Source organism: Thiogranum longum, from assembly GCF_004339085.1.
GTDB classification, from domain to species: domain Bacteria; phylum Pseudomonadota; class Gammaproteobacteria; order DSM-19610; family DSM-19610; genus Thiogranum; species Thiogranum longum.
The window spans coordinates 1,077,953-1,135,623 of sequence record NZ_SMFX01000001.1 but is presented as its reverse complement, the minus strand read 5'-3'; the positions used below and the strand labels follow the sequence as shown (position 1 = coordinate 1,135,623).

At 55.9% G+C, this 57,671-nt stretch carries 58 protein-coding genes and 1 other RNA gene (1 of these 59 cut by a window edge); 25 read left to right on the top strand and 34 right to left on the bottom strand.

Annotation, left to right across the window (positions count from 1 at the left end):
• From DFR30_RS05740 to DFR30_RS05725, 4 genes are all read left to right on the top strand, one after another.
• Positions 1-724 carry the final stretch of an FAD-linked oxidase C-terminal domain-containing protein gene (locus DFR30_RS05740; RefSeq protein WP_132971748.1) on the top strand. 728 nt of this gene lie to the left of the window's left edge, so 724 of the gene's 1,452 nt are visible here — the last part of the coding sequence; its start codon lies off the left edge, out of view; the stop codon is at positions 722-724.
• A gap of 2 nt (positions 725-726) precedes the next feature.
• Positions 727-1,797: a glycolate oxidase subunit GlcE gene (gene glcE / locus DFR30_RS05735; RefSeq protein WP_132971747.1), complete on the top strand. Its 1,071-nt coding sequence runs from the start codon at positions 727-729 to the stop codon at positions 1,795-1,797.
• A 2-nt stretch (positions 1,798-1,799) separates the two neighbouring features.
• The gene (gene glcF, locus DFR30_RS05730; protein WP_132971746.1) at positions 1,800-3,017 is read left to right on the top strand and encodes a glycolate oxidase subunit GlcF; all 1,218 of its coding nucleotides are present in this window, start codon (positions 1,800-1,802) and stop codon (positions 3,015-3,017) included.
• A 78-nt stretch (positions 3,018-3,095) separates the two neighbouring features.
• Complete coding sequence (locus tag DFR30_RS05725; protein ID WP_132971745.1) at positions 3,096-3,911, top strand: sulfurtransferase; 816 nt, start codon at positions 3,096-3,098, stop codon at positions 3,909-3,911.
• Positions 3,912-3,913: 2 nt separating this feature from the next.
• On the opposite strand, the gene orn is transcribed toward DFR30_RS05725, so the two are convergent.
• Positions 3,914-4,465, bottom strand: coding sequence for an oligoribonuclease (gene orn, locus DFR30_RS05720; protein WP_132971744.1), 552 nt, complete (start codon positions 4,463-4,465; stop codon positions 3,914-3,916).
• Positions 4,466-4,546: 81 nt separating this feature from the next.
• Between orn and DFR30_RS05715 the strand changes: the two genes are divergently transcribed.
• The 5 genes from DFR30_RS05715 (at position 4,547) to DFR30_RS05695 (ending at position 9,120) form a co-directional block, all read left to right on the top strand.
• Positions 4,547-5,791, top strand: coding sequence for a M48 family metallopeptidase (locus DFR30_RS05715; RefSeq protein ID WP_132971743.1), 1,245 nt, complete (start codon positions 4,547-4,549; stop codon positions 5,789-5,791).
• 11 nt (positions 5,792-5,802) lie between these two features.
• Positions 5,803-6,075: a c-type cytochrome gene (locus DFR30_RS05710; protein WP_132971742.1), complete on the top strand. Its 273-nt coding sequence runs from the start codon at positions 5,803-5,805 to the stop codon at positions 6,073-6,075.
• An 8-nt stretch (positions 6,076-6,083) separates the two neighbouring features.
• The gene (locus DFR30_RS05705; protein ID WP_132971741.1) at positions 6,084-6,419 is read left to right on the top strand and encodes a 4a-hydroxytetrahydrobiopterin dehydratase; all 336 of its coding nucleotides are present in this window, start codon (positions 6,084-6,086) and stop codon (positions 6,417-6,419) included.
• 8 nt (positions 6,420-6,427) lie between these two features.
• Entirely contained in the window at positions 6,428-7,369 is a 942-nt protein-coding gene (gene rsgA, locus DFR30_RS05700) for a small ribosomal subunit biogenesis GTPase RsgA (RefSeq protein WP_132971740.1), read from the top strand.
• Positions 7,370-7,452: 83 nt separating this feature from the next.
• Positions 7,453-9,120 carry a SulP family inorganic anion transporter gene (locus tag DFR30_RS05695; protein WP_132971739.1) on the top strand — a complete coding sequence of 556 codons (1,668 nt, stop codon included), beginning with the start codon at positions 7,453-7,455 and terminating at the stop codon, positions 9,118-9,120.
• Positions 9,121-9,129: 9 nt separating this feature from the next.
• On the opposite strand, the gene DFR30_RS05690 is transcribed toward DFR30_RS05695, so the two are convergent.
• From DFR30_RS05690 to ffs, 6 genes are all read right to left on the bottom strand, one after another.
• On the bottom strand, positions 9,130-9,474 hold the full coding sequence (locus tag DFR30_RS05690) for a histidine triad nucleotide-binding protein (protein ID WP_132971738.1): 345 nt from the start codon (positions 9,472-9,474) through the stop codon (positions 9,130-9,132).
• Between the two features lie 73 nt (positions 9,475-9,547).
• Positions 9,548-9,913, bottom strand: coding sequence for a hypothetical protein (locus DFR30_RS05685; protein WP_132971737.1), 366 nt, complete (start codon positions 9,911-9,913; stop codon positions 9,548-9,550).
• 194 nt (positions 9,914-10,107) lie between these two features.
• The gene (gene recR, locus DFR30_RS05680; protein ID WP_132971736.1) at positions 10,108-10,707 is read right to left on the bottom strand and encodes a recombination mediator RecR; all 600 of its coding nucleotides are present in this window, start codon (positions 10,705-10,707) and stop codon (positions 10,108-10,110) included.
• Between the two features lie 5 nt (positions 10,708-10,712).
• Complete coding sequence (locus DFR30_RS05675) at positions 10,713-11,036, bottom strand: YbaB/EbfC family nucleoid-associated protein (protein WP_132971735.1); 324 nt, start codon at positions 11,034-11,036, stop codon at positions 10,713-10,715.
• Between the two features lie 29 nt (positions 11,037-11,065).
• Positions 11,066-12,679, bottom strand: coding sequence for a DNA polymerase III subunit gamma/tau (dnaX, locus tag DFR30_RS05670; protein ID WP_132971734.1), 1,614 nt, complete (start codon positions 12,677-12,679; stop codon positions 11,066-11,068).
• Positions 12,680-12,759: 80 nt separating this feature from the next.
• Positions 12,760-12,856, bottom strand: an RNA gene (gene ffs, locus DFR30_RS05665) — signal recognition particle sRNA small type.
• 228 nt (positions 12,857-13,084) lie between these two features.
• Between ffs and DFR30_RS05660 the strand changes: the two genes are divergently transcribed.
• Positions 13,085-13,420, top strand: coding sequence for a TusE/DsrC/DsvC family sulfur relay protein (locus DFR30_RS05660; protein WP_132971733.1), 336 nt, complete (start codon positions 13,085-13,087; stop codon positions 13,418-13,420).
• Positions 13,421-13,560: 140 nt separating this feature from the next.
• Entirely contained in the window at positions 13,561-13,962 is a 402-nt protein-coding gene (locus tag DFR30_RS05655) for a response regulator (protein WP_132971732.1), read from the top strand.
• A 21-nt stretch (positions 13,963-13,983) separates the two neighbouring features.
• Here DFR30_RS05655 and DFR30_RS05650 read toward each other — a convergent pair whose 3' ends face one another.
• The 12 genes from DFR30_RS05650 to DFR30_RS05595 form a co-directional block, all read right to left on the bottom strand.
• Positions 13,984-15,747 carry a BatD family protein gene (locus tag DFR30_RS05650; RefSeq protein ID WP_207891819.1) on the bottom strand — a complete coding sequence of 588 codons (1,764 nt, stop codon included), beginning with the start codon at positions 15,745-15,747 and terminating at the stop codon, positions 13,984-13,986.
• 125 nt (positions 15,748-15,872) lie between these two features.
• Positions 15,873-17,732 (bottom strand): VWA domain-containing protein, encoded by a 1,860-nt coding sequence (locus DFR30_RS05645; RefSeq protein ID WP_132971730.1) that lies wholly within the window; start codon positions 17,730-17,732, stop codon positions 15,873-15,875.
• Positions 17,725-18,738, bottom strand: coding sequence for a vWA domain-containing protein (locus DFR30_RS05640; protein ID WP_132971729.1), 1,014 nt, complete (start codon positions 18,736-18,738; stop codon positions 17,725-17,727). Before DFR30_RS05640 ends, DFR30_RS05645 begins: the two co-directional genes overlap by 8 nt.
• Positions 18,735-19,217, bottom strand: coding sequence for a DUF4381 domain-containing protein (locus tag DFR30_RS05635; RefSeq protein WP_132971728.1), 483 nt, complete (start codon positions 19,215-19,217; stop codon positions 18,735-18,737). Before DFR30_RS05635 ends, DFR30_RS05640 begins: the two co-directional genes overlap by 4 nt.
• Entirely contained in the window at positions 19,214-20,203 is a 990-nt protein-coding gene (locus tag DFR30_RS05630; protein WP_207891818.1) for a DUF58 domain-containing protein, read from the bottom strand. Before DFR30_RS05630 ends, DFR30_RS05635 begins: the two co-directional genes overlap by 4 nt.
• Before the next feature lie 26 nt (positions 20,204-20,229).
• The gene (locus tag DFR30_RS05625; RefSeq protein WP_132971726.1) at positions 20,230-21,240 is read right to left on the bottom strand and encodes an AAA family ATPase; all 1,011 of its coding nucleotides are present in this window, start codon (positions 21,238-21,240) and stop codon (positions 20,230-20,232) included.
• A gap of 153 nt (positions 21,241-21,393) precedes the next feature.
• A complete protein-coding gene (locus tag DFR30_RS05620) occupies positions 21,394-22,410 on the bottom strand; it encodes a phospholipase A (protein WP_165869103.1) in 1,017 nt (338 codons plus the stop codon).
• A 35-nt stretch (positions 22,411-22,445) separates the two neighbouring features.
• Positions 22,446-23,351, bottom strand: coding sequence for a KPN_02809 family neutral zinc metallopeptidase (gene ypfJ / locus DFR30_RS05615; RefSeq protein WP_132971724.1), 906 nt, complete (start codon positions 23,349-23,351; stop codon positions 22,446-22,448).
• An 87-nt stretch (positions 23,352-23,438) separates the two neighbouring features.
• Positions 23,439-24,698 carry a sensor histidine kinase gene (locus DFR30_RS05610; RefSeq protein WP_132971723.1) on the bottom strand — a complete coding sequence of 420 codons (1,260 nt, stop codon included), beginning with the start codon at positions 24,696-24,698 and terminating at the stop codon, positions 23,439-23,441.
• Entirely contained in the window at positions 24,682-25,368 is a 687-nt protein-coding gene (locus DFR30_RS05605) for a response regulator transcription factor (protein ID WP_132971722.1), read from the bottom strand. Before DFR30_RS05605 ends, DFR30_RS05610 begins: the two co-directional genes overlap by 17 nt.
• 9 nt (positions 25,369-25,377) lie before the next feature.
• Positions 25,378-27,162, bottom strand: coding sequence for a SulP family inorganic anion transporter (locus DFR30_RS05600; protein WP_132971721.1), 1,785 nt, complete (start codon positions 27,160-27,162; stop codon positions 25,378-25,380).
• A gap of 36 nt (positions 27,163-27,198) precedes the next feature.
• Positions 27,199-28,650 carry a TrkH family potassium uptake protein gene (locus tag DFR30_RS05595; RefSeq protein WP_132971720.1) on the bottom strand — a complete coding sequence of 484 codons (1,452 nt, stop codon included), beginning with the start codon at positions 28,648-28,650 and terminating at the stop codon, positions 27,199-27,201.
• Between the two features lie 185 nt (positions 28,651-28,835).
• Between DFR30_RS05595 and DFR30_RS05590 the strand changes: the two genes are divergently transcribed.
• From DFR30_RS05590 to DFR30_RS05575, 4 genes are read left to right on the top strand one after another with little or no spacing between them, the layout of a single operon-like run.
• A complete protein-coding gene (locus tag DFR30_RS05590) occupies positions 28,836-29,882 on the top strand; it encodes an HlyD family secretion protein (protein ID WP_132971719.1) in 1,047 nt (348 codons plus the stop codon).
• Positions 29,879-31,621 (top strand): ATP-binding cassette domain-containing protein, encoded by a 1,743-nt coding sequence (locus DFR30_RS05585; protein ID WP_132971718.1) that lies wholly within the window; start codon positions 29,879-29,881, stop codon positions 31,619-31,621. The genes DFR30_RS05590 and DFR30_RS05585 overlap by 4 nt, the downstream gene beginning before the upstream one ends.
• A complete protein-coding gene (locus DFR30_RS05580) occupies positions 31,621-32,757 on the top strand; it encodes an ABC transporter permease (protein ID WP_132971717.1) in 1,137 nt (378 codons plus the stop codon). Before DFR30_RS05585 ends, DFR30_RS05580 begins: the two co-directional genes overlap by 1 nt.
• 5 nt (positions 32,758-32,762) lie before the next feature.
• A complete protein-coding gene (locus DFR30_RS05575; RefSeq protein ID WP_132971716.1) occupies positions 32,763-33,872 on the top strand; it encodes an ABC transporter permease in 1,110 nt (369 codons plus the stop codon).
• Here DFR30_RS05575 and DFR30_RS05570 read toward each other — a convergent pair.
• From DFR30_RS05570 to DFR30_RS05550, 5 genes are all read right to left on the bottom strand, one after another.
• A complete protein-coding gene (locus DFR30_RS05570) occupies positions 33,826-35,166 on the bottom strand; it encodes a putative bifunctional diguanylate cyclase/phosphodiesterase (RefSeq protein WP_132971715.1) in 1,341 nt (446 codons plus the stop codon). The two genes, DFR30_RS05575 and DFR30_RS05570, sit on opposite strands and share 47 nt — an antisense overlap.
• A gap of 18 nt (positions 35,167-35,184) precedes the next feature.
• Positions 35,185-36,489, bottom strand: a complete 1,305-nt coding sequence (locus DFR30_RS05565) for a cyclic di-GMP phosphodiesterase (protein WP_132971714.1) — start codon at positions 36,487-36,489, stop codon at positions 35,185-35,187.
• A 119-nt stretch (positions 36,490-36,608) separates the two neighbouring features.
• The gene (locus DFR30_RS05560; protein WP_132971713.1) at positions 36,609-37,898 is read right to left on the bottom strand and encodes a cation:proton antiporter; all 1,290 of its coding nucleotides are present in this window, start codon (positions 37,896-37,898) and stop codon (positions 36,609-36,611) included.
• 10 nt (positions 37,899-37,908) lie between these two features.
• Positions 37,909-38,115 (bottom strand): hypothetical protein, encoded by a 207-nt coding sequence (locus DFR30_RS05555; protein WP_207891817.1) that lies wholly within the window; start codon positions 38,113-38,115, stop codon positions 37,909-37,911.
• Positions 38,116-38,225: 110 nt separating this feature from the next.
• Positions 38,226-38,678 (bottom strand): helix-turn-helix transcriptional regulator, encoded by a 453-nt coding sequence (locus tag DFR30_RS05550; RefSeq protein ID WP_207891816.1) that lies wholly within the window; start codon positions 38,676-38,678, stop codon positions 38,226-38,228.
• Positions 38,679-38,869: 191 nt separating this feature from the next.
• On the opposite strand from DFR30_RS05550, the gene DFR30_RS05545 reads away from it, so the two are divergent.
• The 6 genes from DFR30_RS05545 (at position 38,870) to DFR30_RS14260 (ending at position 44,877) form a co-directional block, all read left to right on the top strand.
• Entirely contained in the window at positions 38,870-39,490 is a 621-nt protein-coding gene (locus DFR30_RS05545; RefSeq protein WP_132971712.1) for a cytochrome b/b6 domain-containing protein, read from the top strand.
• Between the two features lie 198 nt (positions 39,491-39,688).
• Positions 39,689-42,088, top strand: coding sequence for a PhnD/SsuA/transferrin family substrate-binding protein (locus DFR30_RS05540; RefSeq protein ID WP_132971711.1), 2,400 nt, complete (start codon positions 39,689-39,691; stop codon positions 42,086-42,088).
• Positions 42,085-42,702, top strand: a complete 618-nt coding sequence (locus DFR30_RS05535) for a response regulator transcription factor (protein ID WP_132971710.1) — start codon at positions 42,085-42,087, stop codon at positions 42,700-42,702. The genes DFR30_RS05540 and DFR30_RS05535 overlap by 4 nt, the downstream gene beginning before the upstream one ends.
• Positions 42,703-42,810: 108 nt before the next feature.
• Entirely contained in the window at positions 42,811-44,109 is a 1,299-nt protein-coding gene (locus DFR30_RS05530) for a substrate-binding domain-containing protein (protein ID WP_132971709.1), read from the top strand.
• 104 nt (positions 44,110-44,213) lie between these two features.
• Positions 44,214-44,534: a hypothetical protein gene (locus DFR30_RS14265; RefSeq protein WP_165869102.1), complete on the top strand. Its 321-nt coding sequence runs from the start codon at positions 44,214-44,216 to the stop codon at positions 44,532-44,534.
• A gap of 31 nt (positions 44,535-44,565) precedes the next feature.
• Positions 44,566-44,877 carry a HupE/UreJ family protein gene (locus DFR30_RS14260; protein ID WP_243640686.1) on the top strand — a complete coding sequence of 104 codons (312 nt, stop codon included), beginning with the start codon at positions 44,566-44,568 and terminating at the stop codon, positions 44,875-44,877.
• 481 nt (positions 44,878-45,358) lie between these two features.
• Here the strand turns inward: DFR30_RS14260 and DFR30_RS05520 are convergent, their stop codons facing one another.
• On the bottom strand, positions 45,359-45,574 hold the full coding sequence (locus tag DFR30_RS05520; protein ID WP_132971707.1) for a hypothetical protein: 216 nt from the start codon (positions 45,572-45,574) through the stop codon (positions 45,359-45,361).
• A 175-nt stretch (positions 45,575-45,749) separates the two neighbouring features.
• Between DFR30_RS05520 and DFR30_RS05515 the strand changes: the two genes are divergently transcribed.
• Genes DFR30_RS05515 through DFR30_RS05500 form a run of 4 tightly spaced genes read left to right on the top strand, consistent with a single transcriptional unit; the run spans position 45,750 to position 51,991 of the window.
• Complete coding sequence (locus DFR30_RS05515; RefSeq protein WP_132971706.1) at positions 45,750-46,970, top strand: TolC family protein; 1,221 nt, start codon at positions 45,750-45,752, stop codon at positions 46,968-46,970.
• A 39-nt stretch (positions 46,971-47,009) separates the two neighbouring features.
• Positions 47,010-48,161: an efflux RND transporter periplasmic adaptor subunit gene (locus tag DFR30_RS05510; protein ID WP_207891815.1), complete on the top strand. Its 1,152-nt coding sequence runs from the start codon at positions 47,010-47,012 to the stop codon at positions 48,159-48,161.
• A 12-nt stretch (positions 48,162-48,173) separates the two neighbouring features.
• Positions 48,174-51,368 (top strand): efflux RND transporter permease subunit, encoded by a 3,195-nt coding sequence (locus DFR30_RS05505; protein ID WP_132971705.1) that lies wholly within the window; start codon positions 48,174-48,176, stop codon positions 51,366-51,368.
• A gap of 5 nt (positions 51,369-51,373) precedes the next feature.
• A complete protein-coding gene (locus DFR30_RS05500; protein ID WP_243640685.1) occupies positions 51,374-51,991 on the top strand; it encodes a cation diffusion facilitator family transporter in 618 nt (205 codons plus the stop codon).
• Positions 51,992-51,996: 5 nt separating this feature from the next.
• Here the strand turns inward: DFR30_RS05500 and DFR30_RS14650 are convergent, their stop codons facing one another.
• From DFR30_RS14650 to DFR30_RS14255, 9 genes are all read right to left on the bottom strand, one after another.
• Complete coding sequence (locus DFR30_RS14650) at positions 51,997-52,404, bottom strand: heavy metal-responsive transcriptional regulator (RefSeq protein ID WP_132971704.1); 408 nt, start codon at positions 52,402-52,404, stop codon at positions 51,997-51,999.
• Positions 52,405-52,410: 6 nt separating this feature from the next.
• Complete coding sequence (locus DFR30_RS14420; protein WP_207891814.1) at positions 52,411-53,715, bottom strand: cytochrome c biogenesis CcdA family protein; 1,305 nt, start codon at positions 53,713-53,715, stop codon at positions 52,411-52,413.
• Entirely contained in the window at positions 53,712-53,996 is a 285-nt protein-coding gene (locus DFR30_RS05485; protein WP_132971703.1) for a thioredoxin family protein, read from the bottom strand. Before DFR30_RS05485 ends, DFR30_RS14420 begins: the two co-directional genes overlap by 4 nt.
• Positions 53,997-54,152: 156 nt before the next feature.
• On the bottom strand, positions 54,153-55,130 hold the full coding sequence (locus tag DFR30_RS05480) for an NHL repeat-containing protein (RefSeq protein ID WP_132971702.1): 978 nt from the start codon (positions 55,128-55,130) through the stop codon (positions 54,153-54,155).
• A 24-nt stretch (positions 55,131-55,154) separates the two neighbouring features.
• Positions 55,155-56,003, bottom strand: a complete 849-nt coding sequence (locus DFR30_RS05475) for a transporter (protein WP_132971701.1) — start codon at positions 56,001-56,003, stop codon at positions 55,155-55,157.
• Positions 56,004-56,070: 67 nt separating this feature from the next.
• On the bottom strand, positions 56,071-56,391 hold the full coding sequence (locus DFR30_RS05470; protein WP_132971700.1) for a heavy-metal-associated domain-containing protein: 321 nt from the start codon (positions 56,389-56,391) through the stop codon (positions 56,071-56,073).
• Between the two features lie 24 nt (positions 56,392-56,415).
• Positions 56,416-56,817, bottom strand: a complete 402-nt coding sequence (locus DFR30_RS05465) for a hypothetical protein (protein WP_132971699.1) — start codon at positions 56,815-56,817, stop codon at positions 56,416-56,418.
• Entirely contained in the window at positions 56,810-57,124 is a 315-nt protein-coding gene (locus DFR30_RS05460) for a heavy-metal-associated domain-containing protein (RefSeq protein ID WP_207891813.1), read from the bottom strand. Before DFR30_RS05460 ends, DFR30_RS05465 begins: the two co-directional genes overlap by 8 nt.
• A 38-nt stretch (positions 57,125-57,162) precedes the next feature.
• Positions 57,163-57,321 carry a hypothetical protein gene (locus DFR30_RS14255; RefSeq protein ID WP_165869100.1) on the bottom strand — a complete coding sequence of 53 codons (159 nt, stop codon included), beginning with the start codon at positions 57,319-57,321 and terminating at the stop codon, positions 57,163-57,165.
• Between the last annotated feature and the right edge of the window lie 350 nt (positions 57,322-57,671).

The following is a 57,671-nucleotide window of genomic DNA, read 5'->3' as shown; positions in this document are numbered from 1 at the left end:
ATTACCTGCCGGGCTGGAACTGATGGATACACTGGCAGTACGCGCCGCCGAAGACTTTGTTCATGCCGGCTATCCGACCGATGCCGCAGCCATACTGCTTTGTGAACTCGATGGCGAACAGCACGAAGTCGAGGTACAGATCGATAAAGTCACGCAACTGCTGCAGGCAAGTGGCGCAAACGAAGTCCGCCGTGCACGCGATGAGGCCGAACGCCTGCGCTTCTGGGCCGGTCGCAAGGCGGCTTTCCCGGCTGTCGGCCGACTGTCACCGGATTACTACTGCATGGATGGTACCATTCCACGCAAGCATCTCGGCCAGGTACTGTCCACCATTGCGCAGTGGTCGAAAGCATACGGTTTGCCCGTAGCCAATGTATTCCATGCCGGCGATGGCAACCTGCATCCGCTGATACTCTACGATGCCAATAAACCCGGTGAACTGGAACGCACCGAGGAATTTGGTGCGCGCATACTCGAACTCTGTATCGCCGTGGGCGGCACCATCACCGGTGAACACGGCGTGGGTATGGAAAAGATCGACCAGATGTGTGTACAGTTCAACGAGGCCGAGCTGCAACAGTTCCATGCCATCAAACAGGCCTTCGATGCCAATGGCCTGCTCAACCCCGGTAAAGCGGTTCCCACACTGGCGCGCTGCGCCGAGTTTGGCAGCATGCATGTACATCATGGTGAACTCCCCTTCCCCGAACTGGAACGTTTCTGACTGTGACCAATACTGACCTGACCGAAACATTCTGCGAGCAGATTCGCGATGCCGAAGAAAAAGGCACCCCACTGGCCATCACAGGTGGTGGCAGCAAAATGTTTTACGGGCGTCGGCCGGACATCAATGCCATATCACTCGACACGACGAGGCACTGCGGCATCATCAGCTACGAACCCTCCGAACTGGTTATCCAGGCACGCAGCGGTACCCCGTTACGGGACATCGAAACACGGCTGTCTGACAACAACCAGATGCTGGCCTTCGAACCACCACACTTCAGTGAAAACGCTACACTGGGCGGTACCATTGCATGCGGGCTGTCCGGGCCGCGCCGACCGTATCACGGTGCAGCGCGTGACTTCGTGCTGGGCACCCGGGTCATCAATGGCAAAGGTGAACCCCTGCATTTCGGCGGGCAGGTCATGAAAAATGTCGCCGGTTATGATGTTTCCCGCCTGATGGCCGGTTCACTCGGCACGCTGGGCCTGATCGCCGAGGTTTCGCTCAAGGTGCTGCCACGCCCGGCGTGCGAATATACGTTAAAACAGGTGTGCAACCAGGCAGAAGCCCTGCGACGTTTCGCCGACTGGAGTGGTCGCCCGCTGCCCCTGTCCGCAGCCTGCTGGTACGAGGACCACCTGTACCTGCGCCTGTCCGGTAACGAGGACGGCCTGCGCCATGCGCAACACCGGCTCGGCGACAGCCTTCTGGAAAGCCTGCCCGACTGGTGGGACAACCTGCGCGACCACAAGCACCCGTTCTTCAACCGCCCGGACCCGCTGTGGCGACTCTCGGTGCCGCCGGCAACCCCGCCACTGGCCGTCAAAGGTGACTGGTTCATCGACTGGGGCGGCGCACAGCGCTGGCTGTACAGTAACGACAACCCCGAACAAATTCGTCGCCTGGTCACCAGTATTGGTGGCCACGCCACCCTGTTCCGCAACGCAACGGAGCGTATCGAGGTTTTCCATCCACTGCCAACGCCACTGCTGAAACTGCAACAACGCATCAAGCGCGCCATGGATCCTGCCGGTATCCTCAACCCCGGCCGCCTGTATCCTGAACTCTGATTATGCAGACGCGACTCAGCCCGACACTACTTGCAACGCCTCTCGGTAAAACCGCCGACCAGGTGATCCGAAGTTGCGTGCATTGCGGTTTCTGCAACGCCACCTGCCCGACCTACCAACTGCTTGGTGACGAACTCGATGGCCCGCGCGGCCGCATCTACCAGATCAAGCAGGTCCTGGAAGGCGCACCCGCCACTGCCACCCTGCAGCAACACCTGGACCGTTGCCTGACCTGCCGCGCCTGTGAAACCACCTGCCCGTCCGGGGTCGAATACCACAAGCTGCTCGACATAGGCCGTGAACGGGTAGAACAACAGGTGCCTCGCCCGCTGCCTCAACGCCTGCAGCGCCGGCTGATCCAGTTTATGTTTTCCGAAACCGCACGCATCAGACCCTTGCTGTCGCTGGGTCGGCTGGTACGCCCCCTGCTGCCACGCTCACTGAAAAAACGCATCCCGCCACGACATAAACTGCCGCACTTCACGCCAGGCCAGCACGAGCGAACCATGCTGCTGCTGGATGGCTGTGTACAACCCGCCGCCGCACCTCATATCAATGCCCTGGCCATCCGGCTGTTTGACCGACTGGGAATCGATCTCAGCATTCCATCCGGCAGTGGTTGTTGCGGCGCACTGCACTTCCACCTTGGCGACACAGAACGTGCGCGGCAAAGTGCACGCCGGAATATCGATGCCTGGTGGCCGGCCATCGAACTGGGTGCCGAGGCGATTGTCAGCACGGCAACCGGGTGCACGCCCATGTTAAAGGAATACGCGCAGTTACTCGCCGATGACCCGGACTATGCACAACGCGCCGCACGCATGGTCGACATGACCCGGGATCTCAGCGAGGTTGTTCGTGATGAGAATCCAGATGCCCTCGGCCCGGTGAAAGGTCGTCGTATCGCCTTTCATTCACCCTGCTCACTGCAACACGCCCAACAACTGGATGGTATTGTCGAAGACATCCTGACCCGGGCCGGTTACACCCTGACTCCCGTGCGCGACAAACACCTGTGCTGTGGCTCCGCGGGCACCTACTCTATCCTGCAACCGAAACTGTCAAAGCAGCTCGCACGCAATAAAATCGATGCGCTGCAGGAAAAACAGCCGGAACTCATTGCCACTGCAAATATCGGGTGTCTGCTGCAACTGCAAGCTGGCGCGGATAAAGAGGTCGTACACTGGGTTGAGTTACTGGCTGACCTGGCTCCTGAATAAGCACGAAGACTAGACATAGGTTCACACCAACGCAGGGCAGAAGCCCGCCAGGCCCATCTGACGCTATAATATTACCGTATGACCGAACCTCTCCTGCCCCTCATTACTGAACCCGAACAACTCGAAGCCGCCCTCGGTGGCGATAAACTGGTGGTGGTGCATATTTCCAAACCGGTACGCTATGCCGAGTTTCATGTACCGGGCGCCATCTACATGCAGGGCTCACAGTTCGTGCGTGTGGAAAAACCCGTCATGGGCCTGTTGCCGCACCTGAATGATCTTCAGCAACTGCTGGAAGCCAGCGGTGTCAGTCCTGACACCCACGTAGTGGCTTATGATGACGAAGGCGGCGGCTGGGCCAGCCGCCTGCTGTGGACACTGGACTGCATTGGCCACAAGCACTTCTCACTGCTGAATGGCGGACTGGTGAGCTGGATCAGCGAAGGCTTCCCGGCAAGTCGTGACAATGTTCAACCCGGTACGGGCCATTACCCGGTGTTTTACCAGGACGGGCCGGTGGCAGACGCCGAGTATATCCTCGGTCGCCTCGGTGACGCAGACTTCGTTCCACTGGACAGCCGTACACCACAGGAATTCAACGGTGAGAAAAAGCTGGCCGCGCGTGGTGGTCATATACCCGGCGCACAATTGCTGAACTGGGTAGACACCATGGACCAGAGTCGTAACCTGCGCTTCAAACCGGAAGCCGAACTACGCACCATGCTCGAAACACGTGGCATTACACCTGACAAGGAAGTGTTGTGCTATTGCCAGTCACACCATCGTTCATCGCATGCCTGCATCATGCTCAAATCGCTGGGCTACCCACACGTGAAAGGCTACCCTGGCGCCTGGTCTGACTGGGGAAACCGACCTGATACGCCGGTCGATTAAACTCAGTCAAAACTCCGGAACAGGTGCTCCCGGTAATACCTGAGTTCATTGATGGAATCACGGGTATCATCCATCGCCAGATGTGCAGAGTCTTTTTTGAACCCGGCCGTCACCTCGGGCGCCCAGCGCTTGCCCAGTTCCTTGAGCGTACTGACATCCAGGTTACGGTAATGGAAGAAGGCTTCCAGTTCCGGCATCAACCGCGCCATAAAGCGACGATCCTGACAGATAGAATTGCCACACATCGGTGAAGCGCCCTTGTCGACGTGCTGTTGCAGAAACTCCAGGGTCATGCGCTCGACATCCTGCACGCTCAGGGCACTGTCCTTGACACGCTGTGTGAGGCCGGATTTGCCGTGCTGGTTGGTATTCCATTCATCCATGGCACCCATGATCTCATCCGGCTGGTGCACCGCCAGCATGGGGCCTTCGGCGAGTATTTCCAGCTGTGAATCGGTTACGATGGTGGCGATTTCGATGATCCGGTCATTAAAAGTGTCCAGCCCGGTCATTTCCAGGTCGATCCAGATGAGATTGGTTTTTCTGTCTGACATTCCTGATACTCCCTGAGGTTGTGCTGCATTGTAGCAAAGGCTAACCTTTGATGATTCCCGAATCATGACGAATCTATACCCATGAATACATTCAGCTGGATTTTTGTTATTGCCCTCGCCCTTTCACTGGGCGTAAAACTATGGCTTGCTCAACGCCAGATTCGCGCCGTCAGCCTCAATCGCAACAGGGTGCCGGATGCCTTTGCCGACAAGATTCCGCTCGATGCCCACAAGAAAGCAGCCGACTACACGCTGGCCAACACCCGCCTTGGCCGCCTTGAGTTACTCTGGAGCAACCTGCTGTTACTTGGCTGGACACTGGGTGGGGGACTGCAATGGCTAAGTGACCTGTGGCAGGGTTTTGGCTGGCAACCGGTTCCGACCGGGGTGGCACTGATGATCAGTGCATTCATGATTATGGCTGTGCTGGATCTGCCGTTCTCGCTTTACCACACCTTTGTGCTTGAAGAGCGCTTCGGCTTCAACAAGACCACCTTAGGCACCTGGCTTGGAGACATGTTGAAGCAAACACTGCTCATGCTGGCTCTCGGTGTCCCGCTGGCCTGGGCTGCACTGTGGCTGATGCAGGAATCCGGCAGCCTGTGGTGGCTTTGGTTGTGGTTGTTGTGGACAGGCTTCAGCCTGTTGATGCTATGGGCCTACCCCGCAGTAATCGCACCGCTGTTCAACAAGTTCACCCTGCTCGACGACGACAAATTGCAACAACGCATCCAGTCCCTGCTCGACCGTTGCGGATTCAAAAGCAAGGGGATCTACGTTATGGATGGCTCGCGCCGCTCCGGTCACGGCAATGCCTATTTCACCGGAATGGGCCAGAACAAGCGTATTGTATTCTTCGATACACTGCTTGAAACGCTTGATGCTGATGAAATCGAAGCCGTGCTGGCCCACGAACTGGGGCACTTCAAACGCAAGCATGTACAAAAACGCATTTTTACCATGATGTTGATGAGCCTGGCGGGACTCGCGCTGCTGGGCTGGCTGAGTCAGCAACCCTGGTTCTACCAGGGACTGGGCGTACAGACCCAATCAAACGCGCTGGCGCTTCTGTTATTCATGATGGTGTCACCGGTGTTCACAATCTTTCTGCAACCCCTGTCGTCCTGGTTCTCGCGCAAGCATGAGTTCGAGGCAGACGATTACGCTGCACAACAGGCCAGCGCCAGTGACCTGATTCACGCGCTGGTTAAAATGTACAAGGAAAATGCCAGCACCCTCACGCCGGATCCCTTGTATTCGGCATTCTACGACTCACATCCACCGGCACCGGTGCGTGTCGCGCACCTGTCCGGAAAAACGCGATAAGGAGAGGCATCATGAAGATTATTCTGACAGCAGGAATTGTTCTGGCACTGGCCAGCGGTATCGCATGGGCGGATATCGACAACGGCAAGAAACTGCACGATAAGCAATGCACGGAATGCCACGACACCAGTGTCTATACCCGGCCAGACCGGTTTGTCACCAGCCGCGAAGCACTGATGAAACAGGTCAACCGCTGCGAGCTGAATGTTGGAGCACAGTGGTTCAAGGAAGACATTGACGATGTGGTGCAATACCTGGACGAAACCTTCTACAAGTTCAAGTAGGTGAACCTGTGACACAGGCACTGGAAGAGAGGCACTGCCAGCGTGAAACCCGAAGGCTTGAAAACGATGAGGCCGCCGCGCTCATGGCGCAGATCAACACTGATTGGTCGATGAGCGATGACGGCCTTGCAATCCGGCGCAGCTTTCGCTTCGACAACTATTACCGGACGGTTGCTTTCGTCAATGCCGTGGCCTGGGTAGTGCACCGTGAAGATCACCACCCGGACCTTGAAGTCGGCTACAACCGTTGCATGGTCAGCTTCACTACACATTCAGTAGCGGGGTTGTCCGAAAATGACTTCATTTGTGCTGCCCGTATCGATGCACTGAACCCCGACAACTGACCGCACACTTGGCCAGTCGTCGACCCAAACCACGCGCATCTGTAAAAACGCCTGAAATGCAGGGCCAGCCTGGCGTGGTACTTGCCCACTACGGGCAGGCCAGCCTGGTGGAATCCGCATCAGGCGATATTATCCGCTGTACCACACGCAGGAATCTGCCGCGTACGGTGTGCGGCGACCGGGTGCTATGGGCCAGCAGCAATCCGCGTGAAGGCACTATCACCCGGATACTGGATCGCAAAAGCACGCTGGTGCGGCCAGACCATAACAACCGGCCTCGTCCGGTCGCTGCCAACATCGACCAGATCGTGGTCGTGATCGCCAGTAAGCCCAGTTTTGAATACGGCATGCTCGATCGCTACCTGGCAGCTGCAGAATTACTTGATGTCTCGCCAGCCATCGTTGTGAACAAGTGCGACCTGCTGGACGCGGAAAGCCGGGAACGACTGGAGCAGCGTCTGTCGTTATACCGTGATATTGGTTACCCCCTGCTTTTTACCAGTACGCAGACCACAGACGGGATGAAAGACCTGTACTCGGCGCTGAAAATGCATACGAGCATCCTGGTAGGCCAGTCAGGGGTAGGAAAATCGTCACTGGTGCAAACGTTACTGCCCGACCTCGATATACGCGTTGGTAATCTTTCCCAGGTAACGGGGCTTGGCCGTCACACCACCACGGTAGCGATGCTCTATCATCTGCAGGATGGGGGTGACCTGATCGACTCCCCGGGGGTACGGGATTTCACCCTGTGCCATGTCAATCCGGAAGACCTGGCGCACGGGTTCCGTGAGTTCACCCCCTTCATTGGTCAATGCCGCTTTCACAACTGCCGGCACCTCAGCGAACCAGGCTGCGCTGTGGCCGATGCAGCGCGGCGTGGCGAGATCCACCCGCAGCGACTGGAAAACTATCGGTCCCTGGTCAAGGCCATGAATGCCTCTGCCTGAAAAATCTGCAGAAACCGGCGCATGCCTCGCACGCCGGACATGCTAGAATCTGCGTCTTTTACCGGCGCAGGACAGTCATACCCATGGCACTGATCAACGGCCTTCATTTCAACAATCTTCGTGGCGACATCTATGGCGGCCTGACCGCGGCTGTGGTTGCCCTCCCGTTGGCGATGGCCATGGGCGTGGCAGCCGGCACAGGTCCCGTAGCAGGTTTGTACGGCGCTATATTTGTTGGTCTTTTCGCTGCCCTGTTTGGCGGCACGCCGGCACAGGTCTCAGGCCCAACGGGTCCAATGACCGTTGTCATGGCGGCCATCTTCCTGCAATACACGGCGATGTTCCCGGATGACCCGGCGCGTGGCGCCGCACTGGCTTTCACCGTCGTCATGCTTGGTGGGCTGTTCCAGATCCTGCTCGGGCTGTTACGCTGGGGCAAGTACATCGAGCTGGTGCCACACCCGGTGGTGTCCGGGTTTATGAGTGGCATCGGCGTCATTATCATCCTGTTGCAACTGGGCCCGATACTCGGCCATGACGGCGCATCGAAACCGCTGACTGCCGCACAGACCTTTCCCGAATACCTGGCCGACGTCAACACGGTAGCACTGATGCTGGGACTGGTTACGCTGGTGATCGTATACGGCGTGCCGTCACTGCTGCCACGCCTCAATCGCCTGGTTCCCTCGCCGTTACTGGCGCTGGTGGTTGGTACAGCGGGTTATGTCCTGTTTGTGGAACCGGGCAGTACACCCATCATTGGTGACATACCAACTGCCTTTCCGGAGTTCCAGAGACCGGTGTTCGAGATGTCGCTGGCACTCAAGATGGTTGCATCAGGGTTTACGCTGGCAGGTCTTGGTGCCATCGATTCACTGCTGACATCACTGGTAGCAGACAACATTACACGGACCCAGCACAAGTCCAACCGGGAACTGATTGGTCAGGGCATCGGCAATACCATCGCAGGTATGTTCGGTGGACTGCCCGGTGCCGGCGCCACCATGCGCACCATGGTCAATGTCAAAGCCGGTGGACGCACACCGATTTCCGGTGCACTGCATGCACTGGTGCTGCTCGCCATCGTTCTCGGCGCCGGCCCGCTGGCCAGCAGTATTCCCAAGGCCGTACTGGCGGGCATTCTTATCAAGGTCGGCACTGACATCATCGACTGGGACTATCTCAAGCGGCTGCACAATGTCCCCAGGGCAGGTGCTGCCATTATGCTGGTGGTGTTCATCGTTACCGTAACCATAGACCTGCTGCTGGCAGTCGGTATCGGTATGGTCATGGCCAGCTTCCTGTTCATGCAACGCATGACGGATCTGCAGGTCCGCGGCATGTCCGCCATCACCCGCCCGGAAGGCGAGACGCCGCTATCAGAAGAAGAAACCGAAATCATGAAGCAGGCCGACGGGCGTATCCTGCTGTTTCATCTCAGCGGCCCGATGAGCTTTTCGTCAGCCAAGGCTATGGTACGGCTGCACGCCGAAGTCAGCAACTATGACGTCATGCTGCTGGATCTGAGTGACACGACATCCGTCGACTACACGACGTCGCGCGCCATTGATGACATCATTATGGATTCTCTCGATGCAGGTCGCCCGGTATTCCTGGTCGGCGTAAGGAAAGAGGTGCTCAACCTGCTGGAACGACAGGGCGTCACCCGGCACTTTGACGAAAAGTATATCTGTCGCAACCGCATCGATGCATTACGTGATGCCCTCAAGCACGTGCAGACACATCACTGATACAGCCACTCAGCCCGGTGGCCAGTGCATGGGGCGCCCGCCCAGCAGGTGCAGGTGGAGATGGAACACCGTCTGGCCACCATCGGCATTACAGTTCATGACCGTCCGGTAACCCTGCTGGTCAAAGCCTTCCTGCCTTGCAATAGCCGCTGCCGCCAGCATCATCTTTCCCACCAGATGTGCATTACTGTCATCCAGATCATTCAGGGTTGATACATGTTGCTTCGGGATAACCAGCACATGCGTCGGCGCCTGCGGATTGATGTCACGAAACGCCAGCACATCATCATCTTCGTAGACCGTGTCCGGGTTTATCTCGCCCTTGACCATTTTGCAAAACAGACAGTCCGTCATGAATATTTCCTCACCCGTGTTTTATGCAAGCGTAACGCTCGCCGGCAAGACGATCAATGCGTGTAGCGCAGACTTATACGAAGTAGTTGACGCTGCGACCCTGTGTCAGGTCTGAAAGGGATTCCGGGCGGATGTTATTGGCGTACTGGAATAACGCAGAACGTGACTTGAGTGAAGAAATGCCGGACTGGTCAGCAGGGCGTGAATGATCCAGGTTGTGTTCATTGACGAAAGCACGGGTGGACTGGTAGCTGCTCCGATGACGCTCAAGCAGCTCCCCCTGCACAACACGGGCAGGCCTCTCGTTATCGACCCGGTTGCTTTCGTTCGCCACGCCCACAGGCTCGACCACGCTGGTGAAACCCGCGTGTGCGCCTGCACTGGCTGGAGATGTTACCGGGCGCGTGTATGACGCTGACGGTAACCGGGTGACGTCCATAATGGCTTCCTGTCCGTTACGATTCAGCCTGCACAATCGGCAGGTCAGTGGTATAAGTTTATACCAATATTTCAGATGGGTCTGCTGTCAGAAAACCGTCGGAATTCACCACGAAACGAAACTATTATTATTTTATTTACAATAAGTTATAAGTGTTTTTTAAATCAGCGCTAAAGATATAATTTTTACTTTGCTCAGGTCAGGTCCCGACGCCCGGAGAATGCATGAGACAATGTGCCGCTGTCGATATATTCCAGCTCGCCTCCCATTGGCACACCGTGCGCAATACGCGTGGTTCGGATACCCTTCTCGCGTGCCATGTCGCTGATGTATTGCGCTGTGGCCTCACCTTCAACCGTCGGGTTTGTCGCAAGGATGACTTCCTGTAATGCGCTGTTCGCGAAACGTTCTCCCAGCCCGTCCAGGCCAAGCTCTTCCGGCCCGATACCGTCCAGTGGCGACAGGTGCCCCATAAGCACAAAGTATCGGCCACGAAAGTCCGTGGCCTGCTCCAGTGCTTCAACATCCATGGGGTTTTCCACCACACACAGCACCGTGTCATCGCGACTGTTGCCGGCACAAAGGGAGCACGTCTCCGTTTCGCACAGCGTACGGCAATCACTGCAACGTCCGATGCCATCCATCGCTTTCTGCAGCATCAGTGACAATTGCCGGCCACCTTCGCGGTCGCGCTCGAGCAGATGGTAGGCCATACGCTGCGCTGTCTTGTTGCCCACGCCGGGCAGACATCGGAAAGCCTCCATCAACTGCTGGATAAGGGGGGATGCAGCCATTCAGGTCAGAACGGCAGTTTCATGCCCGCAGGCAGATTCAGGCCGGCAGTCATACCTGCCATATGCTCCTGGGTCATGTTGTCGACCTTGTGCGTGGCATCATTGATGGCAGCGGCAATCAGGTCTTCAAGCATTTCCTTGTCGTCGCCGATCAGGCTGTCGTCGATCTCTACACGGCGCGCCTCGTGGCGCCCTGTCAGTGTCACCTTGACCAGCCCACCGCCGGATTCACCGGTGGCTTCCATTTTTGCCACCTCTTCCTGGGCTTTCTGTACATTGGCCTGCATCTCCTGGGCCTGCTTCATCAGGTTTCCGAGTCCGCCTTTCATACGTATCGTTCCTCAATCATGTGTCGTGTTCAAGTGTCCCGGGGACGTATCGTTTCATCGTGCAAGGTGGCACCGAAGCTTTTCTGGAAGGCCTTGACGTTCGGGTCAGAGGTAATTGCCTCAACAGCACCGGCCTGGCGCTGTTCCGCTTCACGCTGACGCTTTTGTGCGGGCGTGTCTGAACTGGCACCTTCGATACCGATATCCAGTTTAATGTCTTTTCCCATGCATTCGCCAAGCCTTTCTTCCAGCTGCTGCTGACGCGTCTTGCTCAATAACTGCTGGTGCTCACTGTCCAGCATCAACTTCCAGTGGCCGCCATCCCTTGTCTCGACCGCGCAATTCATCGCCAGTTCCCGCAGCATACCCTTGAGCTGCATGCAGTCGACAAGCGCTGACCAGTCAGCATCCTCTGACAAGCGAGGCTGCGGGGCTGCCGAAGTCGCAGGCGCTGCCACCGGTTTGCCGGAAGTATTCGCCTGGTTTGACGGGGCCGTCGCAGATGCTCCGGCCTTACGCGACGGAAGCGGACGCGCAGCAACTTGTGGCTGCTCACCTGTCACCGGACGAAACGCCAGCATACGTAACAGGATCATCTCCATGCCGCCACGCGGATCGGGGGACAGTGGCAGGTCACGCCGACCGACCAGGCCGATCTGGTAATATAACTGTACATCTTCCGGATCCATGCGCTGTGCCAGTTCCAGCAATGTCTCGCGTGCTTCGATATCGGCATCGACCGCTTCAGCCGCCACCTGGGCAATTGCGATCTGCTGTAAATCAGTCAACAACTCTGCCAGCAGCCCTTCATAGTCTGGCGCCTGCTGTGAAAGCTGTTCGATCACAGCCAACAGGGCCGGGGCATCTGCATCCGCCAGTGCGCGCAGGATAGCGGTGACATGACCACGCTCGATGGTGCCGAGCATGCTGCGTACATCGGCTTCACTCACTCCGCCGTCACCAAACGCAATGGCCTGGTCCAGCAAACTGAGGGCATCGCGCATGCTGCCATCGGCCGCGCGTGCAAGCAGTTGTAATGCAGATACCTCAGCAGTAACAGACTCGGCCTTTAACAGGGTTTCCAGGTGACCACTGATCAACGGCATTGGCAAACGCTTCAGGTTGAACTGCAGGCAGCGCGACAATACCGTGGCCGGCAGCTTTTGCGGATCAGTGGTAGCAAGCAGGAATTTGACGTGGGGTGGTGGTTCCTCAAGGGTTTTCAGCAACGCATTGAAGCTGTGCGCCGAGAGCATGTGCACCTCATCGATCAGGTACACCTTGTAACGGCCACGGGTCGGTGCGTACTGCACATTATCAAGTAACTCGCGGGTATCCTCGACCTTGGTGCGCGAGGCCGCATCGACCTCTATCAGGTCCACAAAGCGACCCTCATCGATTTCCACGCAGGCAGAACACTCGCCGCAGGGCTCTGCGCTTACGCCCGACTCGCAGTTGAGCGACTTGGCGAAAATACGCGCCACGGTGGTCTTGCCCACACCGCGCGTACCGGTAAACAGGTACGCATGGTGCAACCGGTCATTGTCCAGCGCGTTGATCAGCGCACGCAGCACATGCTCCTGCCCCACCATCTCGGCAAACTTTCGTGGCCGCCATTTGCGTGCCAGAACCTGATAACTCATTGAAGATCCGAAAGACATCCAGAAACACGGCTCATTATACAGAAGCCGGGCCGGGAGATTGCGGAAGAATGGGTGGCGACCCGTACCAGCCACACCCCGGCGCCCAGGTCCACTGCTGCGGCTGCTCCCTTCCAGGCCTGACCGGGTTCACAGTTTACTGTCGCGAGGGGACCGGTACAGATCACCATAACGCGTTGTCCGAACTGCCGGCACATGGCCGGAGGACGCGGCATTGTACCAACTGCTCTGTATTTTGCACCTGTCATTCGCTCACCTTACCAGACCCGGAAATACCCCAACCATCCATAAGCATTTCAACAAATAGTAATTATTGACAATACCTGATAAAATTAGTCAACTATTAAACCTGAAATGCTACATGAAATTGGCAAGGAGCATTGAACGATGCAAGCAGAAGTAAACGGTAAAATCATTGAACTCAGCGAAGCGGGCTGGCTGAACAACCTGGATGAGTGGAGTCCGGAACTGGCAGAGGTAATCGCCAAAAACGAAAAAATTCCGGAACTCACCCAGGAACACTGGGATATCATCAATCTGGCGCGCGAGTACTTCCATGATAACGGTACCGTTTGTGAACCACGTCAGTTCTCCAAACTGATGAAGAAAAAATACGGCAAGGATCGCAGTGACCAGAAATACATCTACTCGCTGTTCCCGACCGGACTGATCAAGTGCGCCAACAAGGTCGCCGGCCTGCCACGGCCCAAGGGCTGCAGCTAAACTGCCCCCCTGCGGTTTTAAAGGCCCCTTAGCGGGGCCTTTTTTATATCGGGACTCCCGCCTTTTAACCTGCGTGGCTGTTTTTTCAGCGGACGCTATAATCATCACTATCAATCTTCCTTTTGCCAGCCGGACTTAAAATGGAATCTGCTGCAAACAAGCCTTCCGACCGAACAGTCCTGGTAGTCGATGACGAAGAAGATATACGGGAACTCTACGCGCTCATACTGGAAAAACTGGGGTATACAACCCTTCTGTCAAGTACCAGCGACGAGGCAATCCGCCTCTACCGACATTCACTGGAAAGCGGTACCCCGATTAACATTGTCATCCTCGACCTCAACATCCCCGCGGACAGGGGCGGGAAAGAAATCGCAACTATACTGCGCGAACTGGACCCCCAGGCCAGGCTGATTGTCTCAAGTGGAGATACGACGGCAGTGGAAATGACCCATTATGCGGAACACGGGTTCAATGGAGCACTGGAGAAAACATTCGACCGGGAAAATATCAAGCGAACGCTCGAACAGACTCTGGCATAGCGCCAGAGTCCGGAATTATACTCAGCTACTGTGTTCGCCAGCCCGCTGGACTTCGGGATACAAAGGCGCCAGCCCTTCAGACCCTTTAGTCTCATGCTTCTGGCGGGGAGATAACCCTGTTTTCAGTGCGTTCCATAACGCTTCACCCTGCCATGCCTCTGCCCCGTCACCGTAAAGAATATTGTCGAGCCGGCGGACTTCTTCACTGCCGGATGCCAGTCGTTGTGCGAGTGCGCCAAGGTTGCGCGGCGGCTGTTCCGGCCACTCCAGTGCTGCCCATTCAAGCAGGGCCTTTGCAGCCACATGCGGATTATTGGCCTCGCACGCTGCTTTAAGCGCTGCGCGCAATTCACGGCTACGGGTACGGGGGTGCTGCTGCCTGCCCTGGGCGCCTGCCACGGCAGACCCGTGGTTACGGGTAAAATGCCGCTGATTTCTCCACCAAACAATGACAACAAGCAGCACCAACACAGCCACGGCGGCGAGCAGGATATTCCGATACCCCATCCATTGCTTCCACCAGCCTTGTATACCGGCAGGTAGTGCTGACCCGGTGTCATGCACTGCGGTGTCGGGTGTTGTATCAGAAGCAGGCGGCGATTGCGGTGTCGAAGTACCGCCGGCTGCCGGTAATACGGCTATCTCTCTGGCCGGTAATTGCGCACTACGCTGCTGGTGCTTTGCCGTGTCCCACCAGTCGATTCGCACAGCAGGCAGGGTGATCTTGCCGGCCGTGGATGGCACGTAGGCAACAGTTTGCTTGCTGACGCCAAAGATCCAGTCACCATCCGTAAGATTTTCACTGACCGGCTGTTCCGGGTATACCCGCACTCCCTGTACCGACGGGAAATCAATGACCGGCAACTGTGAAGATTCAAGCCCTTTGGCTTTCAGTGTTACCGTCCTCGTCACCGGTTCGCCAACATGAAACTCAGGCGACGGGTCCTGCCAGCTGTCCTGCAGCGTCAGCGCCTGACTGGGTAACCAGAACTTCCCCGTATAGGAAGCCGGCCGGGGTTTTACTTCCAGTGTCAACGCCTCGCTACGAACACGAAACCGTTTCCCGGGGTCTCCCGCCATGCCGCCGAAGAAAGGATCGTCAAACGGGTTGCGCCCGAAGAAACGTTTGATGAGCAGATCTGACGACATGGGTGATGAGCGTCTTGATGATATCGAAGCCGTACGCCCGGTGAAAGTAATCGCCGGGAGCAGCAGATCACCGCTTTTCTCGGGAAAGATTGCATAGTGCCGTTCTACAACCTGGTAATCCTTACCCTTGATCGTGGTCTTGAAATGGCGGTCCTCGCCGAGGCGTTCAACGACAGCATCGTCAGGCTGAGGATCCTGGAAATCGCCTTCCAGCAGAGGCACGCGGTAGTACAGGCGTACTACGTAAAGGATCTGCTGCTGGACATAGACATCCATTGAACCTGTGCTCGCCTCGGTACGCATGAACACCGGCCGGTCACCGGCTACCGCACTGACTGCTGACTGCTCCATCACCTTCAGGGCGAGCGGTTTTGTCTTTGAACGGCCGACACTCAATGCGGGGATATCCAGGGAACCGGTCTTTTTGGGTTCCAGTTCCACTTGCCATTGCCGGCTGTCAGATCGCCGCCCGTTGATAATCTGGATACGCTGGCTGGTGCTGGTACCCAATACGGCAAAGTCCTTTGACAGGGGTGACAAGTCCGGCTCACCCGACTCATCCTTGCCGGTTGCCTCGATCATCAGGGTGACCGTTTCCCCGTCATAGACCGTCGAGCGATCCAGGGTTGCTTGCACATCCGCCCAAACGTTAGACGTCAGTGCCAACATCATCAGGAGAAACAAGGCTCGACCGTAATATGTGAACCCGGTGTGTTCTGCTTTAGTCTGTATTCCTGTCATTGTTGATCGCTGTACTGTCGTCACCATGCCTGCCTTCCATCTGTCGGCGGGGTTGCCCGCTGTTGATACTGGTAAAGAAATTTTCGCCGCAGTAACCCACCCGGGTCATCGGGGATACGTTTCAACCATTGCTCTGCGGCCAGTTGCTGTTCTGTACTCAGGGGCGTGGCCTGTGAGCCACCGGGCTCGCTCTGTTTTCCCTGCTTACCGGCAGGTCCTTGTGCGTTCTGCCCTTTATCTGCCTGGCTCCCGGTTTTCTGTTGTTGTGATACCTGGCCAGCAGATTGCTCATCAGCCTGTGTGCCACCCGATGACTTTGCTTCTGCGCCGGCATCCTGCTTTTCCCCAGCACCGGAAGTCTCGCCCGTCTGACCTTCAGCAGCAGCGTTCTGACCCTGCTGACCCTGCTGACCCTGCTGACCCTGCTGACCCTGCTGACCCTGCTGACCCTGCTGACCCTGCTGACCCTGCTGACCCTGCTGACCCTGCTGTTTTTGCTGCTCTGCCTGTTGCTGGCGCAGCAGCTTCTCGACTTCGTCACGATTATGCTTTGCATCCGCCATGTCAGGCCGCAGGCTCAATGCCTTCTCATAAGCCTTGATAGCAGCTTCATACTGCCCCAGTTTTGCCAGTGCATTACCTTCGTTGTATAAGGCATCAGCACTTTCCTCACCGGAAAACGATTGCATAGCCTGTTCGTATTTGCCGGCACGGTAGGCAGCCGTGCCGCGTTGCAGTTTATCTTCTGCAAGCGTTAGTGCCTTTTCCGGCTTCCCCGACGCCAGGGCTTTTTGTGCCTGCTGATCGCGACGCAACCATAAGTCATCCCAGCCTGATGCCATAACCGGCTGTGGGGTAAACAGGCTGTTGCCAATCATGAACACCATGACCACCAGCCAGCCGCGTCGGAATGCCAAAGCCGCCAGCGGCAACAGCAGCAACACCAGCCACGGACCCCGCGACAGCCAGCTATCGGTCTTTAAATCTGTAGCCTTGATATCATCACCCAGAGGGCTGTTGCCGGTTTTCAGCAGAGCGTCAATATCCGAGTTATCGCCGCTCAGCAACCGGTATTTCCCGCCACCCGCTTTCGCCAGTCGCTGCAGGGCATCACGGTCCAGTCCTGGCACCACCAGGTTGCCCTTGTCATCGCGCAAAAAACCACCGCTTCCATCCGGTACCGGTGCACCTTTCGCTGTGCCGACACCCAGTACGGACACCGTGTAACCCTTGCGGTGCAACTCCTTTGCAACCTTGAGCGCACGTGCATCGTCATAACCATCGGTGATCAGCAGAATATTTCCCCGTGCGATACCGGCCTGTTCCAGTAATTTACCTGCCAGCGCCAGGCCACGGTCAACCCGGCTGCCCTGTACCGGCATCAGTGATGGCGACAAAGGGTTGAGCAGTGCCAGTATGGTGTCGGCATCGTTGGTCAACGGTGATACCGTAAAGGCATCACCGGCAAACACCACGAGACCGATCTGGCCTTCTTCACTGCGTTGAAGAATATCCGCCACCTTGTAACGGGCGCGTGCCAGACGCGATGGCGGCAGATCAGGCGCCAGCATGGATCGCGACAGGTCCAGCACCACAACCACGGATTGCTGACTGCGATAGACCGGCTGCGGCTGTTTCTCCCACACCGGGTCTGCCAGTGCAAGTACCGCAATCACCCAGCCTGCGGCGAGCAGCCACACGGGCAGATGACTACCGCGATGGTCCTCGCCGTTCAGCAACCAGGGCAGCAGCTGACGGTCACACACTGAAGCCCACGGGTTGTTCATGCTGCCATGACGACGCATAAACCACAGCAACAGCGCCAGTGGCAGCAATGCCCACAGCCAATGGGGATAAAGAAAATGGAATGCTTCAGGCATGGGGCACCCCGACCGGTTTCAGCCGCTGTAACAGGTTCAGCTGACCCAGCACCATCAACAGACTGATCAGTAAGGCAGCCGCCAGTGGCCAGATATACAGCTCGTGCCTTGGCCGAAACACTTCCTCGTCCTGGCTGGCCGGTTCGAGTTTATCCAGTAGCCGGTAGACCTGCTCGAGGCCCTGTAAATCGCGCGCGCGGAAATAGCGCCCACCGGTTTTATCAGCAATGGCCTTGAGCGTGGCTTCGTCGAGTTCAGTGTTGGCGATACGCTGACGACCAAACAAGCCCTGCACGACCATCTCGTCGGCGCCAACGCCGATGGTGTAGATTTTCACTCCCTCCTGCGCGGCGATGTCTGCCGCCTTGAGCGGGGCAATACTGCCCGCTGTATTGGCACCATCCGTGAGCAGGATCAGTACCCGGTTTCCTTCCGGTTGTTCGCGCAAACGTTTGATAGCAAGGCCGATCGCATCACCGATCGCGGTGCGCTTGCCCGCCAGTCCTATCGCGGCTTCCAGCAACTGGGTGTTGACGGTTTTACGATCAAAGGTCAGCGGAGTTTGCAGGTAGGCCTGGTCACCGAACAGGATCAGTCCGATGCGATCACCCTTGCGTCGTTCGATAAAGTCACTGGCAACGCGTTTGACCGCAATCAGCCGTGACGTCACGCGACCGCCCATAACCATATCTTCGGTTTCCATACTGCCGGAGATATCAACCGCCAGCAGCAGGTCGCGGCCGGATATCGGCAGGTGCACGGGTTCACCCAGGTACTGCGGTCGAGCAGCGGCAATCACCAGCAACGCCCAGACCAGTATGGCCAGCCACAAGCGTATCCGCGAAGGTGTGGACTGCCTGACAACAGATGATGCCGTCAACGCCTGGTAAAAAGGCAAGCGCAGGGCTGCGCCGGTATTCTCTGCCGCGCGCGGCAGCAGCCAGGCCATCAGTAGTGGCAGTGGCAGTGCGGCAAATACCCAGGGCCAGATAAATTCAATACTCATGCGTTGCCTCTGCGAACTTTTCGTATCCAGTGCCGTGCCAGTACCAGCAACGGTTCAGCCGGAATAGCGTCTGGCTCCGGGACATAGGCGGCATCGGCGAGCACCTGGCCAATGCCCTGTGAGAACTCACCTTCGCCCCCGGTTTCATCCAGAAACTGTAACCAGGCTTCCCCGCTCAGGGGTGCCACGCGCTGTCGATCAAACCGTTGCAACGCAACGCGCCGCAACAGGGTCGACAAGCCGGTGGCAAATGCTGCCGGATCATCATTGGCCAAGGCTGCCAGTCGATCGAGTTCCGCCTCGATACGTTGCCACTCGCGATGGCGCCGGTAGCGACGGTACAACCACATACCGACAACGGTCACCAGGACAAGGATCAATACAGCCACCAGCCACCACCCAGGGGCTGGTGGCCAGAAAGGCGGCGCTGGCGCAGCATGTATGTCGCGCAGGTCCAGTGCAGGTGCTGCCGGGTTCATGCGGCACTCTCCCCGACTGCCGGCGTAACCGCCCGGCCGGAGTTCGCCAGGCCGTTACGCAGACTATCCGCCACATTATCCGTCGTACTGATGCGTAACAGGGGAATGGCACACTGCTGCATCAGCTCACGTACAGCATGATGGTGATGCGCGAAGTAGCGGGCATAACGCTCGCGTTGTTCGCGCTGGCTGACATCCAGTATCGACGTCTGTTCACCATTGGTTACCGGGTAACGACCAGGCGGTGGTGGCTCTGTTTCCAGCACATCAAAAATCTGGCAGGCAACAACATCGTTATGCTTGCGCAACTCTTTAAGGTGTCGATGCGTATCATTATTGATGGCATAGAAATCGCTCAGAATAAATACCAGGCTGCCGGGTCGGGCCACGCGGCGCAGACGCTCAAGGGCACCATTGAGATGATTGTCATCGTTATGAGTCAAGACCATGCCCCGGGAAGGATCTGTCGCCGGCACCAGTGCGCGAATCAGTCGCAGCACACCGCGCTGCCCCCCCATCGGGCGCAACTCGTGGTGTCCGCCATTAAACAGCAAGGCACCGCAACGGTCGCCATGACGGACCGTGGCCCATCCGATCAGCGCTGCTGCACGGGCGGCCACAACCGATTTGAACGCGCCACGTGTGGCGAAAAACATACCGGGCGAGAGGTCAACCAGGCTGACGACCGGGCGCTCCCGTTCTTCCTCGTAGACCTTGACGTGAGGGTGACCGGAGCGTGCTGTTACCCGCCAGTCCATATTGCGAATATCGTCACCAGGCTGATAGCCGCGCGATTCGAGATAATCCATGCCGCGACCGCGGAAACGTGAGCGATGCGCACCCGCCAGCACACTGCGCGCCGGCTTGCTGCTGTCGAGCGTCAGGTTACGTGCTGCCAGACGTAGCTGGATCAGTTCGTTTGTATCCGCCTGTACAACATTTGATGTACGGGTATCCACAGCGCCCGAAGCGGGTTCTTGCGGCATTTCCCGACTGAACAGGTGTGACAACATCAGGCAACAGGTACCCGCTGAATCAGTTCACGAATCACGTCATCAGACGTGACACCCTCAGCTTCGGCCTCGAAAGAGACAAGGATACGGTGACGCAAGGTATCAAATGCCACCGTCTGAACGTCTTCGGGAGACACATAGTTGCGACCATTCAGCCAGGCGCGGGCGCGGGCGCAGCGATCCAGTGCAATTGTGCCGCGCGGACTCGCACCCCAGCTTATCCAGCGGGCCAGATCCTCGCCGTAAGGCGAAGGATTTCGTGACGCCAGCAGCAACTGGACAATATACTCCTCGACCGCCGGAGACACGTGCAGGTTCAGCACTGCCTGCTGGGAATCGAACAGCTGTTGCTGGGCCAGTAAAACAGACGGTTCGGCTGCCGCATTGTTTGTCTCGCGTGCCTGGCTACGCGCCAGTTCCAGTATCTGTTTCTCGGCACTCACATCCGGGTAATCGATACGGATATGCATCAGGAAACGGTCGAGCTGCGCTTCCGGCAAGGGATAAGTGCCTTCCTGCTCAATCGGGTTTTGTGTTGCCATGACCAGGAACAGGCGCGGCAAGGTATAAGTCTCCTGGCCAACGGTAATCTGTTGCTCGCCCATGGCCTCCAGCAGGGCTGACTGCACCTTGGCGGGTGCACGGTTGATTTCATCGGCCAGTACCAGGTTGTGAAAAATGGGACCGCGCTGGAATTCGAAGCTGCCGGTCTGCGGCCGGAACACCTCGGTACCGGTCAGGTCACCGGGTAACAGATCCGGTGTGAACTGAACACGGTGGAAATCACCGTCGATGCGTTTGGCCAGCTCCTTGATTGCCGTGGTCTTGGCAAGCCCGGGCGCGCCTTCGACCAGCAGGTGCCCATCAGCAAGCAAGGCGATCAGCAGGTGCTCGACCAGCATCTGCTGACCAATCACGCACTGTTCCATCTCGCGGCGCAATTGCCGGAATGCAGCCTGGTTCGGGTCATTCTGTGTTTCGCCCGGTTGTGGGGCCGTCTGTGTTGTCATTACCAGTACCTCGGTCAGCTTTGAGTCCTTTAAATGGGGTGTTAAAACGGAAATTTCAACTCGCGCTGTGAGACGCCTGCCAAACGGCGAAGTTCCCGCAAAAACAAAAGGCCCCTTACGGGGCCTTGCTGGCAGGTATACGGGAAAGCGGAACTACAGCCAGTCGGTCAGCTTGATACCGATACCAAGCTTGTTAACCTTGTGGTTGTAGTCGATCAGGCTCTCCCCATAACCGTAGTAGTACTGGACGTAACCGTTCAGGCGGTCTGTCACTGGAAAGCTCCAGCCAAGCTGTAAGGCACCACGGTAGTCGTCCCTAAGAGAATTGCGAAAAAAGAGTTCGAACAGCTGCTTGCGATGCTTGTATACACCCTGAAACTCGAAGTTACCCAGGTAGTCTTCGATATCCCGGTTATCGTCTTCCTTCTTGCGTTCCGGGATGCGGTACCAGGGCTTGATGGCAAATGCAGCATTGCCACGTTCCATAACGAAGCGCATATACACACGGTTCCAGCTACGCGATAACACGCCACCCTGTCCATTGGACTGGTGAACCACCCCGAGGTCGAAAGCCCGGTTCGTCAGCCCGAGTATTTTCCAGTCGGTATACCAGGATAGCCAGGCTTCAGGCTCGTGATTGGTTTCACGGAAAGGCGATGAGTCGCTGCTGTCGAATATCTGCCAGAAGGAGCGATTGGAATAGGCAAACATCAGGCTGGAACGGGTATTCAGTACCTGTTTGATGACCGGAAACTTGAAGCTGATCTGGAAGTCGACCTCTCCCCCGCTGAAACCGACATCCTCGCCGAACTGCTGCTCGAAAGTATCATCGTCATAGCCGTTGAAGTTGTAGGAGTAGATCAAATAGTTCGGCTTGTGCGGTGTGATAACAAAGCGCACCAGGTCGGTAGCATCCTCAATAGCAAAACGGCGTGTCACTGCCCCGCTGGTAGCGGACAGCTCCAGGTTTGTTTCCTCAGTCACCCCATCATCATCCACCAGGCCGGACAGGGCCTCGCAATGCTGACGAATTTCACCGGCAGACAGGGATTCGGGGGCAATCGCAACCTGCTCCAGTACACAGGCTTCATACTTCGCGTCCCGGGCGGCATGTAATACAGCGGGAAACAGGAGTCCCGGTGCAAGGAGACCGGTCAACAGCGACTTCATTCCTGTGCGGCCCGTTTTCACAGCTTGTGTCATGATCATTCGGAAAACGTATCGCAGCGCTGCATATCACCGCTGTCGAAACCTGTCCGGAACCATTTGACACGCTGCGATGAACTGCCGTGTGTAAACGAATCGGGGGTAACATAGCCTCGCGACTGTTTCTGGATGTTATCGTCCCCGATTGCACTGGCCGCACGCAGACCTTCCTCAAGATCACCGTCCTCCAGCATCTGACGCTGATTATGTGCATAGTAGGCCCATACACCGGCCAGACAATCTGCCTGTAATTCCTGTTTGACAGACAGCCTGTTAGCTTCCACCTCTCCCAGTTTCCTGCGTTCCGCCTGCACCCTGCCAGAGATGCCGGTCAAGGTCTGGATATGATGGCCAATCTCGTGAGCAATCACATAGGCCTGGGCAAAGTCACCTGGCGCCTTGAAGCGGTTTTTCAACTCATCGTAGAAACCAAGGTCTATATAAACTTTCTGGTCGGCCGGACAGTAAAAAGGTCCCATGGCTGACTGGGCCGTCCCACAAGCAGATTTGACAGCACCCCGGAACAGCACCAGCCCGGGCTCTCTGTATTGCATTCCACGCTTGCTGAATAGCCCACGCCAGGTATCTTCCGTATCCGCCAGGATGACCGAGACAAAGTTCACCAGTTCTTTTTCTTCCGCCGTTTGTTTTACCGGCTGTGACGATGAACCGGGGGCAACCGGCTGCTGCAAACCGAGGGCAGACAACATCGTGCCAAGGTTACCTGTCAACAACCCGTAGCCGATAATCCCCACTGCCACCACTGCGGTGCCCTTGAACCCGAGAAAACGCAAGACCACTGGCAAAAAGCGCAGCAAACCACCCCCTGCCCTGCCCATGGCGGGCGCACGCATGCTGCGGCGATCATCAATATTCGAACTTGTTCTCTTTCCACGCCAACGCATAGGCCAACCTGTTTTTCCTGGTCCGGGTGAAGATTACTTTTACAAGAGAATGCCCGCACCATCAAGCACAGGCAGGTAAACAGACGTTCAGCGAATACCCAGATCGAGATGGAAACAGGTGCCCTGGTCCACTTTGCTGTCGATCTGGACTTTCCAGCCATAGTTCTGGCAAATACGCCATACCAGTGACAGGCCGATGCCCTCTCCGCCCTGCGCACTGTAGAATGGCTTGAACACCTCATCAATCTCATCGGGTGAAATACCTTCTCCCGTATCCATGACCGATATCCCTGTTTTGTTTAATGTGATATGCACCCGTCCTTCGCGGGTATAGGAGAATGCATTCCGTATCAGGTTGGCCAGTACAATGCGTAACAGCGCACACTGAATCGGCAAATGCGGGCGCGACAGAATTTCCAGCTCGACGCTCACTTCACTTCGTTCCAGCAGGTGCTGGTGGCTATCGATAATTTCTCCCAGCAGGGCCGCCACATCACAGTCCCCCGACACCTGCTCCTGGCGTCGTTCCCGCGCAAGCTCCAGCAGCGCGGCTGTCACCTCGCCCATTTCACGTGCTGCACGTGCAATACGTTTGATACGTGTGCGTTGCGCCTCGTCGAGCCCTGTGTCTTCCTGCAACACCTCTGCCGCACCTTCTATAACTGCCAGTGGTGTGCGTAGCTCGTGGCTCACATCCGCTGTGAAATTCTGCTCCCGTTCGATAAAGGCACGCAGACGTTTTTGATAGGCATCGAATTCGGAGGCGAGGAACCCGACTTCATCAGGCGGAAAATCCCGGCCCAGTTCACGCGGATCACCCTCCGGCTCGAGCCTGCGCACACGGCGACCAAGCTCGCTGACCGGGGACAGAACACGTCCGGCAAGCCAAAACCCCAGCGCGGCGGATAACAGGATCATCACAATCACTGCTATTACCAGGAAAACCTGGTACTGGGATTCCCGGTGACGTATCTGGGAATCGTCGTACAGTGCAACGAAATGCTGCTCACCGGAAAGACGCACCTCGGCATAGTAACTTCTGTCTTCCAGGTCGACCTGGTGCAGGCCGGTGTCCAGATTGCGCAATACAGCGGGAACTGCATCACGTTCATGCCCGTTCATCACCCGGATCTGCATCAGGGTACTTGACGGTGGTATCAGCGAAGGGTCCTGTCGGTAACGTCCAATAAAGTCTTCCAGTTCAGCTGACAGGGTCTCCTCGATCAGCCGCTCTTCCATGTTAATGGTCAGCCAGTAGAGCGCTGTAGCAAGTGCAAAACTGACTGTTCCGCCAATCAGCGCGAAGGCGAAGGTAATCCGGTAGCGAAGACTAGTCCTGAATTTCATCCGGCGCCGCCAGCTGATATCCCATACCATGAATCGTTCTCAGCAGGTGCGTCTCGAATGGCTTGTCGATTGCGGATCGCAGGACGTGCAGGTGGGTACGCAGCGAATCACTGTCCGGCCTCTCATTACCCCAGATACGCCGCTCAAGCTCACGTCGTGGCACGACGCGTGGTGACTGGCGTATCAGCAATGCAAGTATTTTCAGCGGAATCGGCGGCAAGGTGATAGGCTGACCGGCACGCCGCACCGACAGTGTCTCGGGATCAAATACCAGGTCCGCCACACTCAACGCTTCATGCTCATGATCGCAACGCGCACGACGAATCAGTGCGCGCAAGCGCGCTTCCAGCTCCTGCAGCGCGAATGGCTTGACCAGGTAATCATCGGCACCCGCAGAAAAGCCTTCCAGCTTGGCATCCAGTGTGTCACGCGCTGTCAGCATCAACACCGGCGTGTTACTGCCGGAGTCACGTAACTGCCGGCACAGTTCAAGGCCATCAAGCCCTGGTAACGTCAGATCCAGCACTATGGCGTCAAAACTTTTGTCGCTGGCAAACTGCAATCCGGTACGCGCATCATAGGCCGCATCCAGCACATAACCCTTTGGTTCCAGGTAATCGTAAAGATTCGCTACCAGATCCGGGTTGTCTTCAATGACCAGTATGTACATGGCGTTTTATCAAGCTTCCTTTTTTGGAGCAGGTTCAACCGATGCACATTCACGGAAGATACGCTTGTCACAGGTACGACAGATATCCTTGTCCAGTTTCTGGAAGATACCGGTTATTGCCGCCGACTTCGACTGGAAGACATTGTTGGGGCCGATTTCATCCAGGCAGCCACAGGAATCGAGTGATTCCCACAACCCTTTTTTGACCTTGATCAGATAGAACCCGCCACCACGTGCCTTGCGCTTGCGTGCCTCCTCGACCAGGGCGGCACCACCGGCAATATCGACAAAATTGATACCCTGCGCCACAACGGCGAGGTGTTTCTGTTCCGGGTGTTTTTCTTCCAGTTCCGCAAACGCTTCCTGGATGTGACTGACGGAACCGAAGAATATCGAGCCATCGATACGCAAAATATGCAGCTGCGGGCACTGCGGCAGATTGTCACCCGTGTTGAACTTCCGCTTGGGCATGTTCGGATCCGGTACCCGGGTAACGATACGGGGTTTTGACACACGCATCAGGTACAACACCAGTGATAGCAAAACACCCGCAAAAATGGCCAGTTCCAGTTCCAGGAACAGGGCACCAAAGAAAGTGACTGCCATGATGCCAGTCTCACGACGGCTGGCTTTAAGCACATGTCGAATCTCGTGGAAATCAATCAACCCCCAGGCAACCATGAACAGGATGCCGGCCATCGCGGCATTGGGCAGGTAGGCCGCGAACGGAGCAACCAGCAGCACGATGATCATCAGCAAAAGACCGGCAAACATTGCCGCCAGCGGTGTACGCGCACCCGCCTGGAAATTCAGCCCGCTACGATTAAAGGAACCGGTCGACACATAACCGGAAAAGAAACTACCGGCCATGTTAGACAGACCCTGGCCAATAAATTCCTGGTTCCCGTCAATACGCTGCCCACTGCGCGCGCCCAGCGAACGGCCAATCGATACGGCCTCGGTGAGGGCCAGCAGGGTCACCGCCAGTGCCGGGGTCGCCAGGTGCTTGATCGTATCCAGCGTAAAATCCGGCGATGACAACGGTGGCAGCGTCTGCGGCAAAGCGCCGACCGTCGTGATACCTGTCACGTCAACGCCAAAACGCTGGTTCAACCAGACACCCACCACGCTGCCCAGTATCATGGCAATGATCAGGTAAGGCAGTTTTGGCCAGAAACGTTTGACGATAATACCCGACAACAGGGTCACGACGGCCACCAGTGTGACATAGCCGTTAATGTTGGGTATCTGGTGCCAGAACTGCACCAGTACATCGTTCAGGTGTCCACCACGCTCGATGGGCACACCAAAGAAATTTTTCAGTTGCTTGCCGGCGATCAGGATCGCTGCACCTGCGGTAAAGCCGACAATGACGGAATGCGAGATAAAGTTGACCAGTGCGCCCATACGCGCCAGGCCCAGTGCTATCTCAATAACCCCCACCATAAAGGTCAGGGTAAGCGCCAGCTTGACGTAATCCATTGAACCCGGCTCGGCCAGTGCGCTGAGTGCGGAAAACAGTACGATCGATGCGGCAGTCGTTGGTCCCGATACAAGGTGCCATGACGAGCCAAACAGGGCCGCGATGATGGCCGGCACCATGCCCGCATACAAACCATACTCCGGCGGCATGCCTGCGATGGTCGCAAACGCCACACCCTGCGGCAGCACAACAATCGCACCGGTCAGCCCGGCAAAGAAATCCGTCCGGATGGTATCCCTGGTGAGCTTCGGCATCCACACAAGGAAAGGGAAAAACTGTTTATACCGCCCCAGAAAACCCTGCTGATTCATTACATCTCCTGATTTAATAAAGTCAAAAAACGTCGTCTATTCCAGCCAGAACTTCGGGCTCAACAACACCAGTAGTGTGAAGATCTCCAGTCGTCCCAGCAGCATGGCAACCACTGCCAGCAATTTGACCGGGTCGCTCACTGTGGAAAAGGTATAAGCCACCTCTCCTAGCCCCGGCCCGAGATTATTAATGCTGGTGGCCACCGCAGAAAATGCACTGACCTGATCCAGCCCTGCCGCCATCATCGACAATGTCAGAATGACGAACACAAACAAATATACTGAAAAAAAGCCCCACACCGATTGAATGGTGCGGTTGTTCACCACGCGCCCGCCAATCTTGATCGGCCGGATGGCATGCGGGTGCATCAGGTTCGTTGCCTCTCGTGCGCCCTGCTTGAACAGCAGCACGATACGCAATACCTTGATGCCGCCGGCCGTAGACCCGCCACAGCCACCGATAAAACTGGTAAAAATCAGTAACAGTGGCAGAAACAGCGGCCACTTCGAAAAGTCCGCCTCGCCAAACCCGGTACTGGTTATCACCGATACCACTTCAAAGCCGGCATCCATCACCGCATGGCCAAAACTCCTGTACACACCCGTCAGGGCCAGCGTCGAAAAAATCACCAGCATCAGTGCCAGGACAATCAGAAAGTAACTGCGCACTTCCGTATCCTGGAAATAGTGCAGTGGATTGTGGTCCCTCAGCACCACGTAATGCACCGCAAAATTGATCCCGCCGAGCAACATAAACAGTGTAGCAACCAGCTCAATCGCTGCACTGTCGAAGTAGCCGAGGCTCGCATCGTGGGTCGAAAAGCCACCCGTCGATACGGTCGAAAAACTGTGCGCCACTGCCTCGAACAGGGGCATGCCCGCCAGCCAGTAGGCCAGCACACACAGCAGTGTCAGCCCGACATAGATCATCCACAACGCCCGTGCACCCTGCACCAGGCGAGGTGTGATCTTTTCATCCTTGCCAGGGCCGGGTGTTTCCGCCCGGTACAACTGTGAACCACCGATTCCGAGTATCGGCAGCACGGCAATGGCCAGCACCACCAGCCCCATACCGCCCAGCCACTGCAACTGTTGCCGGTAATACAGGACCGAGGGCGGCAGACCATCCAGTCCGACAATGACCGTCGAACCCGTGGTGGTAAACCCCGATACCGCCTCAAACAGGGCATCGACAAACGATAGATGAGTACCGAGCATCAGCGGGATCGCACCCAGCATACTGAGCACCACCCAGAAAAATACCACTACAATAAAGCCATCCCGGCGGCGCAGATTCTTGCCAGCACCGCGCCGGCCTGAAACCAGCAAGATCAATAAACCAGCCGCAGCGATCGCCAGCAGCGCTGTGCCAAAATGCCTGACTTCACCGTCGTTGTACCACAGTGACAGCAGCGCCGGCGGCAACATACTGGCGCTGTAGGCAAGTACCAGGATTCCGACAATCCGCATGGAACGAAATAGACCCATCTCACCCTGCCCTGAACCCGGGAATGCTTTAAACCTGTCACCCGCTATATAAGGCGCAGCTAAACTAGCATGACATACTTCAAGATTTTGTTAATTCCTTACCGGCTATGGTGTCCGACAGGTGACAGTCCTGTCCAGCACAAATCGGTTACACTTACGAAAACTTACCCTACAGGCAACAGGTTATGGCTCCAGAAAAAAAACGTATCGCCCGGGTTGTGATCCTGCTCATCGTGATCGCAGCGGCCTCGACGGCCGGGTACCGGTACTGGAAAAACAGTAACACGGCCACTGACACGCTGACCCTTTACGGGAATGTGGACATGCGCGAGGTGCAACTGGCGTTTATGGTTCAGGATCGGATTGCCGAACTGGATGTAAACGAAGGCGAACACGTCAGCCAGGGGCAGCAGCTGGGGCGCCTCGAAACCACACGTTTTGAGAGTGTCGTTCAGGAACTGGAAGCACGCCTGGAACAGGCCCGCCAGCAGCTCGAGGAGCTGGAAACCGGTAGCCGTCCACAGGAAATCCGCAAGGCCAGGGCTGATGTCGCCGCAGCGAAAGCCAGCCTGCTCGACACCGAGCAGCGCTATCGCCGCACCAAAGAGCTGGTACGCAAAAAAGTTTCGCCACAGCAAAGTCTCGATGATGCCCGCAGTCAACTGGATGTTGCCAAAGCGAAACTGAAGGCCGCGGAGGAAGCCCTGTCGCTGGTACTGGAAGGTCCACGCAAGGAAACCATTGCTGCTGCGCGCGCCAATGTCGCGCAAATCGAAGCGTTACTGAAACGTGCCCGCAAAGATCTTGATGACACGAAACTGTTTGCCCCTGCCAACGGCGTAGTCCGTTCTCGCATCCTGGAACCGGGTGACATCGCCACACCCTCCCGCCCGGTGTTTACCCTGGCAAAGCTCGAACCGGTGTGGATTCGAACCTACGTTCCGGAAACACACCTGGGCAATGTCGTGCCGGGTATGCAGGCGAAAATCAGCACTGACAGTACACCGGGCTCAAGCTATAAAGGCTGGGTTGGCTATATATCGCCGAGTGCAGAGTTCACACCCAAGAACGTCGAAACACCTGCGCTGCGCACCCGGCTGGTGTACCAGGTATGGATCTATGCCTGCAACCCGGACAACAAACTGCGCCTGGGCATGCCCGCTACCGTTGAGCTGGATACCCGTTCCACGCAGGCCGACCCTGATGCGTCCGCGTGCAGCGGCGCGCAATGACCGGTACCGCATCACCTGCCATCACGCTGAAAGATCTCGGCAAAACCTTTGCCGGTGCGCAGCCGGTGCGCGCGCTGGATAAACTCAACCTGCAGGTCCGGCGTGGCATCGTCACTGGCCTGATCGGTCCGGATGGTGCCGGCAAAACCACACTCATGCGGCTGGCGGCCGGTCTGCTGCTGCCTGACGAGGGCGAGATCCAGGTGCTCGGCCAGGATATGCGCGAAGCATCGCTCGCGGTTCAGTCACACATTGGGTATATGCCACAGCGCTTTGGTCTCTATGAAGATCTTACTGTGCAGGAAAACCTCGACCTGTATGCAGAGCTGCAAGGTGTACCGGAGGAAGAACACGCAAAACGTCACCGTGAGCTGATGCATATGACCGGTCTGGCACCGTTTACCGCGAGACTGGCCGGCCGCCTGTCCGGTGGCATGAAACAGAAACTGGGGCTGGCCTGCACACTGCTCAGCTCACCGGAACTGTTGTTGCTCGACGAGCCCACGGTCGGCGTCGACCCGGTCTCGCGTCGTGAGTTGTGGGCTATCGTCTACCGGTTGGTCAAGCAGCAACACATGAGTGTATTACTCAGCACCGCCTACCTCGACGAAGCGGAACGCTGCGATGATGTCATCCTGCTACATGAAGGCAAACTGCTCGGTCAGCAGACACCGCAAGCTTTCAGCGCACCGATGCAGGGCCGGGTCTGGGAAATCAGTGCCGCGCTCGGCAAACGCCGCCTGCAGCAGCAGCTCGACCTCAACCCGGCGGTGCTGGACGCACTGACCGAAGGGCGCAAGGTGCGCGTGGTGACCTGTGAAGCCAATACGCCTGAGCAAGCACTGGTTGCAGACTTGCCGGACGCCCATATCGAATCTGTGGCACCGCGCTTCGAGGATGCGTTTATTGCCATGCTTCAGCACGATATTCGCAAACCGGCGGCCATCGACACCACATCGGAAACTGCGACCACCCGCAACGACGAGGCTGTTATCCAGGCACACGAATTGAGTCGGCGGTTTGGTGACTTCATTGCCGTCAACAAGGTCAGCTTCGACGTCAGGCGTGGGGAAATTTTCGGCCTGCTGGGGGCCAATGGTGCCGGAAAGTCGACAACCTTTCGCATGCTGTGCGGGCTGCTGCCGGTTTCCTCCGGCCATGTAAGCGTTGCCGGCGTCAACCTGCGCAAGGCCGCTGCAAAGGCGCGCGCTCGCATCGGTTACATGGCGCAGCGTTTCTCCCTGTACGGAAACCTGTCCGTGCAGGAGAACCTGAACTTTTTCGCCAGTGCATACGGACTGTCCGGCAACACAAAACGGGAACGCATTGCCTCCGCAGTAGAAGACTTTGAGCTGACGACGTACCGGGATACTGCCGCCTTCACCCTGCCACTGGGTTTCAAGCAACGCCTGGCGCTTGCCGCGGCACTTATGCACCGCCCGGATATCCTGTTCCTCGATGAACCCACATCCGGTGTCGACCCGCTGGCGCGCCGCGAGTTCTGGTGGCACATCAATGCACTCGCCGAGTCCGGCGTCACCGTGCTGGTGACCACCCATTTTATGGATGAAGCCAACTACTGTGACCGGCTGGTGGTCATGGCCGATGGCGAAGTCCTGGCAGCAGACACGCCAGAGAACCTGCGCGAGCGTTTTCATGCCCCGGGGGAATCAGAAGCCAGCATGGAAGATGCCTTTATTGCGCTGATCGAACAACACAAGCAGGAAGCTGCCGCCTGATGCCGGCATCAGACGCACAACTTTCACGCCGACGCCTGGCCGGGATGGTGCGCAAGGAGAGTCTGCAAATCCTGCGCGATCCATCCAGTATCGCCATTGCCTTTGTGCTGCCGGTAGTGATGCTGTTCCTGTTCGGTTATGGCGTATCACTTGATGCGAAAGACGTCCGCATTGGATTCGTGATTGAAAGCCCGGATAGCGAGACCAGTGATATTCGCGCTGCATTCGGCCAGTCGGATTACTTTGACCCGGTTGTCTTTCACGCCATACAGGCCGCCGAACAGGCCCTGCAGCAGCACGACATCGACGGAATCGTGTGGCTGCAAAGTGATTTCAGCCACCGCCTGCACGCCGGACTCGGTGCGCCGATCGGTGTCATTGTCAATGGTGTGGACGCAAACCAGGGGCGTATCACGGAAGGCTATATCCTCGGTGCATGGCAAACCTGGCTGACGCACTATACCGAACGCCGTGGGCTGCCGAAGGCTTTTCCCATCACGCTGGAGCAACGTGTCTGGTTTAACCCGGCAGTACGCAGTCGTGACTTCCTGGTGCCAGGACTGGTTGCGGTTATCATGACGCTCATCGGCGCCCTGCTGACGGCCATGGTAGTGGCGCGTGAATGGGAGCGCGGCACCATGGAGGCCCTGCTGGTTACGCCCATTCACATCCGTGAACTGCTGATGGGCAAGCTGATCCCCTACTTTATACTCGGCATGGGCGGCATGCTGCTGACCGTGGCAATGGCCGTGTGGCAGTTCGATGTGCCGCTACGCGGCTCATTCCTGGTTCTACTGGTCGCTTCTGCACTGTTCATGCTGGTTTCACTGGCCATGGGCCTGCTGATTTCCATTGTCGCGAAGAACCAGTTCGTCGCCGGGCAGGTTGCGATTATCGTGACCTTTCTGCCGGCTTTTATCCTGTCCGGTTTCATCTTCGACATCAATTCCATGCCCTGGGCCATCCAGGCGATTACACACATTATTCCGGCGCGCTATTTTGTTTCCATCCTGCAAACCGTATTCCTGGCCGGTAATGTCTGGCCAGTCATTCTGCCCAATGCCGTGGCACTACTATTGATGGCATTCTTCTTCCTGATACTGGTACGCCGCAAGGCAAGCAAGCGGCTGGAGTAGAACGGATGCTGCAACACATGCTGGCACTGATCATCAAGGAGTTCCTTGCCCTGCTAAAGGACAAGCGCAGCCGTTTTGTCCTCATAGGTCCGCCCATTATACAGCTCGTTGTATTTGGTTATGCCGCGACCTTTGATCTCAACCGGGTGCCCTTTGCAGTTTACGACGAGGACAACACGGAACAATCGCACCTTCTGGCAGAGCGTTTCAGTGGTTCTGGCACCTTCGAGCTGGTGGGAAAGATAAGTCGTGACGCCGACATCAGGCCACTGATCGATAACAAACAGGCCCTGATGGTCCTGCATATCGGTCCACGCTTCAGTGACGATCTCGCAGCCGGGGAAAGTGCTTCATTACAGGTCATCGTCGATGGCCGCAATTCCAATACGGCGCTGCTGGCGCTCAATTATGTCCGCACCATACTGCTGGATTTCTCCGCCGACTGGGCGCAACAACAACAACGGCCTCCACCACCGGCCAGGCTGGTGATGCGCGCCTGGTACAACAGCAACCTGGTGTCGCAGTGGTTTATCGTACCCGGCATTGTCGGTCTGCTGACACTGGTGGTGTCCCTGCTGGTGACGGCATTGTCAGTGGCACGGGAACGCGAGGAAGGCACCTTTGACCAGTTACTGGTCACACCGCTGCGGCCGTTTGAAATACTGATTGGCAAGTCTGTTCCGGGGCTGATTATTGGCCTGCTGGAATCAACCGTTATCATTCTGGTTGCAGTATTCTGGTTCGAAGTACCGCTACAGGGAAAGATCGGCGCGCTTTACCTTGGGCTGTTCCTGTTCCTGCTCGCCAATATCGGTATCGGCCTGATGATCTCATCGCTGTCGGTCACCCAGCAGCAAGGCCTGCTCGGGGCATTCCTGTTCCTTGTACCCGCAGTCATTCTGTCCGGCTTTGCCACACCTATTGCCAATATGCCGGAAGCGGTCCAGCAGCTAACGTTGATCAATCCGATGCGTTACTTTCTGATTATCGTTCGTGGGGTATTCCTGGAGGGCGCCGATATCAAACTGCTTGCAGCGCAATATTGGCCAATGGCGGTAATCGCCCTGTTCAGTCTGTGGTCAGCGGCCTGGCTGTTTCGGCGCCGGATGTACTGATCACACCAGAGGCATTGATGCCACGATAATTCGCCAGCCACTCGTGGTACTCTTCCGCCGGCATCGGCCTGGCGATAAAAAAGCCTTGCGCTATATCACACTGCATCTTCTTCAGCGCGGACAGGGTTTGGATATCTTCAACCCCTTCCGCAACAACGGACAACCCGAATCGATGCGCCAGATCCACGATCAGTTCCACGATGTTGGCATTATCCCGATCTTTCAGCAGGCCAAATACGAATGACTGGTCGATCTTCAGCTGATCTGCCGGTATATCACGGAAATACGCAAGGCTTGAATAACCGGTACCGAAATCATCAATTGAAACGCTGATTCCTTCATCCCTGAGCCGGTTTAACTTGGAGAACGCATTTTCGACATTCTCGATAAATGACTGCTCTACAATTTCGATGCATAGTTTATTGGTGGCCGAGTACCATAATTTTTGTGCGCTGATCACGGTGTCGACAAAGTCAGAACGGTCCAGTACGCAGGGCGGGATATTGACAGAGACTTCCTGCACACCCCAACGATGTTCCCACATACCAGCCAGGCGTAAAGCGCTGTTTAGCATCCACTCCGTCAGTGGTCTGATGAATCCACTCGACTCTGCAACAGGAATAAATTCATTCGGCCCAATGAGACCCCGGAAATCATTCTCCCACCGTACCAATGCTTCTGCGCCAACCGGCCTGCCGGTCGCCAGTGAAATCTTGGGCTGGAAATAGACCCGCAACTCGGATTTGTGAATGGCATCTTCCAGCGCCATTTCAATATCCCAATGCTCTGACTCCTCTGCACATTCGTCATCATGGGCAACACAAAGCAACTGACCGGTACTTCGAGCGCGGCGCTGGGCCTCATCCGCTGCAGCCATCAATTTATCCCCGCTACGTGCATGTTCCGGATAAACCGAGATACCGATACTTACCTTACAGGCAATACTTTCTTCTCCGACCAGTAAAGGCATGTCCAGCAATCGCTTGATTTTGTGTGCAGCCATCTCGGCATGGCCTGTGTTCAGGACACCCGAGAGGATCAAACCAAACTTGTCATCACCGACACGTGCAATATGATCACCTTCACGACGAACCTGTTCCAGCGCACTCGCCACCGCCTGCAAGGCACCGTCGCCCGCAGCGTAACCGTACTTCATATTGATACGTGAAAACTGCCTGATATCGACCAGCAGTAGCGCCAAAGACACCTTGTGCGTTGCGGCATCACTGATATCACAGTCGAGGATATGCAGGAACTGCTGTCGGTTATTCAGACCTGTTACCGGATCTTTCATTCAAACCCGCTTCCCGAACTACAGGAATACTTCCTTCATATCGATACCATAGGCGCCATACGGCAGCGCACCCGTAACGGAAAGACTGTCATCGGTTTCGGAAAGATCCACCAATCGGAAATGTTCAAGTGGTTCCTTGTTGCTGTCAAGCAGGAGCATTACGGTCGGGCGGAGTCGTCGCAAACCGTTTATGGCGATTACTGCACCGACTTCGCCATTTGACAGCTCCACCAGGGACCCGGTGGGGTACAGGCCAACTGTCTGGATAAACTGCTCTACCAACTCAGCCTGAAACAGGGTTCCACGTAAATCATAGAGTTCGTTAATGGCTGCGTGTGGCGACATGGGATCATCGTCAGAATAGTGCCTGGGGTTGGTCATCGCGTCGAAACTGTCGACGATACCGGCAATACGCCCGAACATCGGAATTTCATCATTCATCAGGCCCTGAGGATAGCCGTTGCCATTTGCCCTTTCGTGGTGAGTAGCAACCATTTGCAGGACTTCCCTGGGCAGACGGTCACCTGGTTTTGCCGATACCGATGACCTTGAAAGCAGCCGAACACCCTGATCAACATGCTTGCGCAGGATTGCAAATTCTTCCTCTGTCAGCTTGCCCGGCTTGCGTAATAACTCGACAGGCACATCACTCTTCCCTATATCGAGCAACAAACCACCAAGCGCAAGCTGCTCTATCGCTGACTTCTCAAGACCCAGGTGACGGCCAAATGTTGCACACCACACCGAGGTGCCGAGCGCACGACTGTAGGTGGTGTCATCAAACTGTTTGAGCTTGATCACAAGCATCATGGCACCCGGTGCCCTGATGATGCTGTTTACAACCACTGAAATACTCTTGTTCAGTGCATCAATATCCAGATCTCTGGAATTTCGCAGGTCACCCATTGCCTGGGTCAGGTCTTCCTGAAGACGCACGTGCGCATCCTGCGCTGCCTGCATCTCTTCCTTGATGGGCTTTACATCCTGGTAGATTTTCGTGCGCAGCCTGGTGAACACGTTGTCAGTTTTTTTGCTGTCAGTTGCTTTGCCGGGAGTTTCTTTCGGGGATCCACTCGAAGTGGGTGGTGCCCCGTATTTTCTCGTACCTTCACGCACGATCCAGAAGCGGGGATCGGGGGAATCGCCCTGCTCGGTATCTACGTAAACATAGTTACAAACCTTGCGCAGGCGCTCGATATCTTCCTTGCTGCGAATTGCCAGCCCCTGTAATGCAAACGAGGTTTTCAACCAGGGTCGGTCCAGCCGGGCAACATACATGCCGACCTGCAGCCCGTCTACGCTGGTTTTAACTTCCTTTTTCATATGAAATATCAGCGCCTTAGTCTAGCCAATCAATCTTCAATCAGGCAGCGTAATCCACCCCGTCCAGTACAGCGGCCAGCTAATTATTTCCTTTAATAATGATATAGATAGCTAAAGTTTCAGGGTTGTTTCCGGGCTCCAAAATAACCCTGGTGCCGCAACTTTTTCACGAGTGGCTCTAACAGTGGAGCCTGCACGAACAACGAAAATACCACCACACCGTAGGCGACAGACTGTACTGTCCACCAACCTTCCAGTTCCAGCGGAAGAGACAGAGCCAAAGCCAGCGTAATGGCGCCGCGTAATCCACCGGCAACCATGACCGCGCGGTCGGCTCTCGATAACGGTAGTTGCCCCGGCACCAGCGATGTCAGCCACGCGACCAGCCACACACTCAGCAGGCGAGTTACCAGTACCGCAGCAATCCCTATCAGCATGGCAAGCCAGCGTTGTTCGAACATGGATACGGTTATGGTGACACCGGCCAGTAGGAACAGCGCACTGTTGGCAACCCAGCCAAGTTGTTCCCATCCGGGCAACAGGGAACGGGCATCTATATCCGGGTCTGTCCGCAGGGCATGTCCGATCCACAACCCGCACGAAAGAGTAGCCATCACACCTGATACATGCAGCCAGTGTTCTGCAGCCAGATAGCTGGCATACGCGGCCAGTACACTCACAATAAACCTCCTCCTGTCCAGCCAACGCATCAACCAGCACCCTGCAACACCAGACAACAACCCGAGGGCCAACCCTCCAAATGAAATCCTCAGGAAATCGATCCCTGCTCCAGTCAGGTCTGCGTCAATTCGATCGTGTCCGACTGCGACGGAAAGCAGCAGTATGAAAAATACTACCGTTGTAGCATCATTCAGCAGGCTTTCTCCCTCCATGAGGGTCAGTAATCGTTGCGGCAAGGGTAATCGACGCGAAAGCTCTGTTACTGCAACCGGGTCTGTTGCAGACAACAGAACGCCACCGACAAGCGCCGTTGTCCAGGGAAACCCCTGCGGGTGCCCGATACCGAAATACAGCAGCGCACCTGTAATCGCTGCCGATAACAGTAAAAGCGGCAAGGCCAGCAGCAGAACAGGAAACAGATTGCGCAGTAATATACGCACGTCAAGTGAAATTGCAGACTCGAAAATCAGCACCGGTAAAAAAACATAGAACACAAGATCATGAAAATGGTGCCAACGCAGACCGATATCGAGCCCCATACCGACCAGTAGTTGCGAAACGGCAAAACCGCCCGCAACCAGCGCCGCGATGAATGGCATATGTAACCGGCGGGCGAGAGGCTCCAGCAGCAGCCCGACCAGCAGAATAGCCATGAAATAGAGCGTGATGACAGCCAAAAGGGGTTGTCCTTTTCCGGCATACCTGGCGAGTAGACTGCGGAAAGCCATTGAGGTTCATTCACAACCGCTCCTGAAGTGAATACCTTGTCCGTAGAGGGTGTGCACCTTCTGACGGAAAGGTGTAGTCATTCTTGCCCCAAACAATCAGGGTCGGTGGCTGGTGGTCACGAAAGTATGCCTGCCATGCCGGGTAGTGCGGTACGTTATTCTGGTAGTCAAAGAACAGTGCAAGCTGAATTTCCGGTTTACCCTCAAATTCCGTCACTGCGGTTATATCAACACCTGCGCCAACTCGATGGATCGATCTACCTTTATGTTTATGAACGGGATTATTTAATTTTTGGCAATATGCAAATATTACGTTGTATTCAGGGACTAAAGAATATCCTCGATGAACCATGCCGAAAAAGCGTGCCTGCCACTGACACCGGCCTTTTTATAGATGGATGAAGCCTGCTGACGAACAGTCTTTTCCTGGGTATTTCTTACCAGTGCGATTTCTTTCAGGCTCAGGCCCTTCAACAGTAACCAGCCAACTTCAACTTCACTACCCGTCAGCCCCCATTCAGAAAACTGGCGGGTAACCACGTCACCCAGCTTTTTGCGCGCCTCGAGCACATATTTTCTTGGCCGGACCCGGGACGTATTTGCGACTTCAAGTTCCTTTTGGAGAGACTTTATTTCGAGTCTCTGCTGACGCAGTCCCAGCAACAGCCAGGCGATCGCCGCCAACGAAATCACAACAACAATCGCTTCTTTAACTATATGGTCAACATTTGCACCATGAGAAAGATCTGTCACCAGGTCCACGCCACTTGCGACAACCACCGTGGCCAAAACCAGAATTACTACAAACTCTTTGAGCGGAATGCTATACACAATGACGACCTATTTAAAAACAGCGGCTTATATTATCCGACATATGTCCCATACGATACTCCCTATAGCATCGGCCCGATGATTTCATAGGCAAAACAGCCGATATTGACCTCACAATCTAATTTGACGAGGACGTCACAATGAAAAACGAAATTCGGGTCTGGGATCCACTGGTAAGAATTTTTCACTGGAGCCTGGTCGCTGGCTTCACTATTGCCTACCTGACCGGTGAAGAGGAAAGTAGTCTGCATATCTACTCCGGGTACGCGGTGCTTGGGCTCATCACCTTCCGTGTTGTGTGGGGATTTATCGGTACCCGATATGCGCGTTTCAGTGACTTTATCTATTCACAGCACGCCGTGTCCCGCTACCTGAAAAGCCTGGTCAGCCGAAAACCGGAGCATTATGTCGGGCATAATCCGGCCGGTGGCTGGATGGTCATCATCATGCTGGCAAGCCTGTTTGTGGTTTCCATCAGCGGCCTCAAACTGTATGCCGTTGAAGAAGGACTCGGGCCACTGGCCGGCCCCCTTCCCGCAGTCACTATTATCAGCCCTGCCCATGCGGACGATAACGAAGATGAGAGGGAAGGAAATGAAAGCGGTGCCGGGAAGTTCTGGGAGGAAATACACGAAGCCTCGACCAACTTTATGTTGTTTCTTGTATTCCTGCACATTACCGGAGTGATAATTTCCGGTCGCCTGCATGACGAAAACCTGGTAAAAGCCATGCTCACTGGCAAAAAGACCCGCAAAGACTGACGCGCACTTTCACCTGGCCAGCCGGGACAAACAACTGGCTTTCAACCTGTCTGAAAAAACCGCTGATATAGCTGCACCACCAGCATGAAGGCCCTGGAAATCAGGAAATCCACGGAATAGAACTGTCCCCGCTGTATCTTACATAAAAGTATTGCGATAACTGTATGGCCTGCGCCTGGCCACAGAGCAATTGGGGATATGCAGCACCGACATAAAACTCTATTACCTGCAGGCATGCTGCTGGCACTGGTCCTGGGAGCGGCCCCCGTTGACCATCTGGCTGCAGACGAGGGAGCTGTCATTCGCATCGGAATCCTCGCCTACCGGGGTAAAACACTCGCACTGACCCGCTGGTCTGCAACAGCAAAGTATCTTTCAGCACACATAGGCCGGCCTTTTGAAATTGTCCCGGTAGACCTTGATGAGATGGCAGATGCCATCAATACAGGTAAATTACAGTTCACCCTGACGAACCCGGGAAATTACGTCAGTCTTGAGGCACGGTTTGGAGCCTCACGTATTGCCACCATGCAAACGCGGGAACAAGGGCAAACACGTGTTCGCTATGGCGCCGTCATTATCACCCGGTCTGCAAATTCCAGCATCCAGTCACTCCAGGACCTGAAGGGGAAATCGTTTATGGCAGTCAGTCCCGTTGCCTTTGGCGGGTTTCAGATGGCCTGGCGTGAACTCATCGAGAATGGTATCGACCCCTTCAGTGATCTCAGTGATCTCCAGTTTGCCGGTTTCCCCCAGGACAAGATTATCCATGCCGTACAAACTGGCGCGGTCGATGCCGCAACTGTACGTGCAGAAACCTTGATGCGCATGGTAGAAGCCGGAACGGTAGACCTGAACGCTTTCAGAATTCTGAATCCTCAACATGGAAAAGGCAGCACGCTTCCTTTGAGTACCCGGCTTTACCCGGAATGGCCGTTTGCCACGCTAAGAAATACACCCCGTGAACTGGCAACCCGCGTGGCACAGGCCCTGCTCTCCATGCCGGCTGACCACCCGGCCGCACAGGCATCACGTACCGCGGGGTGGACCGTACCGCTGGATTACTCACCGGTCCACCGACTGATGAAGACATTGAAGATCGGCCCTTACCAGATTTTACGCCAGACCTCTTTAAGTGCCGTTATCAAACGCTATGCCGGCTGGATCGGAGGCATTACCCTGCTCCTGCTGTCCCTGATTATCCTTAACGGCTATATCTCGCGCACCAACCACAGACTCAAACATGCACAGTCTGTTCTGCGCAATGAAATATCCGAACGAAAGCGTTCCCAGGAAGCCCTGGCGCGGTACCGGGACACCCTCGAAGATGAAGTAACAAAACGCACGGAAGACCTGGAAGAAACCAACCGGTCGCTGGAAAAAAGTCGCATGGCATTAAGGGAACTGGTCAAAATCACCAGTGCACCGGACCTGTCTCATGAAGAAAAACTGGCAAGGCTGCTGGACACAGGCCGTGAATATTTTTCCCTGCCGGTTGCGGTCCTCGCCAGTATAAAAGCTGGTGGGCGCCAAATCTGCAGGGTTTCGGGAGACACTGGTCTGGTAAAAAACCGTGCCGGTCCATTGAGTAACGCATGCGTCACCCGATTGATTGAACACAAGGGTGAACCTCTCGATATCCCTGATCTGGAACAGGTTAAAAATGACACGTGCGGGTGCCGGCAACAGGGCTGGAGGAACTATCTTGGCGCTGCTGTAATCGTTGATGGACGCATTCACTGCACGCTTGAATTTGCCGGAACTCATGCACGTGAAAGCACATACAGCACCTGGGATCACGAATTACTCAAAGTCATGGCCCAGTGGATCGCTGATGAAGTGGAACTGCAAATTGCACATGAAGCACGACAACGCCACCAGGCTGAATTCGCGCGCGTATCCCGCATGAACACCATCGGAGAAATGGCTGCAAGTCTTGCACATGAACTTAACCAGCCTCTGACGGGGGCCATAAATTACTGCAACGGCTGCCTGCGCATGCTTCGGGACGGGAAAAACGATAGCGAAACCCTCGCCATTGGCATGCAGAATGCTGTCGAAGGTGCAACGCTGGCAGCCGATATTATTCGACGCATCCGGGAGTTCGTGCAAAAAGGCGATAGCCGGCAATGCGCGGTCGACCTTAACCAGGCCGTATGCAACGTGGCAACGCTCGTCAAACACGAGGCCAGTCGCCACCAGGTAAAACTCAGACTGGATCTGGATAAAAACCTCCCGCTTGTCGACGGAGACCTGATCCAGCTTGAACAGGTTGTGCTTAACTTTATTCGAAACGGAATTGATGCCATGGATGCCGTGATATCAGGGCATCGAATTCTCACGGTAACAACGCTACACACTAAAGGAGGGGCTGTTATGGTCAGCACAAAAGACAACGGGGAAGGTATAACAGATGAAGCGATGCCAAGGATCTTTGACGCTTTCTATACCACCAAGGCGGACGGGATGGGAATAGGCCTGTCAATAAGCCGTTCTATTATTGAGGCCCACCAGGGAAATATCAGGGCCAGATCACTTTCCAATGGCGGAACAGAGCTTCTTTTCGAACTACCGATACGACCGGCAAACCTGTCATGAAACCTGCAATCCATATCGTGGATGACGACCGACTGGCCAGGGAATCGCTGAAATGGCTTGCCGAATCTGCCCACCTGTCAGTGTGTGAATTCGAATGTGGGCAGGCTTTCCTTGATCACTTTGATGACGGGCTACCCGGCTGCGTTGTCCTCGATGTTCGCATGCCCGATATCAACGGAATGGAACTGTATGCGCGTTTAAAAAAACTTGGTGCCACAATTCCTGTAATTATTGTCACTGGCCATGCAGATGTAGCAATGGCAGTCAGAGCCATGAAGGCCGGGGCCTATGATTTTATCGAGAAGCCCTACAATGACGCACTGATGCTGGAACTGCTACAGAGCGCAATTGCCTGTGACAGGGACGAGCGATTGCGTAAAACACAGGTAGACAACGTTCGCAGCAGGATAGAACGCCTGACACCACGTGAATATGAAGTGATGAAATACGTACTGCACTCAAAACAGAACAAGGTTATCGCCTCAGAACTTGGCATCAGCATTAAAACCGTCGAACTACACCGTGCAAACCTGATGACCAAGATGGATGCAGCATCGCCGACCGAACTGGTCAGACTGGCAATGATTGCAGGCCTCGACCCGGGATCGTCCTAGGGTATACCCGAGGCCAGATCCGGGTACAACCCAGTTATATCCGTAACACACCCTTCATAGACTTTGTCCTGCACAACCGGACACAACAATACCTGTGAGGAAATCACCATGTTCAAGAAAAACACACTGACTGCTGTCATCATTGCGCTGACAACTGGCCTGGCAGCACTACCTGTTGCCGTGACGGCCGACGATGATGACAAGGACAAAGATGGTTTTGTGCTAACCGGCAATTGCGCCCAGTTACCCGCAGACCGAACCACCGAGTTCCACGGCAACCCTGCTACCAGCAACCTTAACCTGGCTATGGCGGGTAACCAGTGGGTTGTTTTCGACAAGTTTATGCAAGCCTTCAATGAGCTTCGCGCTGAAGATGATGATGACATCGATCTAACCGCCATTGGCAACCAGCCACGTACATTCGCCGGTCTGCAGAAAAAAGGCGCTGACTACTTCATCGAGCTTATCCCCCCGGGCCAGGAACGTAACCAGATCAAGAGTGGCTGCATGCTGCTAGGCAATGAAGACCCTCGTAACTACCTGCCAACCAGTATCCAGGTCGATTTTGATGTCTTTACCAGCACCAACTTCAACCTGATGCGTGACCTTGCAGCCAACGGTTTTGTGACAGAAGCCATTCCCTACATCCGCAACCAGCTGACGTTGATGACGGATGCCACCAACAGCACAGGAATAGGCGACGCCGCAGACCCGACCATCGATGCCACGCTCGACCTGCTGGACCCGGCTATTCGCGTCTCTGAAGTCGATCATATCAACGAGGGCGTACATCGCGGCATCAATGCCATGTACCAACGCATGGATGAGTATACCCGGCTGAACGGTACTGCAGCCGATATTGCAGCGCTGGATATGTTGCTGTCTGCCGTGGCCAATCCACAACCGGGTTCACCGGCGGCAACCCGCACCGGTGTGAGCACAAACTTCAGTCTCGCCACCAACCCGGCCTGCAACTATAGCGGCCATGCGTCCATTGCTGACGGTACGCTACGGATGTGCGAGTTCGCCATTCTGAACAAGGCCAATACACACGAAACCCGGGTTCATCATGTCGAAACACCCTCACGTATCCTTGCGGGTGAGTCCGATGTCGGTCCTGTCTGGGTGTCCGAGCTGCAACTGGCTGTCAACAATGGTGACGCTGTGAGCGGCTTCCAGCCAATCGACGCCGTAAACCGCCCCGTTGTCTACTCGGTTGCCTTCCTTGCCACTATGCAGAAAAAACACAGGAAACTGGCAAAAAAATGGGTGGATTTCCTGCGCAGTCCTGAAGGTGTGCAGATTTATGTCGATGGTGGTTTCTCTGCACTGACAGGTTCCGAGCAGGGTGAACGCTACTCGATAGCCGATGATGGCAGTCTTGTGATTGTGCCGTTCACACCCTGACCGGTTCTCATCTTGACCAGCCCGCTCCCCGGAGCGGGTTTTTTTTGCTTTTCTGACCTCTATTTAGGATAAACTTGGCCCAGCTTTCACGGAGCGGAACAAGGATGACCAAGCACAACCTTGCCAACAGCTTCCTGCCTCGTAAATTGTTTGCCGAGCTGGTTTCCGCCCTCCTTGCCAGCGGCTACCGCTGTGTTGCGCCAAAAGTACGTGATGACGCCATTGTCTACGAGGAGCTGCGGGCTGGTGACAGTCTGCCCAGCGGGATTTCAGTGCACCAGTCTCCTGGCTGCTACAAGGTTGAAATCACGGATTCACCACGTAATTTCGACTGGTCAAACGGTCCGTTTGCACTCAAACCGGTGGTCTTCAAATCGCGGGAAACCCTGTGCCACCGGGCTGTTCTGGACCAGCATGGCGCGTAACCATAGCTCAGTTGCACCCGGCGAAACCTTTTTGCAAAAATTGCTCCACCCGTTTATGGGGCACGATCACCTGCTGGTGATGGTTGCTGTGGGTTTCTGGGCGACGCGGCAACGTAACCTGGGATCGACCATATTGCTACCACATGGAATGGCACATGTCGCTGAGGCCGGAACCCTGAGTATGCTGCCTGTTATTGCAATGATGAGTGGCAGTGCATTACTGCATGCCCTGGGGCTTACGCTGAGTATCTGGACACGGAGTCAGGGATTAACCTGTTTTTACCGTCTAACAGGCGCAGGTTTGATCGTTGCCGGTACAGGGCTTGTGGTGGTTACGGTTTAAAGCTTTGTCGCCCGGCCGGCTGTCCTGGCGGTCTTGTTCATGAAGGCACTCACCCCACACCCTCCTGCCATGAAGGACCTGTTAGTGCCGCTCGCACATCTCATAGATCCATTGTCGTCTGACTACTCGGACTCAGCGGTACCGAGATCGTTGTAATTGACAGCCTGCACATAGCGCTGCAACGCCTGGTCATCACTCGGTCTCGACAAAACCCACCTCCCAGTCTTTTGGCACATTAGCGATTCCTGCTCGGTTTCTGGTCGCTGTTTATTAGTCCACACCGTATTGTGCGGACTGCGATTAGTATCAAGCCGCGTTTTTCTCAGCATTGCTGAGATACGCCGCCAGTTGAAAAAGCTGCGGGAAATCGATGATAGATAAAGTTTGGGGAACTTTAGTCGAAACCAATAGCTCTATACATTTGGGTTTGCGCCAAAAACCAGCTATGCTCCGTCCTGGAAATAATTTGTTGACTGTGATGTTATTTAAACGCCTTCTGACAGCCTGGTTTCTCGTCTTTACGCTTATGAACAGCGTAGCGTGGGCCTATGCCGGGCATGGCGATGAAAATCACGATGTCCTGACTACGGATGTGCCAGTGGATCAGGATAAACCGCTTCCCTGGCAAAACGATAGTTGCGAAGATCATTGTTGCCACGCTACGGCCCATGTTATTGGGCTGATCGGTGGCCTGCATACGGGCATTGCAGTTGGTCCACTGCCAGTTGACCCACCCTTCTCTGACACCTATCCACTCTCGTACTCGCTCGCACCCCCGTACCACCCACCGATTACCTGAATCCTTGATGTAACAGGCCGCGTGACGTGTACGTCATGCTGTGTATCTATTTGCTCTTTCGGGATTCACTTCAATGCGAAAATTACTTGTATGGCAGTCCGGCCTGGCAGGCTGTCTGTTATTGGGTCTGGTCACCAGTGTCAATGCGTCCGGGGTTTCACCGGCGCTGAAACAGTTGGTTCAGGATTTTCTTACGCAACATCCTGCCGCACAGGCCGCGCGCGCCGATTTGCAGCGCGCCGAGGCCGAAGCACGAGCAACGGGTCAACCACTCTACAACCCCGAAATCGAGGTCGAATACGAAGATGCTGCGGATATCACCAAAACCGTGGGGTTGGTGCAGTCCTTCGACTGGAGCGGGAAACAGCCGGCGCGTGACAGAGCCGGCCATGAGTCGATGCGTGCAGCCCAGGCAGCGCTGGCCGCAAAGCGGCAGGCGATGTTGGGCGAGTTACTGAGTGAGCTAAGCGGTGTATTGATTTCCAGCGAAGCCGCCCGCCTTTCGCAAGAACGGGTGAAATTGCTGGGTGAATTTCTGCGCCTGTCTAAGCGTCGTTATGCGGCCGGTGATGTCGGCCAGACCGATGTTGATCTTGCCCGTCTCGCATTGTCCGAGGCACGCATGCAGGCAGCTTCAACCACAGCGGATGCTATGTCAACGGAAGCCCGTCTGGCCGCACTGGTGCAAACGCCACCCAGCGGTTGGCCCGCATTACCGCTGTTACCTACAGAACTACCGGCTTTTAACGCCGATAAATTGTTGCAGCAACATCCAGCATTGCGCCAGTTGGAAGCCGAGGCGGCAGCCGCCCGCGCATCGATTGCCATTGCCCGGCGTGACCGCCGACCCGACCCGACCATCGGCGTGCGCGGTGGCAAAGAAGACGACGACACGCTGCTGGGCATCACAGTGTCCATCCCGCTGTTCGTGCGCAATACTTTCCGCGCCGAACTGGATGCTGCCAACGCCGATGCAGTCCGCGCTGAACAGTTCTATTACAACCGGCTGCTGCGTGCCAAAGGCCGTTTGCAGGGTGCGGCGCAACGCTACAGCGTTACGCGTGCCGCGCTGAACTACTGGGAAAAAAGCGGGCAGCCAAGCCTTAAGGGGCGCATCGACCTACTCAAACGTCTGTGGGAAAGCGGTGAAATCGGTACCACCGAATATCTGATTCAGCTTCAGCAAACCCTGGACACACAAGCCTCGGCCATCAAGCTGCAAGGCGCTGTCTGGACAGCCTGGATCGACTGGCTGATCGCATCCGGTCGTACCACACACTGGCTGGGTTTGTAACCGCAACGTCCCCGACTGAATTTCTGGAGAATTGATATCATGCATTATTCCCATTTACTGGTTTTACTGTTTGCACTGGGTTCTGGCAGCCTTCTGTTTGCGGCCGACGATGAACGTGGACATGAAGAAAGCGGCCACAAGGAAGAGCGTCATAACGAGCGCGGTCACGAACAGGAAGGCGCCGCGGCACTAAGTGAAGTACAGATCCGTACCGCCGGTATCGAAATTATGACGGTGCAGCACAGCAATATCACCGACATCATTAACGCGCCCGGCGAAGTCGCTCTGAATGCCTATCGCACCACCAAGGTGACGCCGCGTATCGAGGCGCAGATCTTGCAGCGCCACGCCAGGCTGGGTGACACGGTGACGGCCGGCCAGGAACTGGTCACCCTGTCCAGCGTCGAGGTTGCGCAGGTGCAGGGCGAACTGCTGGTCAACGACCGCGAGTGGAAGCGAGTGAAGAAACTGGGTCGCAAGGTGGTATCGGAAAGGCGTTACATCGAAGCCCAGGTAGCACGCCAGCAGGCCCATGCAAGGTTGCAGGCCTACGGTATGACCGACACACAGATTCAGTCATTGCTGAAACAGAGCGATTCCTCCAGGGCCACCGGTGAACTGGTACTGCTAAGCCCCCAGCGAGGCACCGTGATTCGCGATGACTTTATTGTCGGCGAACTGGCGGAACCCGGGCGTGAACTGTTCGTTATCACCGACGAGACTACGCTCTGGGTGGATGCACGTCTGACACCGGAAGATGCCGCCAACATCCGCGTCGGTGCTCCGGCACGTATCAAGGTCAATGACCGCTGGCTGGACGGCGAGGTGGTCCAGGCACGGCACGCGCTGGATGAAAGTACACGCACCCTGTCAGTACGCGTACAGGTCGCCAACCCCGATGACCAGTTGCACCCCGGTCAATTTGTCAGCGTCGAAATTCAGAGCGCACAACGCAAACCCGGCATCGCGGTGCCGCTAGCGGCAGTACTGCGCAGCCCGGACGGAGACTGGCAGGTGTTTATCGAGGAACAGCCTGGACGCTACGAGCCGAAGGAAATCGAAGTGCTGCGCACGGTCGGCAAACGAATGGTTATCGACGGACTGGAAGACGGTGAACGCATCGTCAGCAAAGGCGCCTTCTTTATCCAGTCCGAAATCGCCAAGGGCGGTTTTGAAGTCCACAACCACTAGGAGAGATGAGACATGCTAAACAAACTCATCGACCTGGGGGTCGAAAACCGCCTACTGGTGGTACTGGCGCTGCTGGCTACCGTGGTAGGCGGCATGCTGATTCTGCCCAACCTCAACCTGGACGCCTTCCCTGACGTCACCAATGTACAGGTCCAGATCAACACCGAGGCACGCGGTCTGGCCGCGGAGGAAGTTGAACAGCTGATCACCTTCCCTATCGAGGCGGTGATGTACGCACTACCGGACGTGGAGGAAGTGCGCTCGATTTCCAAGACCGGTCTGTCGGTCATTACCGTGGTGTTCAAGGAAGGCACTGATATCTACTTCGCCCGCCAGCTGGTGTTCGAGCGCCTGCAGGCGGCGCGCGAACAGATACCGGAAGGCATCGGGACACCGGGTATCGGACCCAACACCTCGGGGCTGGGGCAGGTCTATCAATATATCCTGCGCGCAGAAGACCCTGAAAAATACGATGCCATTGCGCTGCGCAGCCTCAACGACTGGATCGTGAAACTACTGCTGATGCCGGTGGGCGGTGTGACCGAGGTCTTATCATTTGGTGGCGAAGTACGCCAGTACCAGGTGCAACTCGACCCACAGCGGTTACTCGCGTACAACCTGACCGGAGACGATGTGGCAGAGGCTGTCGAGGCGAATAACCGCAACGCCGGCGGCTGGTATATGAACCGCGGTGAGGAACAGCTGGTGATACGCGGCGTCGGCTGGGTGCGCAGTGGCGAGGACGGCCTGCGCGACATCGGCAACATCCCGCTCAAGGATGTTGATGGTGTAGTCGTGCGTGTCAGCGATGTGGCACGCGTCGATTTCGGTCCGGAGATCCGCCAGGGGGCGGTGAGTATCACGCGCCGCGATGCCGATGGCAACCCGGAAGCGCTGGGTGAAGTCGTCGCAGGTGTAATATTGAAACGGCTCGGCGCAAACACCAAGGCTACTATCGACGGTATTGAATCGCGTATGCCGGCGATCCGGACCGCACTGCCGGATGGCGTGACGCTGGAACCTTTCTACGACCAGGCCAGCCTCGTCGACCAGGCGGTGAACACCGTCACGAAAGCCCTGCTGGAAGCCTTCGTGCTGATCGTCATTGTACTGATGCTGTTCCTGGTCAATCTGCGCGCCACCTTCCTGGTGCTAATCTCGGTACCGATCTCCATCGGCCTGGCGCTGATGGCCATGGCATACTGGGGCGTCTCAGCGAACCTGATGTCGCTTGGCGGACTGGCGATTGCCATCGGCATGATGGTGGACGGCTCGGTGGTGATGATGGAACACATTTTCAGTCACCTCACCACGCCGGATGCAGAGCATCATGAAAAGGTGAAACGCGACATCGCACCGGGTGGAGAACACCCCTACAATGCGGGCCACGACAAACACGGTATCGCCCTGCGTATTCAGGAGTCGGCGCGTGAAGTCGGCCGACCGGTGTTCTTTGCCGTGCTGATTATTATCATTGTTTTTGCGCCGCTGTTCAGCCTGGAAGGCGTCGAGGGCAAACTGTTCCAGCCTATGGCGATATCCATTGTGCTGGCCATGCTGGCCTCGTTGATAGTAGCGCTGGTGGTGGTACCGGCACTGGCGACTTACCTGTTCACACGCGGCGTGAAACACAAGGATAGCCCGGTAATACGGCCACTGGAACGTTTTTACCGGCACGCGTTGCCCTGGGCGCAGCAACACCGCAACAGGGTGGTGGTCAGTGCCCTGTTGCTATTCATCGGTTCGCTGGCACTGGTGCCGTTTCTGGGCACCGAGTTCGTGCCAGAACTGGAGGAAGGCACGCTCAACATCCGCGTTACCCTGGCGCCCTCTTCCAGCCTGGATACCGCACTTGAAGTGGCCGGCAAGCTGGAAGCTGAATTGATTCAGTTCCCGGAAGTGCTATACGCCACCAGTCGCGTCGGGCGCCCCGAGATCGGCGGTGACCCGGAGCCGGCATCCAACGTGGAAATTTTTGTCGGGCTGAAGCCGGTGTCGGAATGGATCAGTGCGGACAACCGCCAGGCTTTGCAGAAACTGATGGAGAAGAAAATGTCCAGCCATCCGGGCCTGCTATTCTCCTTCTCGCAACCCATCGCTACACGCGTTGACGAGTTGTTATCCGGTGTTCGTGCACAGCTTGCCATCAAGCTGTTCGGCTCAGACCTTGAACTGCTGGCACAGAAAGGCAGTGAAATAGAAGCGCTGGTGAAAAAGGTCGAGGGCACGCGTGGCGTAGCCATGGAACAGATTGGCGGCGAAGCCCAGCTTGCAGTTCGACCGGACCGGGATGCACTGGCACGCTACGGTATCCCGGTGGCGCAAGTAATGGACCTGGTTGCGGACGCCATCGGCGGCCGCGAGGCAGGCCAGGTGATCAAGGGGAACGAGCGCTATGACATCTACGTGCGACTGAGCGAAGAATACCGCGACAGCGTCGAAGCCATACGCAGCCTGATACTTCAGGCGCCCGGTGGCGCCTGGGTACGACTGGGCGACGTGGCGCAAGTTGCCATCGAGTCCGGCCCGCCACAGATCCGGCGTGACGATGTGCAACGCCGCGTGGTCATCCAGTCCAATGTCGAGGGCCGCGACATGGGCGGACTGGTGGCGGAACTGCAACAGCGCATTAATGATGAAATCGAACTACCGGCCGGTTACACCGTGGTATTCGGTGGCCAGTTCGAGAATCAGCAACGCGCGCAGTCACGCCTGATGATCGTCGTACCGCTGTCACTGGGACTGATCTTCCTGTTGTTATACTTCGCCTTCGGCTCCGTTGGACAGGCCCTATTGATTATGCTGAATGTGCCGCTGGCGCTGATCGGCGGTATCGCGGCACTGTTCATCTCCGGGCAGTACCTGTCGGTACCGGGCTCCATCGGCTTCATCGCCTTGTTTGGTGTCGCCGTTCTTAACGGCGTGGTGATGGTTAATGCCATCAACCAGCGCATCATCGACGGTACGGGCCCCGACAAAGCCGTATTCGAAGGTGCCCTGTCCCGCTTGCGGCCCGTGCTGATGACGGCTTCCATTGCGGCGTTGGGGTTGATTCCCATGTTGCTTTCGTCAGGGGTCGGCTCAGAAGTACAACGGCCACTCGCCACTGTGGTAGTCGGTGGGTTGTTTTCCTCCACCTTACTGACGCTGTTCATTCTCCCTGTGTTATTTAAAACCTTTTCACGCAGCTACTTTGTCGATGAATAACACCCGTGAGTAACTGCGATGACAACTGTGGCGTGAACCTAAAACAGGCTAATGCTGCCGAGCGGCGCGTGCTAACAATTGTGTTGTTGATCAATGCCGGCATGTTTGTTGCCGAATTCGGCGCCGGCCTGTGGAGTGGATCGACCGCCCTGCTGGCGGATTCGCTGGATATGCTGGCCGATGCGCTGGTGTATGCACTCGGCTTGTTCGCCCTGGGCCGCGCTGCTCACTGGCGCGCACGCGCGGCACTGACCAGCGGACTGTTGCAACTACTACTGGGTGTCGGCATTGCTGTTGAGGCGATGCACAAGTTGGCGGAAAATGAGTTACCCGATGCGGCTACCATGGGATGGTTTGGTGTGCTGGCGCTGTTGGCGAACGCGCTATGCGTTGCCCTGTTGGCACGTTATCGGAGCGGAGACATCAACCTTCGAGCAACCTGGATCTGCTCGCGTAACGACATGATCGGTAACGTCGGCGTATTGATCGCGGCAGGCCTGGTCGGTTGGCTGCAATCGGCATGGCCGGACATTCTGATCGGCCTGCTCATCGCCGGCATTGTGATACGTTCGGCCTGGGCGGTAATTCATGAAGCCCGTGAGCAACTCGCGGATCATCACTAAGCAATTCAGCCGGGCTGATCGGCTCCATCAATGTTTTCAATGATAGGGCATCCATCGCTGGAACCCCGGCACAGATTGACCAGCAGCCGTAATTCTTTGCGCAAAGTATCGAGTTCCTTAAGTTGTTTTTCGACTTCTGCAAGTTTGTTACGCGTCAGTTCACGTATTTCATCGCGAGCGTGTTGTGGATCTTCGCGCATTTGCAGCAGATCGCCAATCTCTGCCAGGCTAAAATTCATTTTCTGGGCACGTTGAATGAATCTCAAACGTGAGATATCGCGCTCCTGGTACTGTCGGATACCCGATGCGGTCCGCGATACCCGGGGCAAGAGACCGATCTTCTCGTAATACCGTAAAGTATCCGCGCTCAAGCCCGTGAGATTTGTAATATCACCAATCCGATACAGTTTCATAGCGCCTCAATATTTTATGATGAACAGGTATTCGTTGAGCAGATAAAGCCCGGTCAGAATCAGCGTCACACCCGCAAGGATTTCAAATCCTCTCTGGTGTTGCGAAATCAGCTGCAATGATTCCAGCCATCCCATACTCCAGGCACCCAATAGAACGGGAATGGTGCGCCCCACAGCAAATGCCAGTAGAAGCGCGAACGCGAAAGGCACCGAACCGATCGCTGCACTCGCGGTAAGTGCGACCAACAGCGCGGGTGCACAGAATGGACACACCGCTACCGAGAAAGGAATCCCCAGTAGAAAGGCACCCCAAAGCCCCGGAACCTTACGGCCGCGCACCGCAATCCAGGGTAGTCGCACCTTGATCCAGCCCGGCCAGACAAGACCGAGAACAATCAGCAAGGGCCCCAGAAACAACCCCCACGCTCTTCCCATCACGTGCTGTACCCACTCACCGCCCAGCGCGGCCGTCACGCCGAGTACGACATGTGTCACAATCATGCCTGCAACGAAAGCACCCCCCATCAAGACGGCGCGGCGTTCTTCATGGGCCTTGGTCACATAGGCGAGCATCACCGGGATAGAGGCAAAAGACACCGGGTTAAAGCTGAAAATAAAACCCGCCAAAAAACTGAGACCGATACCTGCCCAACTGGCGTGCTGAAGTGTTGCCTTGAGCATGTCTGTATCGACACCCAACGACGGTATGAGTAGATACAAGGCGACACCAAACAGCAGGACGGCTGTCAGGTAAGGACTACCCTGGGCGGCGCGGTTAAGTAACTCACGGCCATCCTCGTGTAACCCGAGCCAGGCGGTGACAACCATGGGCAGCGTAAACAGGCTACCAAACAGCAGCCCCGCCAAAGCGGCAAACGCAACCGAATCCACGGTGGCCGCAATACCGGCGACCACCGCAAACAGCGGAATCGTGCATGCCGGCAAGGTCATCCCGAGTTGTACCGCAAACGGCAACGACTTTCCCGCCGGCAGTACGCGGAAAAATGCCAGGTGGGGTATCGGGATGTACATAAAGCGAGAGACAATGTAGACAAGCGCAATGGCGCTCAGAATGATGCTGGGTAACCAGGCTCCCCAAACCGGTGGCTCCGTTACCAGCACGATGACGACGAACAAGACGACCAACAGTGCCACGCGGGACAGCCAGACCGTCAGGAGATTCTGGCAACAGTGACGACCCGCCCGTTGGTGCGCACGCACGGAAAACAGCGTATGCGTCGCGATCGTACAAGGCTCAAAAAATGCCAGCAAACCCAGCAGGGCGGCACTGGTAAGCAGTAAGGTTGTCATGCCTGCTCTCGCTTGGCATCGACCCCAAGCCGGGTTTCCAATGCCGCACGTAATTTACGCACCGACGGCAATCCGGAAAAGAGCAATTCACCATTGATCGCGATAGCTGGTGTCGACAGGACACCTAGCTCGACTGCGTAGTCCAGTTCATCCAGAATGTTGACTTCACGCCAATCGATTTTATCTCCACCCAGTTCATCAACAAGTTTACGCAGCGCCTCCTTTGCATGCCCGCACTTGCTGCAACCGGGGGAAGAAAATACTTCCACTTTAATGCTCATAAATCTTTCATCTCCGAAGATATCGTTCTTCCTGCCGGTTATTCACTCTACATATATAACTGAAAATGGATCGACCCGGTGTGCGATCTCCATACAACAAGCACGAGTGTTATCAATAAACCTCGTAGCATAGTGACTCTCCGATGGTTAAAGGGTTTATGGCTTTGGCCTCCATTTCTGAATGCGGTTATTGGCAAAATCGGCCACAAAAACAGTGCCATCGCGTGCTACTGCGACCGCAATTGCCTTTTCGAACTGGCCTGGCCCCGTACCCTTGTTACCGAACGTCGACAGGAAAGTGCCATCAGGTGAAAACTTCTGCACCCGATTGTTGTAGAAGTCGGCCACTAAGACGTTACCACTGCGATCTATCGTTATTCCGGTGACAGTAGCAAACCAGCCGTTGAAAGGTCCGAAGATGTTCATACCGAAAGGCCCACCCCACTTGAGCAAGAAACTGCCATCCGGGCTGAACACCTGAATCCGGTCGTTGTAGCCATCTGCCACGTACAGGGTTCCGTCGTCCGCCAGTGCCACATCGGTCGGGTAATTGAACTCACCCGCCCGAATGCCAACCTTGCCGGTTTGACCCCACTGTCTGACGAAAGCACCGTCGGCGTGAAGCTGCTGAATACGCTGGCCATAAAAATCGGCGACATACAGGTCGCCATTGACGGCCACCGCCACGCCACCCGGCGCGTTGAACTCACCGGGACCCTTTCCTGCCTTGCCGATGCTGCGACGCTGTACGCCATCCAGGCTGAATACCTGAATACGGTCGTTCCAGTAATCAGCCACATATAACTCATCACCGGCGATGCTGAGGTTCATGGGACGGCCCAGTTGTCCCGGCTCATCACCTTTGGTCCCGAACTGGCGTTTGAAGTGCCCGTCGAAATTGAACACCTGGATGCGGGCATTGCGCGCATCACTGACGAAGACTTCGGTAGCCGTGACCTCAATCCCGGTCGGATCGTGAAACTGACCGGGTGCGGCGCCCGGTTCGCCCCAGGACGCGACAAACACATAACCGGGTTCCTGCGCTGAGGGTATCCAGACCAGCCAGACAATCACTGCCAGTCCCAACAGCAAGACGGTGACCCCACCCAGTGCTTTCAAAATCTTTTTTCCCATGATGGCCACCTTCTCCCGGCTCACTCAGAAATTGAAGCGGACGCTGATCCGCGCGATGTAGTCATTTTCCAGGGCATCGCCGTTGAGGTTCTGTACCACGGGAACCTGTATGGCTGTCTCGGCAATCCAGCGCCGGGTGACATATTGTATACCCGGCGTCAGAAACAGCCGGGTGCCGCCGGAATCGGGATTTGACTGACCATTGACCTGGTTCTTCTGTTGATGAATCAGGTTGGCCTCAATGACACCGTAGAAAAACGCAGGCACACCACTGCCCAGCGTTCGCGGCCACAAGCGATACTGCAAGGAGCCGTCGAGCCGTGCCACATCACCGGCCTCAAAGTCGTTTGCCTCGTTATTCATCTGATAGCTGAACTGGCCGTCAATCTGGTAATCCAGTGTTTGATAAGTGCTCACCACACCGACTAACGGATCCCATGAACCTGAACCGACCTGAACGCTCGGGGGTAACACACTCATGGAATCCCGCTTGTCGTCGTCTCCCGTGGGCGCCTTGATACCGGCAAACGGAGCGATGCGAAAATTACGCCCTCGCCGATCCCGCTGTACCAGCGTGTAGCGGCCAAATACCGTGAGGTCGCCGAAGCCACTGGCACTGCGCGATACGCGCTGACCGGCGACCGTCAGTTTCAGTTCATTGTCGCGATAAGGCAGTACACCAAACAGTGCGAGCTTGCCGCTGACGCCATAACCGAGTACCGACACGGCCGCTTTCGCTGTGCGGTCCCGATTCAGGTTGCCTGGATCGTCGTCGGACTTATTAATAATAAACTGCTCGCGTACCAGGAACTCATTTTTTGCAACGGGTAATGCGGTATTGAACGTAACTGGAGCGCTCCAGGCGCTTCCCATACCAATCACCACACTCCCCCCAACTAGGGCTAAGGCAGTAAAAACTCTACGGAAGACGTGGTGGCCGCTATTCGGGTTCATGACGTTTCTCCCCATTACGTTGAGAAAAAGCACGCAGGGTAAAGCCCGCATCCTTGACCTTCTCGCGTGCAAGACCTTCAGCGAGAGGGACACCTTCAGTCATGATCACAATGACCTCGCCCTTCTTGATATCGACCTGGATGTCGTCAACACCTTCGATAGAACTCAACTTCTTCTCGATGCCATAGGCACAGAACGGACAGGCCAAGCCGTCCACCTGAAGGGCGTATGATGGCCCTGATGCTTGAGCGATGGGTATCAGAAACAGCAATGTTAGCGCAGCGATACTATGACGGATTATTTTCATTGCAGGATTCTCCTTTTAACGATTTCAGAGACCCATCCAGATGCGTAATGGTAAAGCGAGGAACGCTGCAAAAAAACCGATACACCAGATGACAACGGAGGACCAGTAAAGTCGCCGGTTCCACTTCTGGGTCGTATTGCATAACTGGCCCAGTTCAGGATCAGTCGGGCAGGTTCTTGCAGGCCGGTACATAAGCCAACCGGACAAGACCAGCATCGCGCCCGAGAAAGCAAACACCCAGGTCTTGTGCAGACTGAGCGTGATCAGCAGTGGAAAACTGCTGGTCAGTGCTGCGACTGTTGATCCAAAACCCAGTGATACAAAAATGATGGGCAGCGCACAACAAACCAGTGTGCCGGTAGAGGCAAACAGTGTCAGCCAGGTGGTTTTCAGGGCCGAAGTACCCCGGGTCGTTGCATCATTCATTTTTCGCCCCCTCTTCAAGCGGCTTCACCGTCATGCTGCGGTAGGTAAAGCCGGCATCCTGAAACAGCGTTTTCATCTGCGACCCTGTCAACTCGACGCCTTCGGCCACGTCCACAACGACCAACCCGGCGTTGAGATTGACGTCGATCTTCTCAACGCCGTCAATCGCCTTCAGCTTCTTTTCAATCCCGTAAGCACAATAGGGACAGGCCAGACCATCGACACGCATCCGGTACTCGATGCCGGCCGCGAGCGTCGCAGCGCTCCAGACTATACTCAACAACATGGTGGCGATTACTTTCTTCATGGTTCCACCTCGATGTAATTCAACGTTCACAAATGCCATTACAGAATCAGCCGGGCGCGGTAGTCGCTACTGTCCTGGCGACCGTGCAAATTGCTGACGATCGGGATCTGTACACCAGCCTTGACGGCGATAGCGGACGCTGGCCCGGCAATAACTTTTGCGGCTCTCATATCCGTTTGTTTGCTCAGTCTGTTCATGACCACATTCCACTTTACTCACACTGTGACAACCTGGAGTACCCTCCAGGTTCAACAACTGATTCAGAAAAATACCCGCCGAGAGACAGCCTAAAGCCTGGAGTCAACTCCATGTCAAGTCCCTTGGGTAACTTATTCAGGAATATGCGGTTCGTAGTGTGAATCGGCACTCAGCTTTAGCTCAGCCGACCGTCTGGGGTTTTACCCCGTGTCCACGGACGGTTGAGTTAAGAATAGAGGCCGGAGGCGTCTTCTATACCGGTATACCGGGGGAAGTCCACGCAATTGGTGCGCCACACCCTCGCTTCGATGATGTTGATGGCGGGAGAATTATCCAAACGGGTAGCGAT

Excerpts from the sequence above, each read along its gene's own strand:
- dnaX (WP_132971734.1), bottom strand. The coding sequence starts at position 12,679 with ATGAGTTATCAGGTTCTGGCACGCAAATGGCGGCCACGAAAGTTTGCC.
- DFR30_RS05625 (WP_132971726.1), bottom strand. The coding sequence starts at position 21,240 with ATGACAACACAGACGGCCCCACAACCGGGCGAAACACAGAATGACCCG.
- DFR30_RS05655 (WP_132971732.1), top strand. The coding sequence starts at position 13,561 with ATGGAATCTGCTGCAAACAAGCCTTCCGACCGAACAGTCCTGGTAGTC.
- DFR30_RS05480 (WP_132971702.1), bottom strand. The coding sequence starts at position 55,130 with ATGGGAAAAAAGATTTTGAAAGCACTGGGTGGGGTCACCGTCTTGCTG.
- DFR30_RS05485 (WP_132971703.1), bottom strand. The coding sequence starts at position 53,996 with ATGAGCATTAAAGTGGAAGTATTTTCTTCCCCCGGTTGCAGCAAGTGC.
- DFR30_RS05520 (WP_132971707.1), bottom strand. The coding sequence starts at position 45,574 with ATGCAGGCCACCGATCAGCCCAATAACATGGGCCGTAGCGTGGCAACA.
- DFR30_RS05460 (WP_207891813.1), bottom strand. The coding sequence starts at position 57,124 with ATGAAGAAAGTAATCGCCACCATGTTGTTGAGTATAGTCTGGAGCGCT.
- DFR30_RS05630 (WP_207891818.1), bottom strand. The coding sequence starts at position 20,203 with ATGCCGCAAGAACCCGCTTCGGGCGCTGTGGATACCCGTACATCAAAT.
- DFR30_RS05725 (WP_132971745.1), top strand. The coding sequence starts at position 3,096 with ATGACCGAACCTCTCCTGCCCCTCATTACTGAACCCGAACAACTCGAA.
- DFR30_RS05465 (WP_132971699.1), bottom strand. The coding sequence starts at position 56,817 with ATGAATGATGCAACGACCCGGGGTACTTCGGCCCTGAAAACCACCTGG.
- DFR30_RS05660 (WP_132971733.1), top strand. The coding sequence starts at position 13,085 with ATGCAAGCAGAAGTAAACGGTAAAATCATTGAACTCAGCGAAGCGGGC.
- DFR30_RS05605 (WP_132971722.1), bottom strand. The coding sequence starts at position 25,368 with ATGTACATACTGGTCATTGAAGACAACCCGGATCTGGTAGCGAATCTT.
- DFR30_RS05710 (WP_132971742.1), top strand. The coding sequence starts at position 5,803 with ATGAAGATTATTCTGACAGCAGGAATTGTTCTGGCACTGGCCAGCGGT.
- DFR30_RS14255 (WP_165869100.1), bottom strand. The coding sequence starts at position 57,321 with ATGAACAGACTGAGCAAACAAACGGATATGAGAGCCGCAAAAGTTATT.
- DFR30_RS14265 (WP_165869102.1), top strand. The coding sequence starts at position 44,214 with ATGACCAAGCACAACCTTGCCAACAGCTTCCTGCCTCGTAAATTGTTT.
- DFR30_RS05560 (WP_132971713.1), bottom strand. The coding sequence starts at position 37,898 with ATGGCTTTCCGCAGTCTACTCGCCAGGTATGCCGGAAAAGGACAACCC.
- DFR30_RS05645 (WP_132971730.1), bottom strand. The coding sequence starts at position 17,732 with ATGCCTGAAGCATTCCATTTTCTTTATCCCCATTGGCTGTGGGCATTG.
- DFR30_RS05675 (WP_132971735.1), bottom strand. The coding sequence starts at position 11,036 with ATGAAAGGCGGACTCGGAAACCTGATGAAGCAGGCCCAGGAGATGCAG.
- DFR30_RS05635 (WP_132971728.1), bottom strand. The coding sequence starts at position 19,217 with ATGAACCCGGCAGCACCTGCACTGGACCTGCGCGACATACATGCTGCG.
- DFR30_RS05690 (WP_132971738.1), bottom strand. The coding sequence starts at position 9,474 with ATGACGGACTGTCTGTTTTGCAAAATGGTCAAGGGCGAGATAAACCCG.
- DFR30_RS05575 (WP_132971716.1), top strand. The coding sequence starts at position 32,763 with ATGCTGCAACACATGCTGGCACTGATCATCAAGGAGTTCCTTGCCCTG.
- DFR30_RS05540 (WP_132971711.1), top strand. The coding sequence starts at position 39,689 with ATGCAGCACCGACATAAAACTCTATTACCTGCAGGCATGCTGCTGGCA.
- glcF (WP_132971746.1), top strand. The coding sequence starts at position 1,800 with ATGCAGACGCGACTCAGCCCGACACTACTTGCAACGCCTCTCGGTAAA.
- DFR30_RS05530 (WP_132971709.1), top strand. The coding sequence starts at position 42,811 with ATGTTCAAGAAAAACACACTGACTGCTGTCATCATTGCGCTGACAACT.
- DFR30_RS05620 (WP_165869103.1), bottom strand. The coding sequence starts at position 22,410 with ATGAAGTCGCTGTTGACCGGTCTCCTTGCACCGGGACTCCTGTTTCCC.
- DFR30_RS05475 (WP_132971701.1), bottom strand. The coding sequence starts at position 56,003 with ATGGGAAGCGCCTGGAGCGCTCCAGTTACGTTCAATACCGCATTACCC.
- DFR30_RS05610 (WP_132971723.1), bottom strand. The coding sequence starts at position 24,698 with ATGAAATTCAGGACTAGTCTTCGCTACCGGATTACCTTCGCCTTCGCG.
- DFR30_RS05595 (WP_132971720.1), bottom strand. The coding sequence starts at position 28,650 with ATGGGTCTATTTCGTTCCATGCGGATTGTCGGAATCCTGGTACTTGCC.
- DFR30_RS05545 (WP_132971712.1), top strand. The coding sequence starts at position 38,870 with ATGAAAAACGAAATTCGGGTCTGGGATCCACTGGTAAGAATTTTTCAC.
- DFR30_RS05585 (WP_132971718.1), top strand. The coding sequence starts at position 29,879 with ATGACCGGTACCGCATCACCTGCCATCACGCTGAAAGATCTCGGCAAA.
- DFR30_RS05505 (WP_132971705.1), top strand. The coding sequence starts at position 48,174 with ATGCTAAACAAACTCATCGACCTGGGGGTCGAAAACCGCCTACTGGTG.
- DFR30_RS05570 (WP_132971715.1), bottom strand. The coding sequence starts at position 35,166 with ATGAAAGATCCGGTAACAGGTCTGAATAACCGACAGCAGTTCCTGCAT.
- DFR30_RS05565 (WP_132971714.1), bottom strand. The coding sequence starts at position 36,489 with ATGAAAAAGGAAGTTAAAACCAGCGTAGACGGGCTGCAGGTCGGCATG.
- DFR30_RS14420 (WP_207891814.1), bottom strand. The coding sequence starts at position 53,715 with ATGACAACCTTACTGCTTACCAGTGCCGCCCTGCTGGGTTTGCTGGCA.
- DFR30_RS05590 (WP_132971719.1), top strand. The coding sequence starts at position 28,836 with ATGGCTCCAGAAAAAAAACGTATCGCCCGGGTTGTGATCCTGCTCATC.
- orn (WP_132971744.1), bottom strand. The coding sequence starts at position 4,465 with ATGTCAGACAGAAAAACCAATCTCATCTGGATCGACCTGGAAATGACC.
- DFR30_RS05470 (WP_132971700.1), bottom strand. The coding sequence starts at position 56,391 with ATGAAAATAATCCGTCATAGTATCGCTGCGCTAACATTGCTGTTTCTG.
- DFR30_RS05510 (WP_207891815.1), top strand. The coding sequence starts at position 47,010 with ATGCATTATTCCCATTTACTGGTTTTACTGTTTGCACTGGGTTCTGGC.
- DFR30_RS05640 (WP_132971729.1), bottom strand. The coding sequence starts at position 18,738 with ATGAGTATTGAATTTATCTGGCCCTGGGTATTTGCCGCACTGCCACTG.
- ypfJ (WP_132971724.1), bottom strand. The coding sequence starts at position 23,351 with ATGCGTTGGCGTGGAAAGAGAACAAGTTCGAATATTGATGATCGCCGC.
- DFR30_RS05580 (WP_132971717.1), top strand. The coding sequence starts at position 31,621 with ATGCCGGCATCAGACGCACAACTTTCACGCCGACGCCTGGCCGGGATG.
- DFR30_RS05600 (WP_132971721.1), bottom strand. The coding sequence starts at position 27,162 with ATGAATCAGCAGGGTTTTCTGGGGCGGTATAAACAGTTTTTCCCTTTC.
- DFR30_RS05685 (WP_132971737.1), bottom strand. The coding sequence starts at position 9,913 with ATGGACGTCACCCGGTTACCGTCAGCGTCATACACGCGCCCGGTAACA.
- DFR30_RS05695 (WP_132971739.1), top strand. The coding sequence starts at position 7,453 with ATGGCACTGATCAACGGCCTTCATTTCAACAATCTTCGTGGCGACATC.
- DFR30_RS05515 (WP_132971706.1), top strand. The coding sequence starts at position 45,750 with ATGCGAAAATTACTTGTATGGCAGTCCGGCCTGGCAGGCTGTCTGTTA.
- recR (WP_132971736.1), bottom strand. The coding sequence starts at position 10,707 with ATGGCTGCATCCCCCCTTATCCAGCAGTTGATGGAGGCTTTCCGATGT.
- DFR30_RS14650 (WP_132971704.1), bottom strand. The coding sequence starts at position 52,404 with ATGAAACTGTATCGGATTGGTGATATTACAAATCTCACGGGCTTGAGC.
- DFR30_RS05715 (WP_132971743.1), top strand. The coding sequence starts at position 4,547 with ATGAATACATTCAGCTGGATTTTTGTTATTGCCCTCGCCCTTTCACTG.
- DFR30_RS05535 (WP_132971710.1), top strand. The coding sequence starts at position 42,085 with ATGAAACCTGCAATCCATATCGTGGATGACGACCGACTGGCCAGGGAA.